General features: G+C 61.0%; 58 protein-coding genes (1 of these 58 cut by a window edge). 26 read left to right on the forward strand and 32 right to left on the reverse strand.

What is annotated here, in order from left to right:
• Positions 1-194 precede the first annotated feature (194 nt).
• Positions 195-1,226 (forward strand): DUF2865 domain-containing protein, encoded by a 1,032-nt coding sequence (locus tag OOZ53_RS03040; protein ID WP_271087839.1) that lies wholly within the window; start codon positions 195-197, stop codon positions 1,224-1,226.
• On the opposite strand, the gene gltX is transcribed toward OOZ53_RS03040, so the two are convergent.
• Together gltX and OOZ53_RS03050 are read right to left on the reverse strand one after the other, a co-directional pair.
• Positions 1,144-2,538 (reverse strand): glutamate--tRNA ligase, encoded by a 1,395-nt coding sequence (gene gltX / locus OOZ53_RS03045; protein ID WP_271087840.1) that lies wholly within the window; start codon positions 2,536-2,538, stop codon positions 1,144-1,146. The two genes, OOZ53_RS03040 and gltX, sit on opposite strands and share 83 nt — an antisense overlap.
• Positions 2,539-2,586: 48 nt before the next feature.
• Positions 2,587-3,822: an MFS transporter gene (locus OOZ53_RS03050; RefSeq protein ID WP_271087841.1), complete on the reverse strand. Its 1,236-nt coding sequence runs from the start codon at positions 3,820-3,822 to the stop codon at positions 2,587-2,589.
• Positions 3,823-3,975: 153 nt separating this feature from the next.
• Here OOZ53_RS03050 and OOZ53_RS03055 point away from each other — a divergent pair, with 153 nt between their 5' ends.
• A complete protein-coding gene (locus OOZ53_RS03055; RefSeq protein WP_271087842.1) occupies positions 3,976-4,731 on the forward strand; it encodes a sulfite exporter TauE/SafE family protein in 756 nt (251 codons plus the stop codon).
• A 12-nt stretch (positions 4,732-4,743) separates the two neighbouring features.
• Here the strand turns inward: OOZ53_RS03055 and OOZ53_RS03060 are convergent, their stop codons facing one another.
• From OOZ53_RS03060 to OOZ53_RS03090, 7 genes are all read right to left on the reverse strand, one after another.
• Positions 4,744-6,426, reverse strand: coding sequence for an NAD+ synthase (locus tag OOZ53_RS03060; protein WP_271087843.1), 1,683 nt, complete (start codon positions 6,424-6,426; stop codon positions 4,744-4,746).
• A 54-nt stretch (positions 6,427-6,480) separates the two neighbouring features.
• The gene (locus tag OOZ53_RS03065; protein WP_271087844.1) at positions 6,481-6,843 is read right to left on the reverse strand and encodes a diacylglycerol kinase; all 363 of its coding nucleotides are present in this window, start codon (positions 6,841-6,843) and stop codon (positions 6,481-6,483) included.
• 68 nt (positions 6,844-6,911) lie between these two features.
• Positions 6,912-7,706, reverse strand: a complete 795-nt coding sequence (locus OOZ53_RS03070; protein WP_271087845.1) for a DODA-type extradiol aromatic ring-opening family dioxygenase — start codon at positions 7,704-7,706, stop codon at positions 6,912-6,914.
• A 99-nt stretch (positions 7,707-7,805) separates the two neighbouring features.
• A complete protein-coding gene (locus OOZ53_RS03075; RefSeq protein WP_271087846.1) occupies positions 7,806-8,192 on the reverse strand; it encodes a GFA family protein in 387 nt (128 codons plus the stop codon).
• A gap of 141 nt (positions 8,193-8,333) precedes the next feature.
• The gene (locus tag OOZ53_RS03080; protein WP_271087847.1) at positions 8,334-9,710 is read right to left on the reverse strand and encodes a class II 3-deoxy-7-phosphoheptulonate synthase; all 1,377 of its coding nucleotides are present in this window, start codon (positions 9,708-9,710) and stop codon (positions 8,334-8,336) included.
• A 136-nt stretch (positions 9,711-9,846) separates the two neighbouring features.
• Positions 9,847-10,650, reverse strand: coding sequence for a hypothetical protein (locus tag OOZ53_RS03085; RefSeq protein WP_271087848.1), 804 nt, complete (start codon positions 10,648-10,650; stop codon positions 9,847-9,849).
• A gap of 33 nt (positions 10,651-10,683) precedes the next feature.
• Entirely contained in the window at positions 10,684-11,316 is a 633-nt protein-coding gene (locus tag OOZ53_RS03090) for a gamma-glutamylcyclotransferase family protein (RefSeq protein ID WP_271087849.1), read from the reverse strand.
• Positions 11,317-11,465: 149 nt separating this feature from the next.
• Between OOZ53_RS03090 and OOZ53_RS03095 the strand changes: the two genes are divergently transcribed.
• Positions 11,466-12,428 (forward strand): alpha/beta hydrolase family protein, encoded by a 963-nt coding sequence (locus OOZ53_RS03095; protein WP_271087850.1) that lies wholly within the window; start codon positions 11,466-11,468, stop codon positions 12,426-12,428.
• Here the strand turns inward: OOZ53_RS03095 and gor are convergent.
• The 3 genes from gor to rpiA form a co-directional block, all read right to left on the reverse strand.
• Positions 12,415-13,806, reverse strand: coding sequence for a glutathione-disulfide reductase (gor, locus tag OOZ53_RS03100; protein ID WP_271087851.1), 1,392 nt, complete (start codon positions 13,804-13,806; stop codon positions 12,415-12,417). The genes OOZ53_RS03095 and gor overlap by 14 nt on opposite strands.
• A 133-nt stretch (positions 13,807-13,939) precedes the next feature.
• A complete protein-coding gene (locus OOZ53_RS03105) occupies positions 13,940-14,488 on the reverse strand; it encodes a DUF2059 domain-containing protein (protein WP_333780582.1) in 549 nt (182 codons plus the stop codon).
• Complete coding sequence (rpiA, locus tag OOZ53_RS03110; RefSeq protein ID WP_271087852.1) at positions 14,485-15,195, reverse strand: ribose-5-phosphate isomerase RpiA; 711 nt, start codon at positions 15,193-15,195, stop codon at positions 14,485-14,487. The genes OOZ53_RS03105 and rpiA overlap by 4 nt, the downstream gene beginning before the upstream one ends.
• Positions 15,196-15,378: 183 nt before the next feature.
• Here rpiA and OOZ53_RS03115 point away from each other — a divergent pair, with 183 nt between their 5' ends.
• Positions 15,379-16,056: an HAD family hydrolase gene (locus OOZ53_RS03115; RefSeq protein ID WP_271087853.1), complete on the forward strand. Its 678-nt coding sequence runs from the start codon at positions 15,379-15,381 to the stop codon at positions 16,054-16,056.
• 24 nt (positions 16,057-16,080) lie between these two features.
• On the opposite strand, the gene OOZ53_RS03120 is transcribed toward OOZ53_RS03115, so the two are convergent.
• Together OOZ53_RS03120 and OOZ53_RS03125 are read right to left on the reverse strand one after the other, a co-directional pair.
• Positions 16,081-17,955, reverse strand: a complete 1,875-nt coding sequence (locus tag OOZ53_RS03120) for a L,D-transpeptidase family protein (protein ID WP_271087854.1) — start codon at positions 17,953-17,955, stop codon at positions 16,081-16,083.
• Positions 17,956-18,144: 189 nt separating this feature from the next.
• Positions 18,145-18,831 (reverse strand): MIP/aquaporin family protein, encoded by a 687-nt coding sequence (locus OOZ53_RS03125; protein ID WP_271087855.1) that lies wholly within the window; start codon positions 18,829-18,831, stop codon positions 18,145-18,147.
• Between the two features lie 265 nt (positions 18,832-19,096).
• On the opposite strand from OOZ53_RS03125, the gene OOZ53_RS03130 reads away from it, so the two are divergent.
• On the forward strand, positions 19,097-20,263 hold the full coding sequence (locus tag OOZ53_RS03130) for a 2Fe-2S iron-sulfur cluster-binding protein (RefSeq protein WP_271087856.1): 1,167 nt from the start codon (positions 19,097-19,099) through the stop codon (positions 20,261-20,263).
• Positions 20,256-22,613, forward strand: coding sequence for a mechanosensitive ion channel domain-containing protein (locus tag OOZ53_RS03135; protein ID WP_271087857.1), 2,358 nt, complete (start codon positions 20,256-20,258; stop codon positions 22,611-22,613). The genes OOZ53_RS03130 and OOZ53_RS03135 overlap by 8 nt, the downstream gene beginning before the upstream one ends.
• Before the next feature lie 5 nt (positions 22,614-22,618).
• On the opposite strand, the gene OOZ53_RS03140 is transcribed toward OOZ53_RS03135, so the two are convergent.
• Positions 22,619-23,356 (reverse strand): 2OG-Fe(II) oxygenase, encoded by a 738-nt coding sequence (locus OOZ53_RS03140; RefSeq protein ID WP_271087858.1) that lies wholly within the window; start codon positions 23,354-23,356, stop codon positions 22,619-22,621.
• Complete coding sequence (gene ada / locus OOZ53_RS03145) at positions 23,353-24,408, reverse strand: bifunctional DNA-binding transcriptional regulator/O6-methylguanine-DNA methyltransferase Ada (protein WP_271087859.1); 1,056 nt, start codon at positions 24,406-24,408, stop codon at positions 23,353-23,355. The genes OOZ53_RS03140 and ada overlap by 4 nt, the downstream gene beginning before the upstream one ends.
• A gap of 224 nt (positions 24,409-24,632) precedes the next feature.
• Between ada and OOZ53_RS03150 the strand changes: the two genes are divergently transcribed.
• The 4 genes from OOZ53_RS03150 to OOZ53_RS03165 all read left to right on the forward strand — a co-directional run bounded on the left by OOZ53_RS03150 (position 24,633) and on the right by OOZ53_RS03165 (position 28,736).
• Positions 24,633-25,169: a tetratricopeptide repeat protein gene (locus OOZ53_RS03150; RefSeq protein ID WP_271087860.1), complete on the forward strand. Its 537-nt coding sequence runs from the start codon at positions 24,633-24,635 to the stop codon at positions 25,167-25,169.
• 137 nt (positions 25,170-25,306) lie between these two features.
• Entirely contained in the window at positions 25,307-26,926 is a 1,620-nt protein-coding gene (locus OOZ53_RS03155) for a fumarate hydratase (RefSeq protein WP_271087861.1), read from the forward strand.
• Positions 26,923-28,014: a DUF2332 domain-containing protein gene (locus OOZ53_RS03160; RefSeq protein ID WP_271087862.1), complete on the forward strand. Its 1,092-nt coding sequence runs from the start codon at positions 26,923-26,925 to the stop codon at positions 28,012-28,014. The genes OOZ53_RS03155 and OOZ53_RS03160 overlap by 4 nt, the downstream gene beginning before the upstream one ends.
• A 107-nt stretch (positions 28,015-28,121) precedes the next feature.
• Positions 28,122-28,736 (forward strand): L,D-transpeptidase, encoded by a 615-nt coding sequence (locus OOZ53_RS03165; RefSeq protein ID WP_271087863.1) that lies wholly within the window; start codon positions 28,122-28,124, stop codon positions 28,734-28,736.
• Between the two features lie 75 nt (positions 28,737-28,811).
• On the opposite strand, the gene OOZ53_RS03170 is transcribed toward OOZ53_RS03165, so the two are convergent.
• Together OOZ53_RS03170 and OOZ53_RS03175 are read right to left on the reverse strand one after the other, a co-directional pair.
• Positions 28,812-29,423, reverse strand: coding sequence for a pyridoxamine 5'-phosphate oxidase family protein (locus tag OOZ53_RS03170; protein WP_271087864.1), 612 nt, complete (start codon positions 29,421-29,423; stop codon positions 28,812-28,814).
• A gap of 58 nt (positions 29,424-29,481) precedes the next feature.
• Positions 29,482-30,387: an alpha/beta hydrolase gene (locus OOZ53_RS03175; protein WP_271087865.1), complete on the reverse strand. Its 906-nt coding sequence runs from the start codon at positions 30,385-30,387 to the stop codon at positions 29,482-29,484.
• A 47-nt stretch (positions 30,388-30,434) separates the two neighbouring features.
• On the opposite strand from OOZ53_RS03175, the gene OOZ53_RS03180 reads away from it, so the two are divergent.
• A complete protein-coding gene (locus OOZ53_RS03180) occupies positions 30,435-30,914 on the forward strand; it encodes a MarR family winged helix-turn-helix transcriptional regulator (protein ID WP_271087866.1) in 480 nt (159 codons plus the stop codon).
• 26 nt (positions 30,915-30,940) lie between these two features.
• Here OOZ53_RS03180 and OOZ53_RS03185 read toward each other — a convergent pair whose 3' ends face one another.
• The gene (locus tag OOZ53_RS03185) at positions 30,941-31,324 is read right to left on the reverse strand and encodes a gamma-butyrobetaine hydroxylase family protein (RefSeq protein WP_271087867.1); all 384 of its coding nucleotides are present in this window, start codon (positions 31,322-31,324) and stop codon (positions 30,941-30,943) included.
• Between the two features lie 306 nt (positions 31,325-31,630).
• On the opposite strand from OOZ53_RS03185, the gene moaA reads away from it, so the two are divergent.
• The 10 genes from moaA (at position 31,631) to OOZ53_RS03235 (ending at position 40,898) form a co-directional block, all read left to right on the forward strand.
• Positions 31,631-32,620 carry a GTP 3',8-cyclase MoaA gene (gene moaA / locus OOZ53_RS03190; RefSeq protein WP_271088284.1) on the forward strand — a complete coding sequence of 330 codons (990 nt, stop codon included), beginning with the start codon at positions 31,631-31,633 and terminating at the stop codon, positions 32,618-32,620.
• Between the two features lie 46 nt (positions 32,621-32,666).
• A complete protein-coding gene (locus OOZ53_RS03195; RefSeq protein ID WP_271087868.1) occupies positions 32,667-33,572 on the forward strand; it encodes a DMT family transporter in 906 nt (301 codons plus the stop codon).
• A 95-nt stretch (positions 33,573-33,667) separates the two neighbouring features.
• Positions 33,668-34,900, forward strand: a complete 1,233-nt coding sequence (locus OOZ53_RS03200; protein ID WP_271087869.1) for a multidrug effflux MFS transporter — start codon at positions 33,668-33,670, stop codon at positions 34,898-34,900.
• Between the two features lie 4 nt (positions 34,901-34,904).
• Positions 34,905-35,801 carry a formate dehydrogenase accessory sulfurtransferase FdhD gene (fdhD, locus tag OOZ53_RS03205; protein WP_271087870.1) on the forward strand — a complete coding sequence of 299 codons (897 nt, stop codon included), beginning with the start codon at positions 34,905-34,907 and terminating at the stop codon, positions 35,799-35,801.
• On the forward strand, positions 35,798-36,466 hold the full coding sequence (gene mobA / locus OOZ53_RS03210; protein ID WP_271087871.1) for a molybdenum cofactor guanylyltransferase MobA: 669 nt from the start codon (positions 35,798-35,800) through the stop codon (positions 36,464-36,466). The genes fdhD and mobA overlap by 4 nt, the downstream gene beginning before the upstream one ends.
• Positions 36,463-36,972 (forward strand): molybdopterin-guanine dinucleotide biosynthesis protein B, encoded by a 510-nt coding sequence (gene mobB, locus OOZ53_RS03215; RefSeq protein WP_271087872.1) that lies wholly within the window; start codon positions 36,463-36,465, stop codon positions 36,970-36,972. Before mobA ends, mobB begins: the two co-directional genes overlap by 4 nt.
• Entirely contained in the window at positions 36,969-38,252 is a 1,284-nt protein-coding gene (locus OOZ53_RS03220) for a molybdopterin molybdotransferase MoeA (RefSeq protein WP_271087873.1), read from the forward strand. The genes mobB and OOZ53_RS03220 overlap by 4 nt, the downstream gene beginning before the upstream one ends.
• A gap of 220 nt (positions 38,253-38,472) precedes the next feature.
• Positions 38,473-39,261: an ABC transporter substrate-binding protein gene (locus OOZ53_RS03225; protein WP_271087874.1), complete on the forward strand. Its 789-nt coding sequence runs from the start codon at positions 38,473-38,475 to the stop codon at positions 39,259-39,261.
• Positions 39,262-39,357: 96 nt separating this feature from the next.
• Positions 39,358-40,071 carry an ABC transporter permease gene (locus OOZ53_RS03230; protein ID WP_271087875.1) on the forward strand — a complete coding sequence of 238 codons (714 nt, stop codon included), beginning with the start codon at positions 39,358-39,360 and terminating at the stop codon, positions 40,069-40,071.
• Positions 40,068-40,898, forward strand: a complete 831-nt coding sequence (locus OOZ53_RS03235; protein ID WP_271087876.1) for an ABC transporter permease — start codon at positions 40,068-40,070, stop codon at positions 40,896-40,898. Before OOZ53_RS03230 ends, OOZ53_RS03235 begins: the two co-directional genes overlap by 4 nt.
• An 8-nt stretch (positions 40,899-40,906) precedes the next feature.
• Here OOZ53_RS03235 and OOZ53_RS03240 read toward each other — a convergent pair whose 3' ends face one another.
• A complete protein-coding gene (locus tag OOZ53_RS03240) occupies positions 40,907-43,369 on the reverse strand; it encodes a penicillin acylase family protein (protein WP_271087877.1) in 2,463 nt (820 codons plus the stop codon).
• A 64-nt stretch (positions 43,370-43,433) separates the two neighbouring features.
• Here OOZ53_RS03240 and OOZ53_RS03245 point away from each other — a divergent pair, with 64 nt between their 5' ends.
• A complete protein-coding gene (locus tag OOZ53_RS03245; RefSeq protein WP_271087878.1) occupies positions 43,434-44,303 on the forward strand; it encodes an NAD(P)-dependent oxidoreductase in 870 nt (289 codons plus the stop codon).
• Between the two features lies 1 nt (position 44,304).
• Positions 44,305-45,021: a DNA alkylation repair protein gene (locus OOZ53_RS03250; protein ID WP_425499097.1), complete on the forward strand. Its 717-nt coding sequence runs from the start codon at positions 44,305-44,307 to the stop codon at positions 45,019-45,021.
• Between the two features lie 15 nt (positions 45,022-45,036).
• Here the strand turns inward: OOZ53_RS03250 and OOZ53_RS03255 are convergent, their stop codons facing one another.
• The 3 genes from OOZ53_RS03255 to OOZ53_RS03265 form a co-directional block, all read right to left on the reverse strand.
• Positions 45,037-45,528 carry an Lrp/AsnC family transcriptional regulator gene (locus tag OOZ53_RS03255; protein WP_271087879.1) on the reverse strand — a complete coding sequence of 164 codons (492 nt, stop codon included), beginning with the start codon at positions 45,526-45,528 and terminating at the stop codon, positions 45,037-45,039.
• 189 nt (positions 45,529-45,717) lie between these two features.
• Positions 45,718-46,341: a uracil-DNA glycosylase family protein gene (locus OOZ53_RS03260; protein ID WP_271087880.1), complete on the reverse strand. Its 624-nt coding sequence runs from the start codon at positions 46,339-46,341 to the stop codon at positions 45,718-45,720.
• Positions 46,342-46,351: 10 nt separating this feature from the next.
• Positions 46,352-46,963 (reverse strand): glutathione S-transferase family protein, encoded by a 612-nt coding sequence (locus tag OOZ53_RS03265; protein ID WP_271087881.1) that lies wholly within the window; start codon positions 46,961-46,963, stop codon positions 46,352-46,354.
• 145 nt (positions 46,964-47,108) lie between these two features.
• On the opposite strand from OOZ53_RS03265, the gene OOZ53_RS03270 reads away from it, so the two are divergent.
• Entirely contained in the window at positions 47,109-48,641 is a 1,533-nt protein-coding gene (locus OOZ53_RS03270; protein ID WP_271087882.1) for a sensor histidine kinase, read from the forward strand.
• 95 nt (positions 48,642-48,736) lie between these two features.
• Positions 48,737-49,555, forward strand: a complete 819-nt coding sequence (locus OOZ53_RS03275) for a sulfite exporter TauE/SafE family protein (RefSeq protein ID WP_271087883.1) — start codon at positions 48,737-48,739, stop codon at positions 49,553-49,555.
• Between the two features lie 6 nt (positions 49,556-49,561).
• Here the strand turns inward: OOZ53_RS03275 and OOZ53_RS03280 are convergent, their stop codons facing one another.
• From OOZ53_RS03280 to OOZ53_RS03290, 3 genes are read right to left on the reverse strand one after another with little or no spacing between them, the layout of a single operon-like run.
• Positions 49,562-50,266, reverse strand: coding sequence for a retropepsin-like aspartic protease family protein (locus OOZ53_RS03280; RefSeq protein ID WP_271087884.1), 705 nt, complete (start codon positions 50,264-50,266; stop codon positions 49,562-49,564).
• 3 nt (positions 50,267-50,269) lie between these two features.
• A complete protein-coding gene (locus OOZ53_RS03285) occupies positions 50,270-50,500 on the reverse strand; it encodes a DUF1289 domain-containing protein (protein WP_271087885.1) in 231 nt (76 codons plus the stop codon).
• Between the two features lie 44 nt (positions 50,501-50,544).
• The gene (locus OOZ53_RS03290) at positions 50,545-51,321 is read right to left on the reverse strand and encodes an adenosylcobinamide-GDP ribazoletransferase (RefSeq protein ID WP_271087886.1); all 777 of its coding nucleotides are present in this window, start codon (positions 51,319-51,321) and stop codon (positions 50,545-50,547) included.
• 113 nt (positions 51,322-51,434) lie between these two features.
• Between OOZ53_RS03290 and cobT the strand changes: the two genes are divergently transcribed.
• Positions 51,435-52,451: a nicotinate-nucleotide--dimethylbenzimidazole phosphoribosyltransferase gene (cobT, locus tag OOZ53_RS03295; protein WP_271087887.1), complete on the forward strand. Its 1,017-nt coding sequence runs from the start codon at positions 51,435-51,437 to the stop codon at positions 52,449-52,451.
• A 7-nt stretch (positions 52,452-52,458) separates the two neighbouring features.
• Here the strand turns inward: cobT and OOZ53_RS03300 are convergent, their stop codons facing one another.
• The 6 genes from OOZ53_RS03300 to OOZ53_RS03325 form a co-directional block, all read right to left on the reverse strand.
• The gene (locus tag OOZ53_RS03300; protein WP_271087888.1) at positions 52,459-53,175 is read right to left on the reverse strand and encodes an extensin-like domain-containing protein; all 717 of its coding nucleotides are present in this window, start codon (positions 53,173-53,175) and stop codon (positions 52,459-52,461) included.
• 81 nt (positions 53,176-53,256) lie between these two features.
• Positions 53,257-53,943 carry a DUF2461 domain-containing protein gene (locus tag OOZ53_RS03305; RefSeq protein WP_271087889.1) on the reverse strand — a complete coding sequence of 229 codons (687 nt, stop codon included), beginning with the start codon at positions 53,941-53,943 and terminating at the stop codon, positions 53,257-53,259.
• Positions 53,944-53,955: 12 nt separating this feature from the next.
• The gene (locus OOZ53_RS03310; protein WP_271087890.1) at positions 53,956-54,282 is read right to left on the reverse strand and encodes a TfoX/Sxy family protein; all 327 of its coding nucleotides are present in this window, start codon (positions 54,280-54,282) and stop codon (positions 53,956-53,958) included.
• A 32-nt stretch (positions 54,283-54,314) separates the two neighbouring features.
• The gene (locus OOZ53_RS03315; RefSeq protein ID WP_271087891.1) at positions 54,315-54,707 is read right to left on the reverse strand and encodes an MAPEG family protein; all 393 of its coding nucleotides are present in this window, start codon (positions 54,705-54,707) and stop codon (positions 54,315-54,317) included.
• A gap of 59 nt (positions 54,708-54,766) precedes the next feature.
• A complete protein-coding gene (locus OOZ53_RS03320; protein WP_271087892.1) occupies positions 54,767-55,150 on the reverse strand; it encodes a VOC family protein in 384 nt (127 codons plus the stop codon).
• A 68-nt stretch (positions 55,151-55,218) separates the two neighbouring features.
• Positions 55,219-55,390, reverse strand: the 3' end of a protein-coding gene (locus OOZ53_RS03325; RefSeq protein WP_271087893.1) for an RNA polymerase sigma factor. It continues 1,085 nt past the right edge of the window; 172 of the gene's 1,257 nt are visible here — the last part of the coding sequence; its start codon lies beyond the right edge, outside the window — the gene reads right to left on this strand; it ends in the stop codon at positions 55,219-55,221.

Genomic DNA, 55,390 nt, shown 5'->3' on the forward strand with positions numbered 1-55,390 from the left:
AAACAGATCGTCCATCAAAGCCTCCAAAAAGGACTTTGAATCATAATCAAGCGCAGATTAATAGGTCCTGAGCCTAGCTGACCAATGTCACACCCTTTGAAGGGTTGCCGGAAAGTCTCGATTTCTCGAAGGTATGAGGCTGCACATAATGGCGTAACAGTGTATCATTAGGCGGCTCAACAGAGGATTTGGGTTTGACGCAAAAGCAACGCCGATCATGGGGCTGGTGCGCGACGGTTCTGACCGGAATCCTGGTTTGGGTTCCATCGGGTCCGGGCGCCCTTGCGCAGGACGCCGAGGTCTGTTTGCGTCTGCAGGCCCAGCTGGACCGGTATGGTGACGAGGAAATAGGCGCGGTCCCGGCCTATCGCTACGAGACAGAGATTCAGCAGCAGCGCCAGAAGATCGACAAGATACGCTCGGATCTCTACAGCCTGGATTGCTCCGCCGGCAGCGGCAGCATCATCGTCTTCAACAACAGGACCCAGTCCATGTGCCGGCGGATCGCGGCCGCTTTGAGCCGGGAAGAGGCTGAACTCGACCGCCTGTTGCAACAACAAAACCGGGCAGCGGCCCCGGCACGAGGCGGCTCCGCGGCCAGACAGCGCATCCTGGCTGCGCTCAGAGCCAATGATTGTCCGGAGGATGATGGCGTTCGCATCCGCAGGTCGCTTGACCTCGAAGGCGATGAGGATCTTGTCGACCTCAGCGATCCCTACAGCCGCTTTCGCACCATATGCGTGCGCACCTGTGACGGCTATTATTTTCCCGTCTCCTACGCCGCGTCGCCGCTGCAGTTCGACCATGATGCCGATCGCTGCGCGGAAATGTGCCCCGCGGCCGAGGTAGACCTCTATTTTCACCGGGTTCCGGACCAGGAAAGCGAGGATATGGTCTCGGTCATCGACCAGACCCCCTATCGCGATCTTCCGACCGCCTTTGCCTACCGCACCAGCGGCCGTTCAAACGACCCGCAATGCACCTGCCAGTCACCGGTGCCGATCGAGGACGCCGCGATCGATCAGGACAGTGGCCGGTCCATCGTCATCATTACGCCGACCCAAAAGCCCGGCAAAACGGAAGCGGAAGCAAAGGACGCCGCTGAAGACACGCCAGCGCGCGAAATCGACCCGACGCGCCGCGTCAGGGTCGTCGGGCCAAAGTTCCTTCCCGACCAATCAGAGGCAATAGATCTGCGAGCTCCGGCCCAGAGCGAATCCCGGTAAGCGCGACCCGAAGCGGCATGAACAAAGCCCTGCCCTTGCGGCCCGTCGCCGACTTGACGGCATCGGTCCACACCGACCAGGTGGCGCCGTCCCAGGGTTCCGGCGGCAAAAGCGCGAAGGCCTCGCGCACGAATTCAAGATCACCGTCGTCCAGTGTCTCATCCCGCACGGGACCGTTCTCGACGATTGACCACCAGCGCGCCGCGTCTTTCACGAAATCGATGTTCTTTCGCACGGTGGTCCAGAAAGCATCCGCTTTCGGACCGGAGATATCCATTGCGGCAAGCCTGTCCGCCACCGCCTCGTAGGATAGGTCGTGAACCAGGGCGCGGTTGAGCGTCGTAAGTTCTGCCGGATCGAATTTCGCCGCCGATTTGGACGCAAAATCCGGCCTGAAAAGCTCCAGAAGCGCGGACATGGACCCCATCGCGGCAACGCTCTCCGAAGTGCCGATCAGCACCGCCAGGCTGGCGATGGCCATCGGCTCGTAACCGTCCTCCCGCAGGGTACCGATCGACAGCGCACTCGACCGTTTCGACAGCCCCTCTCCGCTCGCGGCGGTGAGCAGATTGTGATGACCGAAAGCCGGCGCTTCGCTGCCGAGTGCCCGAAACAAGGCAATCTGCGCGCCCGTATTGGTCACATGGTCGTCGCCGCGAATGATGTGCGTCACGCCCATCTCGATATCGTCGACGACGGACGGCAGCGTGTACAGATAGGTCCCGTCTTCGCGGATCAGCACGGGATCGGACATGGATGCAAGATCCACCGTCTGCGGCCCGCGCACCACGTCGTCCCAGTGAACTTCGGTGCGCCGGGTCTCAAACGGATTATCGGCGAAATTGGGCAGGAGGAAACGCCAGTGAGGCTTGCGGCCTTCCGCTTCGAGGCGGTGCCTGTCCTCGTCGGTCAGTTTGAGCGCCTCGCGCCCATACACCGGCGGCAGCCGCCGGGCCAGCCGCAGCTTGCGACGCCGTTCCAGCTCCTCGCCGGTTTCGAAACACGGATAAAGCAGCCCGGCTTCGCGCAAGCGGTCCGCGGCGGCGGCATAGGCTTCGCCGCGTTTCGACTGCCATGCAACAGTATCCGGAACAATGCCCAGCCACTCGAGGTCCGCACGGATCGCCTCGGCAAACTCCGTCTTCGAGCGGGCTTCGTCCGTATCGTCGAAGCGCAGGATGAATTCGCCATGGTTCTGCCTGGCAAACAGCCAGTTGAACAGTGCCGTTCGTGCATTGCCGATATGGATATAGCCCGTTGGCGACGGGGCGAACCGGACAGTGGCGGGGCGATTGTTTTCAAGCTCGGTCATGATGGCGGGTTACTCAAGCAAACCATGATTGGCAAGGCATTTGTGGCCCTATGCCACCGAAGCGCCCGCGGATATCGCGATTCTGGAGGCAGCACGGCGGCCGACCAGGGCCATGACGATGCTGACTGCAAGGCAATAAACGCCCATGACCAAAATCTGCAGCGGATAATCAACGCCGAAATCGATCAGGAAACCGGTCACGCCCGGACCCATGGCTGTCGAAAAGACCATCAGGGCAATGACGACCGCGCGGATGGAACCAAGGTGCTTCGTGCCGTAAATCTCCGGCCAGAGTGCGCCGAACAGCGTCGACGACAGGCCGTATGAGATGCCGAGAAGCGCCATGAAGGCGAAAATGCCCCATTGCGCTTCCACGATGGAAAGCAGGAAACAGGACACCGCGAGCGGGATCAAGAAGGAAGGCAAGAGGCGTATGGCCGAGTAGCGGTCGATCAGCACACCGCCGATCAGCGCGAAACAGACGGTCATCGCCGCCATCAGAGCGAACGATCCCGCAAAGGCGGGCAACGACCAACCCCGCAGTTCCACCAGATAGACCTGATGAAAGAAGATGGTGGTGCCGATGAAGCCCGGCGCCAGAATGCCCAGCAGGATCAGCCAGAAGATCGCATCGCGCATGACCTCGCGCCGGGTCCAGTGGCGGGTTGCGCCGTCGGTCGCCGCCCCGTCGGTGGAGCGCGGCTGACGTTCAACCCGCATGAGCGCATAAATGACCGGCAACGCAACGATCACGAGGAACAGGGCTGAAAGCAGCCACGTATTGCGCCAGCCGACACCGACGACAATCGAAACATAGATGAAAGGCAACACGGCTTCACCCGCCTGCAGACCGAGCGTCGCCACCGATACCGCGCGTCCGCGCTGCGCCGCATACCAGCGACCCATCGCCGTGATCGCATTGTGTGTCATCATGCCCTGCCCGAAGAGCCGCAGGCCGAACAGCGTGAAAACCAGCATCGCAAGACTGTCGGCATAGGCCATGGACACCGAAAAGAGCGCCAGCATCGGAATGATCAGCAGGGAAACGCGCGCAACGCTCATCACATCGACGATTTTGCCGAGCTGCGTCAGCACAAGCGCGCTTGCCAGCGTCGCCGCCATGTAAATTGTTCCGAATTCACCGTGACTGAGATTGAACGTCGCGCGGATCTCTCCGGCCGAAAGGGCGATGAAGAAGGTCTGTCCGAAACTGGAAAAACAGGTAAGCAGAAACCCTCCGGCAAGCCAGCGGATATTCTCCCGCAAAAAGGCAACAAAGGACATGAACGGCCGCCATTGGATTTGAAGACACAGACCCGAGAACGGGAATGAGCGGAGGAAAAAGTTCAACAAATTCCGGAATTAGACTTTAACGCTATGCACTGAAAGGATAATCCGGGTCAAGTTCCAGAACACTTGACCGGGGTTGTTGAATTCATGCCCGATTACGCGACCCTTGCCATTGTCTGCTCGATTTTCCTGCTTGCCGGTTTCATAAAGGGATTTGTCGGCTTCGGCCTGCCGCTTGTCGCCATCGGCCTCTTGACCACCATCGTCGGTCTGCAAGCCGCCATCGCCCTGTTTCTCGTGCCGGCCCTTTGCACCAATATCTGGCAAGGATTCGCGGGTGCCTATACCGCCCCGCTCTTCCGGCGCTACTGGACATTCTTCGTGCCGACCATGGTCTTCACCTTTCCCGGGACGCTCGCCCTGTCGCGCTTCGACACGAACTATCTGACCGCCCTGCTCGGTTTTCTGCTCTGCCTTTTTGTCGTGCTCAGCTTCAGCCGCCCGAATTTCGTCGTCCCGGAACGGCTTGAAAAACCGCTCAATCCCGTGATGGGCATCATCAGCGGCATTCTCGCCGGCATGACGGGCGCCTTCACGATGCCCGGCGTCGTCTATCTGCAGGCAACCCGTCTGCCGCGCGATCAACTGGTTCAGGCGATGGGCATGCTGTTCACGCTGTCGACCGTTGGGCTCGGCGTGTCGATGGGCTCGCAAAACCTGCTGAACTGGAACCTTGGGCTGGCATCCTTCGCCGCCTTTGTGCCGACCTTCATCGGATTGATGATCGGCACGCGGATACGCAAACGCACCACCGAGCACGGATTCCGGATCGTCTTCCTGCTCGCCCTCGGGCTGCTCGGCCTCTACATTGTCGGACGTTCGCTGACCGCGCTGTATGTCTAGAGAAAGTTTGCTCTAGCTGCGGTCACGGAAGCGGTTGGTGATCGGATAGCGCCGGTCGCGGCCGAAATTCTTGCGGGTGATCTTGACCCCCGGCGCCGACTGGCGGCGCTTGTATTCGGCGATATAGAGCAGGTTCTCGATGCGGTGGACGAGTTCGCGCGGGTGACCGCGCGCGACAATGCCGTCGACATCCATTTCCTTTTCCACAAGGCATTCGAGAATGTCGTCGAGCACCGGATATTCGGGCAGCGAATCCTGGTCCGTCTGATCCGGCCGCAGCTCGGCCGATGGCGCCTTGTCGATGATGTTGGCCGGAATGACCTCGCCGGACGGCCCGAGCGCGCCCGGCGGCACATTGTGATTGCGCCAGCGCGAAAGCCCGTAGACCTGCATCTTGTAAAGGTCCTTGATCGGGTTGTAGCCGCCATTCATGTCGCCGTAGAGCGTCGCATAGCCGACGGACATTTCCGACTTGTTGCCGGTCGTCACCACCATCGAGCCGAACTTGTTTGAGATCGCCATCAGGATCGTGCCACGGGTCCGGCTCTGCAGGTTTTCTTCGGTCACGCCTTCATTGGTGCCCGCGAAGAGGCCAGACAGCGCGTCCGAAAAACCCTCGACCGGCCCGGAGATGGGCACCGTGTCGTAGCGGCAGCCCAGCGCTTTGGCGCAGGCTTGCGCATCCCGCAGCGATTCATCGGACGTGTAGTGGTAGGGCAGCATGACCGTGCGCACCCGTTCCTCGCCGAGGGCATCCACGGCAAGCGCGGCGCACAACGCGCTATCGATACCGCCGGACAGGCCGAGCACCACATTGGAAAACCCGTTCTTGTTGACATAGTCGCGCAGGCCCAGCATGCAGGCCCGGTAATCGGCCTCTTCGCGGTCGGGGATCTGGGACATCGGACCTTCCGAGCAGGTCCAGCCCTCCTCGCTGCGCCGCCATGTGGTGACCACCGTCTGCGCCTCGAACTGGCTCATCTGGAAGGCAAGCGTCTTGTCGGCATTCATGGCGAAGCTGGCGCCATCGAAGATAAGCTCGTCCTGTCCGCCAAGCTGGTTGGCGAAGATGATCGGCAGGCCGCTTTCGATGATCTGGCGCAGCACGACCTGATGGCGCACGTCCATCTTCTCGCGGTAGTAGGGCGAACCGTTGGCGACCAGAAGCAGTTCCGCGCCGGTTTCAGCCAGCGTCTCGCAGACACCGAAATCGCCCCAGATGTCTTCGCAGATCGGCAGGCCGAGCCGCACGCCGCGGAAATTGACCGGCCCCGGCATCGGCCCGACATCGAAGACGCGTTTTTCGTCGAACTCGCTGTAATTCGGCAGGTCCACCTTGTAGCGCTCGGCGACGATCCGCCCGCCGTCAAGCAAGGCGACCGCATTGTAGCGACCGTCATCGTTCTGCCTCGGCACGCCGACGACCACACCCGGACCGCCGTCGTCCGTCTCCTCGGCAAGCGCCAGGAGGGCACCGTCACAGGCCTTCATGAAGGCCGGTTTCAGAACGAGGTCCTCCGGCGGATAGCCGGACAGGAAAAGCTCGGTGAAGAGGACCAGATCGGCGCCCTGCCGCGCTGCGTCGGCACGCGCCTGCCGGGCCAGCTCAAGATTGCCGGCAATGTCGCCCATGACGGGGTTCTGCTGGACGACCGCAATGCGGATGACGTCGTTCAGTTGCTGTGTGTCGCTCATGAATTGCCATGTATCGTGCGCGGCTGTCCAAGGCAATGCCCGACGGCATACGGCTCATGGCAGCGGCAACAACCCGAACTTTTGCGCAATCACGGACAGCCAGATGACGCCGGCGAGCGTGATGGTCAACGCAACGGCCGCCGAGCCGCAATCCTTGGCGATCCTGATCTCATCCCTGGTCTCGCGGCTCAGAGCGTCGCAAAGCGCCTCAAGGCCCGTATTCATCAACTCAGTGGTGAGAACAATCACGAGTGAGCCGGTCAGGAGCAGGAAGACAAACACGCTGTCGGCCAAGAAATAGGCCACAGGCAGGGAAACCAGGAATATGGCCGCCTCCTGCCGGAATGCGGCCTCGTTCCGGATCACGTGCGAGAGGCCGTTCCAGGAGTTGCGGAACGCGTTGAGGATCCTGTTCATGCGGCACTTCCGAATTGGTGTCAGACAGGCCGCACGCTAAAGCTTTTGCGTAAAAGAATAATTTCCGCCTACTGAAATGCGTAGGCATTCATGGACAGCACCCCGAAATCGCACGAACTGTGCAGTTTGCGGGCACGCCAGCCCTCGCCGGCCGCGCCGAGCGCGCTGAACAGGGGCATGAGATGCTCATCGGTCGGATGGTTCTCGACGGCGAACGGCGCGCGGTCACGATAGGCAAGCAGCGCATCCAGATCCGCGCTTTCAAGTTTCTTGTCCATCCAGTCCACATACTGCGCGACCCAGGCTGGTGTTGTTGCACCGCGCTCACCGCTGCGGAAGGCGGCAAAGGCCTCCTTGAGATTATGCGTCATCGAGCCCGACCCGACGATCAGAATGTTCTCTTGGCGCAGCGGCTCAAGAGCCCGCCCCAGCCTGAAATGGTGCGCCGGTCCCGCATGCGGGTCGACGGACACCTGCACCACCGGAATATCCGCATCCGGATAGACGAGATGCAGCGGCACCCAGGTGCCGTGGTCGAAGCCACGGTCGCAGATGACACCGGCCGCAAGACCTTCATTGCGCATCATGCAGGCAAGGCGTTCCGCCAGCGTCGGACAACCGGGCGCGGCGTATTCGATTTCATAGAGCTCTTTTGCGAAGCCGCCGAAATCATGGATGGTCGCCGGGCTCCGGTCCCCCGATATCGCCACGCCGCCCGCCTCGAAATGGGCGCTGACGACGACAATCGCGTCGGGCCTGGGCAAGTCCCGGCCGAGTTTGCCCAAAAAGGCATGCGCCTCCGTATCGGCGATCACGATGTCAGGTGAACCGTGGGACAGGAAAAGGCTGGACAGTGCGGTCATGGGCAATCCCCTTTGACCAACACCTAACGCGTTGACGATCATCCGGAAGAGTGCAAATGCTGCACAGTTCTTCCAGCAATTGTGAACACGACGGTCCGTTTACGGATGCTGCGGCAATCCGTCCGAAATCTCGTAATAATCGCCCTTGTCGGCGCAATAGATGTGCTTTTCCAGCTTCAGCCCGGTCTCGCCATCGAGACTGCCGGCAAGAATGGCGGTGTGCGGATCGCTGTGGCGTTTCCAGAAAAGCGCCGAACCGCAGACCCTGCAGAAACCGCGCTTGGCATCGTCCGAGGCGTGATACCAAGTGATATACTGAAGGCCCGTAACCTTCAGGTTCTCATCCACGACATTGGTCGTGGCATAGTGGTGGCCCGTCTGCTTGCGGCACTGCGTGCAGTGACAGGCGGTCACGTTCCTTACCGGGCCGCCGGCCGTATAGCTGACCGCCCCGCACAGGCATGATCCGTTGTAGGTTTTCGCCATCTTTTGCCTCCATCGCACCAACACAAGCAGATTGCACCGATGGGGCACAATCCAATAATTTTGATGGCTCTGTTCATCGTGCTGAACAAAAAAGGCAGCGGCCGAAACCGCTGCCTTCAGAAAAACATTGAGGTGCCGGGGTCAGGCCGTCGCGGCCACCCTTGATTCCTGATCGCGACCGCCCTTCAGCAGCTCCGCCACAAGGAAAGCAAGTTCCAGCGCCTGGTCGGCGTTAAGGCGCGGATCGCAATGCGTGTGGTAACGGTCCGAAAGATCCTCAGCCGTCACGGTGCGTGCGCCGCCGGTGCATTCGGTGACGTTCTTGCCGGTCATCTCGACATGAATGCCGCCCGGATGTGTGCCTTCCGCCCGGTGGATCTGGAAGAAGCTCTCCACTTCGGAAAGGACCCGCTCGAACGGCCGTGTCTTGTAGCTGTTGAGCGTGATGGTATTGCCGTGCATCGGATCGCACGACCAGACCACTTTCTTGCCTTCCCGCTCAACCGCGCGGATCAGGTTTGGCAGGTGATCGGCAACCTTGTCGTGGCCGAACCGCGCGATCAGCGTCAGGCGGCCCGGCTCGTTTGCCGGATTGAGCAGATCGAGCAGCTCGAGCAGGCCGTCCGGCTCCATGGACGGACCGCATTTCAGGCCGAGCGGGTTCTTGATGCCGCGGCAGTATTCCACATGGGCGTGGTCCGGCTGGCGCGTCCTGTCGCCGATCCAGATCATGTGGCCGGAGGTGCCGTACCAGTCACCGGAGGTGGAATCCGTGCGCGTCAGCGCCTGCTCGTAGCCGAGCAGCAGCGCCTCATGGCTGGTGAAGAATTCCGTCTCGCGCAGCCGCGCGTGGTTCTCGGCGGTGATGCCCACGGCCCGCATGAAGTCCATGGTCTCGGAGATGCGGTCGGCCAGCGCGCGATAACGCTCGGCCTGCGGGCTGTCCTTGACGAAGCCGAGCATCCACTGATGCACATTCTCCAGATTGGCATAACCACCCTGAGCGAAGGCGCGCAGCAGGTTGAGCGTCGCCGCCGACTGGCGGTAGGCCATGACCTGGCGCTGCGGATCGGGAATCCGCGACTGTTCATCGAATTCGATGCCATTGATGATGTCGCCTCGGTAGCTCGGCAGTTCGACATCGCCCTGGCGCTCGACGTTCGAGGAGCGCGGCTTGGCGAACTGGCCGGCGATGCGGCCGACCTTGACCACCGGCTGCTGGGCACCGAATGTCAGCACCACGGCCATCTGCAGGAAGACGCGGAAAAAGTCGCGGATATTGTCGGCGCCATGTTCGGCGAAGCTCTCGGCACAATCGCCGCCCTGCAACAGAAACCCGTTGCCGTTGGCGACATCGGCAAGGCGGTCGCGCAACTGCCTGGCTTCACCCGCAAACACCAGCGGCGGATAGGAAGCAAGACGCTCCTCTGTCTTTGCCAGTACCTCCTGATCCGGATAGTCCGGCACCTGGAGGATTGGTTTGCTGCGCCAGCTTTCCGGTGTCCAATTCTGTGCCATTTTACTCACCTGCATTGATACAAATGGGCGCCGCAGCGCCTCGACGGCGGGCTTATAGCCCCTATTGCCGTGAATTGCCAGCGCCATTCACGCCGCAAAGGCCCAGTCTACACCAGAGCGGAGGAGATCGGGAAATTCAGCCGCCTTCAGCGTCCCGCATCATCGCCATGCGCCGCTTCAGGACAAAATATCCGGCCAGCCACACCATCGACGCGAGCAGCGAGACGACAAAGCCGAGCGGCACACCGAGCGGAACGAAGACAGCCCATGCGCAAAGGACGAACACGACAAGGCTGGGAAGACCGTAAGGAAACGACTTGATCACCGTATAGGCATCCTCCGGCGAATAGCTGAACTGCAATATGATCAGCAGGGGAAAGAGCATGATCGGGAAGCCCGCCAGCAACCCTGACCACCTCGGCCCGATCGCTGCCGCGACACCGGTCACAGCGACAACCACGCCAACGGCAACACCGGCGCGGGCAGCCACCACCAACCATGTCATTTTGACCCTGCTGCCGATAACAGTGTTTTCATGACCGCGCATGGCAAGGATCGACAACCCTGCCACGATCGCGACCAGAAGCGTGGCGGTCCACACATTCAGCGGCAATTGCGTAATCGCGACCGCGGCAATCAGATAGGCAAGCAAACCACCGCCAATGGCGGACGCAAACCGGTGCCTGTGAACGCGGCTGGAAACAAGCCAATAGCCGAGATTGAAACACAGTGTCGCCGCGAAACCGCCAATCGTGTACGCCGCCGCATCAGCAATGAACATCGGTCCTTGCTCGATACCGATGAAGAAAAAGACAATGGCGACACCCAGCGGAAGCCCGGCGAGTGTGCCGGCCAGCGCCGGCCCGGCGCGCTCGGCAATGCCGGACAAGCCGAGCACGATGACGATGGTTGAAACGATCTTTGCGGCAAGGAGCGACATTGCAGGCGTCAGCTACCGTTCCGGCGTTTGCGGTCAAACAAAGCGGGTACCGCGCTCTTCCAGGACCGTGTCGATAAAATGCCGCTCGTGCTCAAGCAAATCGACCGCGCGCGGATAAACCGGATCGTGCCTGTCGGCATGCACCGAACGCTCGAACCCGTCGGTGGAATCGAGGAAGGAATGGACGCCGTTTCGCCCGAATTCCCGCAGGAAACCCTGTAGCACGGCGTCAAGATAGGATTGCAGGATCGGATGGTGCGGATCGTGATCGGCCGTGTTGGTGCGCGCTTCGTAGACGTACACCGGACAGCCCGGCAGCCCGCCGTCAAGCAGTTCTATCGCTTCCGACGGAACCTCGATCCGGTCATAGGTGGCTTCCCGCTCGTCCACTGCCGGCAGGTTTTCAATTCGATCGAAGACCAGCAGCCCCTCGATCATGCTGTCTTCGACCCGCCGCGCGCTGAGCAGCGATGTGCGGCGTTTGGACCGGATCGGATCGCCCTTCATGCGCGGCCGCCAGCAGCGCCGCCAGCCGGTCAGCCGCACGCGCTGCGCCGATACGTAGTCCGTCAGCAGCGTCGTCCTGTTGACCAGGGAGCCGTAACCGATATAGCCGACAAGCGCGTCGCTGTCGGATCGACCCTCCGGTTCATCTTCTGGGGGCATTTTTCACCTGCTTATCGTATCCCTGCACTGGCTATATCGCGCCCGATGGATTCTTCAAGCAGCAATTAGCTATTGACTTTGACGTAAACGTAAATGGTACCGTTGCCGAACATGGACCTTCAGTTGCACGAATCCAGCGGATTCAGATTATGAATATCAACGCACAAACATCTGAAAACAAAGAGATAACTGCAAAGAACGCGCTGAAACCCCTCATCGCGGACGAGGATATCGAAGCGCGCGATGTCCGTTTCACCGCTTCGGACGGCTACATCCTGACCGGGACGCTGTTCACAGCCAAAGCCGGCCAGCCGCACAATAACGGACCGCTGGTGCTGGTCTCTTCTGCAACTGGAGCGCCGAGAGGCTTTTACCGGTCCTTCGCCAGGGAGCTGGTTGCTCATGGCAGCCGCGGCGTCCTGACATACGACTATCGCGGTCTGCCGGATTCGCCCCGCCCGCAAGGTTTCGAGGGGCGGATCAACATGCGCGACTGGGCGCACCGCGACATGCCCGCGGCAATCCGGCGTCTCGATGAGGAGGCGCCCGGCCATGCGATGGTCGGCATCGGTCAGTCATTCGGAGGACAGGCGCTTGGAATCTGCGGCCGGCCGGAGCGGTTCCAGCGCTACTGCATGGTCGCGACCCTGTCCGGTTACTGGCGCAATACGAGCACCGCCTGGCAGAACCTTGTCATGATGCATGTCATCGGCCTGCCGATGACAGCGCTGCTCGGCCGGACCGCACGGTGGATGGGCCTTGGCGAGCCGATACCCGCGACCGTCTTCCGCGACTGGGCACGCTGGTGCTTCCACCATGAATATTTCTTTGACGATCCGACCGTCGGGGCGCGGGAGGGCTATGCGCGCGTGCGCATGCCGATCCTTTCGCTCGGCATGACGGACGACCCCTGGGGAACGCCGAAAGCGATCCACGCGCTGATGAAACACTACGTCAATGCAGACATCACCGAACGCTGGCTGACGCCGGAAAATGCAGGCGGCCAGCCCATAGGCCATCTCGGTTTCTTCCGGTCACGCTTCCGCGACACGCTGTGGCCAAGCACCGTTTCCTGGCTGCTGGAAGGGCCGGAGCCCCCTACTCGACCCTGACGCCGTCTTTGACCCGATAGGTCGGCTGGTACATGGTCACCAGCTCTTCCGCTGCCGTCGGATGGACAGCCATGGTGCGATCGAAATCGTCCTTCGTGCAGCCGGCCTTCAGCGCAATTGCAAGAAGCTGCGCCATCTCGCCCGCATCGGGTCCGAGGATATGCGCCCCGACGACCCTGCGGTCGGCTGCATTGACGACCAGCTTGGTGATCATCTTCTCCTGGCGGCCCGACAGCGTATGTTTCATCGGCCGGAAGGCTGCGCTGTAGATCTCCAGCTCATCGTATTTCCTGGTGGCCGCATCTTCGGACAGTCCGACCGTTCCGATCTCCGGTTGCGAGAACACGGCGGTGGCGACCATCTCGTGGTCGGCGCGGGTCGGATTGTCCTTGAACAGCGTTTCAACGACGCACATGGCCTCGTGAATGGCGACGGGCGTGAGCTGAATGCGGTCCGTCACATCGCCGACAGCGAAGATGTTTTCGACATTGGTGCGCATGTAGTCATCGACCACGATCGCACCCTTCTCGTCGGTCGCAACGCCAGCATCTTCAAGCCCGAGGCTTTCCGTATTGGGAACACGTCCCAGCGCCATCATGACCTCGTCGACCTTCAGGTTCTTGCCGCCCGATGTGGTCACATCCAGCCGCGCATCCGCCGAGCGCACGACCTTGGTGATCACCTCGTGGCACAGGATGCGGATTCCCTTTTCCTCCATGGTCCGATGCAGCATGCGCCGCACGTCCATGTCGAAATTCTTCAGGATTTCAGGCCCCCGGTAGATCAGCGTCGTCTCGACGCCAAGCCCGTGGAAGATGTTGGCGAATTCGACCGCGATATAGCCGCCCCCGGCAATCAGGATCGATTTCGGCAGGCGCTCAAGATGAAAGGCTTCATTGGAACTGATCGTCAGCTCCTGGCCCTCCAGCGTGTCGACACCATTGACCCGTCCGCCGACCGCGACGAGGATCTTGTCCGCCGTCACGATCTGGTTGCTGCTGACAATGCGGACCCGGTGCTCGTCAACCAGCTCCGCCCGGCTGTCGAAGATCTCGGCGCCGGCATTGCTCAGACCCTTGCGGTAAAGGCCTTCGAGCCGCGCGACTTCCCGATCCTTGTTGGCGATCAGCGTCTGCCAGTCGAAATGACTTTCCCCGACCCGCCAGCCGAACCCGGCCGCATCCTCGAACTCCTCCGAAAAATGCGAAGCGTAGACAAACAGCTTCTTGGGAACGCAACCGCGAATGACACAGGTCCCGCCGTAGCGGAATTCCTCGGCGATCCCGACACGTTTGCCCAGGTTCGCGGCAAGGCGCGCCGCACGCACGCCTCCGGAACCGCCGCCGATTACAAAAAAATCATAGTCGAAATCAGTCATTGTATGGCTCTTGAACTGGTGCTGGAGTGACCGGGCCGCTGCCCGTCTCAATTGGGAAAAGAGAAGTTAGGCACCGCATATCAAAAGAAAAGCCCGGTTGAAACCGGGCTTGCTCAACAATCCGTGAGGCCGACTACTGTGTGTCGGTCGAAGAATCTTCCGTGGGTGTTTCCCCGACACGCGCCCTCAGCGCCTCGTCTGTCGCGGTCGCCAGATCGCGCGAGATTCCGTTTGACCACACTTCGGCGGCCTGCAGAAGCTGGCGCGTCGCGATCGGTCCGAGCTCGAGAAGCTTCTTGCCCGATTCGCTTGCGTAAAAGGCCTGGATATCCTTCAGTTCCTGCTCGGAAAAATTCCGTGCGTAGATCAGGGCGGCCTCCCGTTCGAGGTCCGCGCGCCGTCCGGCCATTTCAATCGCCGTCTCGTCAACGGTCACGGAAATGACCTCCTGCAAATTCGGCGCGGTCTGGATCAGGGAGGTTTTCAGGTTCTGGGCGGCGTTCGGCAATATCGCGTCGAACTGGTCGGTCGCATTGATTGCGTTGAGTGCCCCACGGGCGGCTGCGAGGTGTTCTTCAGACGGTTCCTGAGCCTGTGCTGAGGCTCCAAGGCCGACTGCCGCTACGATCGCGGCCGCAACGCCATAACGGCGAATGCTCAAGGCCATGCTCATCTGTTTCATATCTCCTGATTTCCTCTGCTTTTCATTATCGACACGCCGTTTGGTCCGGCGATTATTGCTTCGCAAGCGACACTGAGAAAGAGGCCGTGTTCGACGACCCCTGGTATGGAGTTGAGCGCAGCTGACAGCGCTTCTGCATCTGGAATACGGCCAAAAGATGCATCCAGTATGAAATGACCGCCATCCGTCTCGAAAGGCACGTCCCGGTCCATTCTCAGCTCCAGGGCGCCGGTGAGACCGAGCGCCGAGGCCGCCTTCTCGACAGCAATGCGCGTCGCCGCCAGACCGAACGGGCTGACCTCGACGGGCAGCGCAAACCGGCCCAGGGTCTCGACCACCTTCGATTCATCGGCGATCACGACCATGCGCTCGGACGCGCAGGCGACGATCTTTTCGCGCAGCAACGCGCCGCCGCCGCCCTTGATAAGGCGAAGTTCGCGGTCCACTTCGTCGGCGCCATCGATGGTCAGATCAAGCTCCGGCAATTCGTCGAGCGAATGTATGGGAACACCCAGTTCGACACACAATCCGGCTGTCCGTTCCGATGTCGGAACGCCCTTGATTTCGAGGCCCGCCTCAACCTTCTCGGCAAGCAGCCGGACAAACTCCTCGGCGGTGCTGCCGGTGCCGATGCCAAGCCGCATTCCCGGCCGCACATGCTCCAGTGCGGCGCCGGCGGCCTGGATTTTAAGTTGTCGGGCGTCCATGCGCCGATAGCTCCTGTATAAGACTTGACGCTGTTACCATGTCGCCGTCGCCAAGCAAAGGCGTATTTGCCGACATGCTTACCGCCCGACCTCAATTTCGGTTTTGTTGTGTATCAGCGTCTTGACAGGCCGGTTACACCGGCTAGGACTGCGCGCGTTCCGCGACAATAGAAGGCCTGCCCAATGCCCTCACCTCTCGTCATGTTCGACCTCGACGGCACGCTGTTCCACACCGCACCGGATCTGATGGAAAGCCTCAATCACGTCATCGGCGGCATGGGGCTTTCTCCGGTCGAATATGACGACATGACGTTCCTCGTCGGCAGCGGTGCGCGCGCCATGATCGCCCGGGCGCTGGAGCTGCGCGAGACGGAAATCGCATCTTCGGAATTCGAAGGGCTATTCACGCGGTTCCTGGAACACTACAGCGCGTCGATGCCCGGCACGTCACAACCCTATCCCGGTGTGGTCGAGGCGATGGACCGCCTTGCGGCCGCCGGCTATGCGCTTGCCGTATGCACCAACAAGACGGAGACCATGGCGCGCAGGCTGCTCAAGCTAACCGGACATCTGCCCCGCTTTGCCGCCGTTACCGGCGGCGATACTTTTGCGGTCAGGAAACCGGACGCCGATCATCTGCACGGAACGGTCCGGCTGGCCGACGGCGATCCCGCCCGCTCGATCATGATCGGGGATTCCATCAACGACATCAGCGCCGCGCGACGCGCCGGAATCGTGTCCATCGGCGTGCCCTTCGGCTACAGCGAAACGGCAATGACGGAACTCGGTCCTGACCACATCATCAGCCACTACAAGGAATTGACGCCCGAACTTGTCGGGCGCCTGTTGAATGGCAGTTAGCCAGCGATTACCTGTTGCTGAAGGCTAGCTCTGCGCCTGCCTTGTCTGTGCCGTGCGCTGGATGGCCTTGTCCAGATGAGCGTCGCGGCCATACATGTCCGCGTAATAGCCGACCGAACCGTCTTCGTTTGGCCAGGCCGTGAAATACGACACATAGACCGGAATCTTCCCCGGAACCGCTTCCGCCAGGTTGCGCCCCTGAGCGATCTGCTCGGCAATATATTCGCGCGACGTGCCGAGAACGGCAGCGGCCATGCCACGCGGGTCGTGCAGCCGGATGCAGCCATGGCTGAAAGCGCGCGCATCCCGGTCAAACAGGCTCTTGGCCGGCGTATCGTGCATATAGATGGCGTGCTTGTTCGGGAACAGGATTTTCAGCTCGCCAAGCGCGTTCTTGCGGCCGGGCGGCTGGCGCACATCCACCGGCACGGTCGTCGAGCCGACGGTGAACCAGTCAATATTGCGCGATGACACACGCCGTCCGCGCCGGTCGGTCAATTCGTAACCGAGGCGGTCGAGATAAGACGGGTCCTGGCGCAGTTTCGGCAGCATCTCGTTGACGATGATCGAACGCGGCACGCCCCAATAGGGATTGTATTCAATGGTTTCGATCTCATCCTGGAAGAAGCTCGTCTGGTTCGATTTCTTTCCGACGACCACCCGCATGGAGATCTCGTCCTTGCCGTCCTTGATGAACGTTGCCTTGTAGGCCGGCTGATTGACGAACACATGGCGGGTTCCGAGATTGCGCGGCAGCCAGCGCAGCCGTTCCATCGCCAGAACAACCTTGTCGACCTTGTCAGCATTGGAAACGCCGGCAAGCTTGCCGATTGTCATCTTGCCGACAATGCCGTCCGCCGCCAGGCTGTTTTCCCGCTGAAAATCGCGGACAAGCTCAACAAGCTCCGGCGTGTAGAGATCGCTCCCGGCGGTCTCGAACTCAATGAAGGTGATGCCATGATCCACCAGCAGCGCGTCCGAGCCCCGTTTGCGGATTGCGGCCACGATGTTCTTCAACTCCGGGCTCTTGCGACCGGGCTTCAGAAAGGTGCCCTCGGCAATTTCGATATGGTCTTCCTCGTCGGCGGCGCGCAATGCCGCCAGCTCGACTGTCAGCGCTTCGAACTGCCGGTTTCCGGGATTTGATCCCCGCAGATAAACGCCGGCGTCGGATGTTGCGGCCAGGTTGCCGAGCGCAGACGCAAGATCGACATCCTTGCGCTCGAAATCGTGGTAACCGGAAAGCCGGTTCGGATCGATGCGGCCGCGCGTGGCATCGAGCACGTAACTGAGCGCCTTCGCGCTCATTTCCATTTCAAAGCGGATAAGTTCCTTTCGCCGGGCTTCAGTATCGGCCTGGTCGAAATCATCGGCCGGAAGCGAAACCTGGTAGTCCGTCGCAGACAGCCCCACCTCATCGGCGGACGCCATCACCTCCAGCGCCGCCTTTGCCTGCCCGTTGGGCGCCATATCGGTCACCCAGATGAAGGAATGGTTGGCCTTGTAGTGCTCGATCAGCGCGTCGCCGACTTCCTTGAGCACCTTTACCTTATAGCCTTCGAGGTAACGCAGTGATTCCTCGAAGTCTCCACGCGGCAGTGGCGGAATGATGAAGGGATCGGCGGACGCCACTTCCACTGCCGCCAGCGGCGACAAGCTGACGGCCTTAATGAGGTCGGGCTTGTAGGTGTAGAAACTCGGCCCCTTGATTCGCGGCGCCGGAGAGGAGGCCCGCGTCGCGCGGTATCGCTCGATCTGCCGCTTGCGGTGATGGCGGCTGCGGTGTTTCTGACCGAAAATGACTTCGAACAAAGAACTCTGGGCAAAAGCCGGCGGTGCCGTGGGCGCAACCGCTCCAACTGCAAAGACACATGCCATCGCGACCAAGCTTTTGCGCATCTTCAAACTCCTGGTTTTCACTCCAGCCCCCTTCATCATCATTCCCGACGAGTCACGCGCCCCGCAGCGCGGAATTTTTGCAAGAGCTATTGCTACGACCTGTTAAGGCGAGAGTGCAACAGCCCCGCGGCGGAATTTCATAAAATACAACAGAATTCCTAAAAAATTGATCAATGTTTAAAAAATTGATCACTGCTGCATTGATGCATCACTTTGCCGGTTTACAAGCAACCAGTTGCAAAACCACAGAGCAATCAGACCCGCCACAAGTTGAGCCGATACAAACGGCAGAACATCCTGTGGCCGTATTCCGGCAAAGCTGTCGGAAAACCCCCGCGCGATCGTTACGGCGGGGTTGGCGAAGGACGTTGAGGCGGTGAACCAGTAGGCAGCCGTGATGTAGAGCCCGACGGACATCGCAACCGCATTCTCGCGTGCGCGGAGCGTCGCAAGGATCGTGAACACCAGCCCGAATGTCGCGACGCCTTCCGCAAACCACTGCGCCGGTCCGGTGCGGACCTTTTGGGAAAACTGAAACAATTCAAGGTCAAACATGATGTGCGCCGCCCACACGCCAACAAGACCGCCGAGGACCTGCGCAAGGATATAGGCGACAGCGTCTCCGCCGCTGATATCGCGCTTCACGGCGAATACAAGGGTGACCGCCGGGTTGAAATGGGCCCCCGAGATCGGGCCGAGCATCGTGATGAGCACGACGAGGATCGCGCCGGTCGGAATGGTATTGCCAAGCAATGCGATCGCGACATTGCCGTCCGCAAGCGCCTCCGCCATGATGCCGGAACCAACGACTGTCGCCAGCAGAAATGCCGTTCCGACGAATTCCGCCCCCAGGCGCTTACCAAGATTGTCGTACAAGATGTATCCCCCATGAACCGGCAGGAAGCGGTTCGTTTCCGCGAATCTGTTCACAAAAATTTGACCGTAGGATCGCGGCGGTTCGCGACCGATGCATCTGGAAATCATGAAATATGGATAAATGCAAGTGCAGCCGCCAGGAGCGGTATCATGCAATCTATCGCCCCAGACAGTTCATTGGACAGGATCGTGGCAGAGCAAATTTGACCTGAACCGCGAATAACTCCAAAAAAGGAAACCAAACGGTGGGGATAGGACGGATTGCATGAAGCGAAACCTGCGGATGATCTCGGGGGCGGTCCTCTTTGCGTTTCTGACCTGCCACCTTCTGAACGTGGCGTTCGGCCTGATTTCGGTCGATGCCGTCGAAGCCGCCCGGCCTTTCCTTACCGCTCCCTGGACGATACCGCCGATCGCGCAGCTGCTAAGCATTTCGATGCTGGTGCACGCCTTGCTCGGTCTCGAAGCCATCTATCACCGCAATACGCTCAGAATGTCCGGCTATGATCAGGTTCAGCTGATATCGGGCCTGCTCATTGTCCCGCTGCTGGCATCCCACGTCGTCGGGATCATTGGTGCCAAGCAGCTCTTCCAGTTCGATCCGGATTACCACAATATTCTGGGCTTTTTCTGGCTCGACGCCCCCGGCGAAGGCCTGCGACAGGTGGTGGTGGTGATCGTTGCCTGGCTTCACGGCAGTATCGGCATGTTCAGCTGGCTGCGCCTGAAAGCGTCCTGGGACCGGCTCTCGCTGTTCATATACCCGCTGGTCGTCGCGGTTCCGGTGCTTGCGCTGGTCGGATTTGTCGACGCCGGGAACGAAGTCATCGCCGAGCGGCAGGCGGCCGCAGCAGCGCAATCAGCCGAGACGGCGCCCGCACCGGACTATACCGACGAAGAATTGCAGGCGCTCGAGGCAGCCATTGCCGAGCGCCAGCAGGAAATCCAAAGCAACCTCGATTTCCTGTCGGACGTCATGTGGACAATTATCGGTGTCTACGCCGTACTCGTGGCGATAACCTTCCTGGCACGCGGGATCCGTCTTTACAGGGCGCATCGCAACACAGTGTCCGTGCGCTACCGGAACGGCCCCGATTTCAGCACCAGGGCGGGCGCGAGCATGCTCGAAATCGCCCGGCTGAACGATGTCCCGCACGCTAATCTGTGCCGCGGCCGCGGCCGTTGTGGAACCTGTCGCATACGTGTCCTTGCTTCCGATCCGCCCTTGCCGGAGCCAGGCAAGGTGGAGGCTGCCACACTCAAACGGCTGGGTCTCGGACCCGACATCCGCCTCGCCTGCCAGATCGTGCCCGAGCCAGGCTCCTTGCTCGTGGAGAGGCTTGTCGAGGCCGACATCGTACCGGGCGATCTGCACACCCGCGAAACGAAGGTCGATGATCACGAAGAGGCAGCGGAGAACGTCCATGCCTGAGTTCCGCGCGCCGATCGCTCTCATTCTCACCGCGGCACTGTTCTGCTTTTCGGTGCTCATCGGCAATCATGCAATAGCTCAGGTGATGCCGGGCGCATTGCCGCAGCCCGCCGCCGAGGAGGAGACCGTGACGCCGCCGCCCTCCCCCAATGATGTTCGCGAACTGATGCGCCTTCTGTCCGACCAGAGCATGATCGAATGGCTCCGGGCACAAAGCCAGGAGACGGCCGAATCGGCAGGCGAAACGGACGCGTCCGAGAGCTTCCGTCGGGAATTCGCCGAACGTGTAACGCAAATCCGCCAGCGGCTGGCGGACCTTGCCGTGAGCTGGCGCAACCTGCCCGCCGCGCCCGCATTTCTGGCTGAATCCTGGCGTGCCCAGATGACAGCGGATCAGACGCTGCGCAGCATCACCTATGTGCTGATTTTCCTGGTGGTCGGCGGCGGGCTTGAATGGCTTTACCGGCAATATGTGCAGGCTGCGCTCATGCGCGTTGAACTGCGGCAGCGTGACACCTTGTGGGGCCGCGTTCGGGCAGCGCTGATGCGCGCGATCCTGTTGCTCGGCGGACTGGCTGTCTTCTCGATCGGTGCGATCGGCGCCTTCCTGAGCTTCGATTGGCCGCCCTTCGTCGAAAGCGTCGTGCTCAACATCCTCATCGTGTTCATCACGATCCGCAGCGCCACAACGCTGTCAATGTTCGTGCTCGCGCCGCGTGTCGCCGCACTGCGGCTGGTCCCGATGAGCTCACGCCTGGCCCGACCGCTCCACGCCTGGATCGTGGTGCTCGCATCCATTGCGACGATCGCGTTTGCGGTTTCCGATATCTTCGATCACCTGGCCGGCGAGACGGACGCCGTCGGCGCCACCCTAGCCGTCGACGTCGCCGCAGGCATGCTGTGCACCCTTCTTACGATCGCCGCTATCTGGCACATCGCAAGGATCCTGCGCACGGCGCCTGAGCCGGATTTGCGGTCCGGCAAGCCACGGCGGCCGTTCTGGCCCGGTTTCCTGACCGTAATCGTGGTCGCTGCCTTCGCTCTTTCGGTGCTGGACGCTGCGAGCCTGATGTGGAGCGTGCTGATCATCGGCCTGGTCATTCCGGTCATGCGGATTCTCAATGCGCTTGTCGATCACCTGTTCGATCAGGCCGAAGGGCGTGATCCGCCCGCTGCCCGCCCAAGGGCCTCCGCACTGTCCGCGGCGGCTGTAACCGGCGAGGACCAGGCAGCGGGACAAGAGGAGCCGCCCGCCGTGCCCACTCCGGAAGCCGCAGACGATATGGAGAACGAAGACGACGAAATCGTCGGCCCGTTCGAACTCTATCGGCCAGTGGCGCGTCGCCTGGCGCGCTTCGTCGTCCTGATCAGCGCCATCTTCGCGCTTCTCTATGCGTGGGAGGGCAATATCCTGACGCTGTCGGAATCGCAGACCATCACCGGCCGCTTCGTCGCCATCCTCGCCGACATATTGGCGGCAGTGTTGATTGCCGACCTCGTCTGGGTCTGGGCCAAGTCGGCCATCGACCGGCGTCTTGCCAATTATGTTCCGCCGCAGGGAAGCGAGGCGCCCGGCCCCGAGGCCCGCATGGCGACGCTGCTCCCGATCCTGCGCGTCACACTGCTCGTCTTCCTCATCGTCATCGTCGCCATGACGGTGCTCGCATCGCTCGGCATCAATATCGGCCCGCTGCTGGCCGGCGCCGGCGTGATCGGCATAGCCATCGGCTTCGGTGCGCAGGCGCTCGTGCGCGACATCGTCTCCGGCATCTTCTTCCTGATCGATGACGCCTTCCGGATCGGCGAATATATCGAGATCGGCGAGTTGCGCGGTACGGTCGAATCCATGTCGATCCGCTCCCTGCGCGTACGGCACCATCTCGGCGCCGTGCACACCATTCCATTCGGCGAACTGAAATCACTCACCAATTACAGCCGCGACTGGGTCATCATGCGGCTGGAGTTCCGCGTCCCCTTCGACACCGACATCAAGCTGGTCAAGATGATCGTCAAGAAGATCGGCGCGGAGATGCTGGAACATGAGGGCTATGGCGACAGCATCATACAGACCCTGAAGTCGCAAGGCGTACGGCGCATGGAGGAATTCAACATGGTCGTCGGCGTCAAGTTCATGTGCAAACCCGGCGCGCAATGGCTGATGCGCCGCGATGCCTACCAGAAGCTTCGCGACGCATTCGAGTCCAACGGCATCAGCTTCGCGCAGCGCAATGTGACGGTCGAGGTCAAGGGCGACGGGCCACTGGACGAGGACGCCAGAAAGGCGATTGCCGGCGCCGTTCAGCCGGCGATCGAAGCCACCCAGCCGGGCGTGGTGCCGGACGAGCCTTAGAGCAATCACGCCGCGTCGTGAAAGATCAGGCCGAGCACATGCCTCCTGCCGGACTTCACCCGGCTGACGCCGTGGCGCATGCGCACACGGTAGACGCCGCGTTTGCCCTCGACCGGTCGCTCGTTGACAGCGAAGATGACGGCTTCGCCCTGCCCCGGCGACACGACCTCGGCGCGTGACTGCATGCGCGGACGCTGTTCCGTCAGAACGAACTCGCCGCCGCTGAACGCCGACGCCGGGTCGGACAACAGGATCGCCACCTGCAGCGGAAAGACATGCTCGCCATAAAGATCCTGGTGCAGGCAATTATAGTCGCCTTCGTCGTAGCGCAGCAGCAGCGGTGTCGGCCGCGCCTGTGCCGCGCCATGGCATCGGCTTAAGAACGCTGCGTGCTCCGGCGGAAACCGCACCGATCCACCGGTCAGTTCCTGCCATTTGTTGGCGACAGGAACCAGTTGGCGATAAAAAGCAGTGCGCATCTCTTCAATTGCCGTGGGCAGCGGATAATCGAAATATTTGTACTCGCCGCGCCCGAAACTGTGCTTTGCCATGACAATTCGGCTTCGAAAAAACGCGTCATCGTCGTAAAGCGCGTGCAGTCCGCCGCACTTCTCCGGCGCAAGTATCGGCCCTGTCGTCGCAAATCCGCGCGCGTGAATATCAGCGCGGATCCGCGTCCAGTCCAGTGCATCGACAGCGTCGGCAAAGTCACGGACACTGGCCCGTTGCGCCGGGGCGCTCACTGGCCGGCCTCCCGCTCGAGCAGTGCCCTTTTTCGCTCCACGCCCCAGCGGTAGCCGGAAAGCGCCCCGTCGGTACGAACCACCCGATGGCAAGGTACGGCAACGGCGATACGGTTGGCGCCGCAGGCCTGTGCGACAGCACGCACGGCACTGGGTTTGCCTATTTCGCGCGCGATTTCGGCATAGGAAACCGTTTGCCCCGCCGGTATCGTTCGCAGCGCTTCCCACACTCTTTGCTGGAAGGCCGTGCCGCGAATGTCGAGCGGCAGGCCGAAATCCGTGTCCGGATCCTCGACAAAGGCAATGACAGAAGCTGCAACCGCCTCAAACTCGGTATCGCCGCCAATCAACTCGGCTTTCGGAAAGCGGTCTTGAAGCTGGCGCACGAGCTGTTCCGGCTCGTCGCCGAAATCGATTGCGCACACGCCCCGTTCCGTCGCGGCAATGAGGATGGATCCCAGAGAGCATTCGCCGACGGCGAATTTGATCTCGGTGCCGCGGCCGCCGTCACGGAACTGGGTCGGACGCATGCCCAACCGCTTGCCGGCCTCCTCGTAAAACCGGCTGCTTGCGTTATAGCCGGCGTCGTAGATGGCGCCGGTGACCGATCCGCCCCTTGCAAGTTCGCCGCGAACGCGGGCTGCGCGGCAGGCAGCGGCGTACGCCTTCGGCGTCACGCCGGTGACGTCCTTGAATATCCGATGGAAGTAAAAGCGGCTGATGCCGGCGTCGTTTGCCAGCTCGTCGAGGCTCGGCGGCTCCTCGGCGGCCTCGATTGCCCGGCAGGCGGCGGCGACCATTTCGGCGCGGCCTTGCTCCGGGCTGCTTTCGTTCGGCTTGCAGCGCTTGCAGGCCCTGAAACCCGCCGCCTCGGCATCGCGTGCGTTGTCGAAGAACGTCACGTTCTTGCGAAGAGCCGCACGCGAACTGCAGGACGGGCGGCAATATATGCCGGTGGTTTTGACGGCGAACACAAAATGGCCGTCAGCGTCTTTGTCGCGAGCCTGGACTGCATTCCAGCACGCATCTTCTGTCCATCTGTCTTCGCTCATGTCAACGATCTCCAGAGACATCGTCATACTCCTGTATTGTCAAGTTAGATCATCATGACCGCGACATTAAGGGTGGCCGCCAAGAGCCGCACTCCGTCCCTTGCTCTGTAATTCGGCTACTCTATTTGTGATCGCACGCGCGCTGCGGCTCATGCGATCGTGAACTGCGGCTTGCGGAAAATCGTGTAAGGTAGCGCCAACCAACAACCGCCAGAGGGATACCGATGAAAGGTGTAACAATTTCAACCGCCCTGTTGCTGACGGCAGGGCTCATGCTGACGACACCCGTTTATGCGGCCGGCAGTGGCGGCGGGTCCTCCTCGGACAACGCCTGCAACGCGGGTTGGGTGTGGGACAAGGCAAAGAGGAAATGCGTCAGGCAGTCCTCTGAAGTGGATCAGGAAAGCCTTTACGAGGCCGGCAGAAGCCTGGCCCATGCCGGGCGTTACCAGGAAGCCATCGACGTCCTGAAGCTTGCCTCGGCCGATGACAAGCGCGTGCTCAACTATCTCGGTTTTGCCACCCGTAAACTCGGCCGCGTCGATGACGGCCTCGTCTATTACCAGGCGGCGCTGGCCATCGATCCGGAATACACGCTTGTGCGCGAATACATGGGCGAAGCGCTGCTGCAGAAGGGCGACCTTGCCGGCGCTTTGGAACAGCTTGCCGAGATCCGGCGGATCTGCAACGGGCGCGGATGCAGCGAATATGCGGAACTTTCCGGCCAGATCGCCGACTACATCAACAGCAAGGACAGCTGATCCGGTCTATTGTGAAATCGGTAAACCGGGCGCCGGCGACGGCGCCCGGTTTATTTTTGGCTGCCGGCCCGCAATTGCAATTGCAGATGCCAGCGAATAACAACGGGCCAGCAAGATACGTTTGAAAGGTTTGCCCGATGTCCGACATGCCCGCCGCCGAGCTGTTTCCGCTGGCGGAAGACCATACGCCTTACCGCAAGATCAGTTCTGATTTCGTTTCGGTCGACACCTTCAAGGGCCAGGAAATACTGACCGTGGAACCGGAGGGCATCCGGCTGCTCGCCGAGGCCGCATTCGCGGACATCAACCACCTGCTGCGCCCCGCGCACCTCAAGCAACTGGCAAAAATCCTTGAGGATCCGGAGGCGACCGACAATGATCGCTTTGTGGCCTACGACCTCATGAAAAACGCCAATATCGCGGCCGGCGGCGTCCTGCCGATGTGTCAGGACACCGGAACCGCCATTGTCATGGGCAAGAAGGGCCGGCGTGTTTGGACCGAAGGCGGCGACAAGAGTGCATTGGCCAAAGGCGTTCTCGACGCATATGAGAAGAAGAATCTGCGCTATTCGCAGCTTGCGCCGATTGCCATGTTCGAGGAGAAGAACACCCGCAACAACCTGCCCGCTCAGATCGATATCTATGAAGAGGGCGAGGACGCTTACAAATTCCTGTTCATCGCCAAGGGCGGCGGGTCGGCCAACAAGACGTTCCTTTACCAGGGCACGCCGTCGCTGCTGACCCATGAGCGCATTGTCGCGTTCTTGAAGGAGAAGATCCTGACCCTGGGCACGGCCGCCTGCCCGCCCTACCACCTGGCCATTGTCATCGGCGGAACATCAGCTGAAATGAACCTCAAGACGGTCAAGCTGGCATCGACCAAATATCTCGACGACCTGCCGACCGAGGGCTCGGAACAGGGTCACGCGTTCCGCGACCTCGAAATGGAGGCGGAGGTCCACAAACTGACGCAGCAGATGGGCATCGGCGCGCAATTTGGCGGCAAGTATTTCTGCCATGATGTACGGGTGATCCGCCTGCCCCGACACGGCGCCTCATTGCCAATCGGGCTCGGCGTTTCCTGTTCGGCCGACCGGCAGGCAAAGGGCAAGATCACCAGCGACGGAATATTCCTGGAGGCACTGGAGACCAATCCGGCCAAATACATGCCGGATATCGATGCATCGGCACTGACCGATGACGTCCTGCATATAGACCTGAACAAGCCGATGGAGGAAACGCTCAGGGAACTGTCAAAGTACCCTGTAAAAACACGCCTTTCTTTGAATGGCACCATCATTGTCGCGCGCGACCTTGCCCATTCCAAAATCCGCGAGAGGCTCGAAAACGGCGAAGAAATGCCGGACTATTTCAAGGATCATCCGATCTACTACGCAGGGCCGGCCAAGACGCCGAAAGGCTTCGCCTCGGGTTCCTTCGGGCCGACGACGGCGGGCCGCATGGACAGCTATGTCGACCAGTTTCAGTCCTTCGGCGGCTCGAAGGTGATGCTTGCGAAAGGCAATCGCTCGCGCGCGGTGCGGGAGGCATGCGCCCGCCATGGCGGATTTTATCTTGGCTCGATCGGCGGCCCCGCAGCAAGGCTTGCCCAGGACTGCATCAAGAAAGTCGAAGTCGTCGAATATCCTGAGCTGGGAATGGAGGCGATCTGGAGGATCGAGGTCGAGGATTTTCCCGCCTTCATCGTCATTGACGACAAGGGCAACGATTTCTTCAAGGAATTCGATCTGGAATGACGGAACGGGCGCTGCCGCAACCGCTGAAAAAGGCCTTCTTGCGCCAAAAGCAGGCTTGCGACAGCCTCGGTTCCGCCTTCACGGCGCTCTTGTGCGGTACAATCGCGGAACGGGGCCTGCCGGAATCGCGTGCGTTCCAGGCCCTTTCCGATTGGCCCGGTGATCCTTCTGCGAACGGCGATTCGGTACCGCTGCGATTGTGCGGGGCGTTGCACGAACTTGTCCTGAGCAGCAGGGATGCGTCACTGGCACAGCTCTATCCGCCGAATCATGCCGACATAGACGCCGCGAACCTGCACAGCGCGGTTCGCGCGGCCATAAAGCGTCACGACGAATGGATATGCGAGCGCTTGCGCAATGCCCCGCAAACCAACGAAATACGGCGCGCCGCGGCGATCTACGCCGCGCTGTTGCACATTGGCGCCATCGCTGCACGGCCAGTCGTGCTTTCCGAACTCGGCTCCAGCGCGGGGCTGAACCTGTTGCTCGACGACTTCAGCTACCGCTTCGCCGGCAGGCAGTACGGTATGCCGGGATCAATTGTCCATCTTGAACCGGACTGGTCCGGGCCGCCTCCGCCCGCCGCCGACATATCCATCGCCGAAAGGCGCGGCTGCGACCTCAGGCCGTTCGACCTGACCGACGATACGGACCGGCTGCGCCTGTTGTCCTATGTCTGGGCCGACCAGACCGACCGGATCGACCGTCTGCGCGCCGCACTGGCGTTACAGGAAAAGCGGTCCATGTCCGTCGACGCGGCCGATGCCGTCGAATGGCTGGACGCGCGGTTACGCGAGCCGATGGACGGTCACGCACATGTCGTTTTCCACACCATCGCCTGGCAATATTTGCCGGAAAGCCGCCGCCGCAGGGGCCAGAGCCTTATCGAAGCGGCAGGGGCACGTGCCACGCCCGATGCACCGCTTTACCGGGTCGGCCTGGAGGCGGATGGCCGCTCTCCCGGCGCGGCGCTGACCCTGCAAGGCTGGCCGGGCGGTATCGAACGCGAACTGGCGAGAGTCGATTTTCATGGTCGCTGGATTCAATGGGACAAGGACAGTCACTCAATATTACGCAACGAAATATAAACGCTTGCACGTTTTACTGGGTTTTACTGAATTGTTGACGTTCCTTCACAAATCTTTTGTAAAGTAACGTCTGGTTGTTGTTTTGGTCATCGGGGGGCGACTGATCCATGAAATCCATAGCGATCGCCGCATTGGCGGCACTTGTTACTCTGAATCCTTTGGGCGCAACGGCACTCGCCGAACGCAGTCCGGAGCGCAAGACGCTTCTGCAGATTCTGTTTCCGCCGTCACCGAACTACCAGAAGGGCAAGTATCGGTCCGACAAGTCGCCGATTCCGCGCAGGGTGGTCCGGTTCAAGGAGAATTTTCCTGAAGGCACGATCATTATCGATACGTCGGAACGCCGGCTCTACCATGTCATGGGCAATGGCAGGGCGATGAAATACGGTATTGGCGTCGGCCGCGACGGTTTCACCTGGCAGGGCAAGAACCGCATCAGCCGAAAGGCAGAGTGGCCGGGCTGGACACCACCGGAAGTGATGCGCCGCCGCGAAGCCGCCAAGGGCCGCATCCTGCCGAAATATATGAAGGGCGGGCCTAACAATCCGCTTGGCGCGCGCGCGCTTTACATCGGATCGACCATCTACCGTATCCACGGCACCAACCAGCCCTGGACCATCGGCAAGGCCATGTCGTCCGGCTGCATCCGTATGGCCAATGACGATGTGCGCCATCTTTACGAACGTGTGGGTATCGGCACGCGCGTCGTCGTGCGCAACTAGGGCAATTCCGAGTTAGACTGGATCGTTTGACCGGTCCGGAAAGACCTTGATCTTGTTGCCGGCAGGTTCCGGCAACTACCACAGCGTCTTTTGAGCGCGGCCGTTCCATGCATCGTCATAAGACTTGCCGCCAACGCGCCCGGAAGACATCGCTCCCAGGATTTCACCCGGCGTCGGGAGCGTGTCCGGATCGGCATGGTTCTCCGGATTCCACAGGTCAGAGCGAACAATCGCCCGCGCGCACTGGAAGTAGATCTCCTGAACGGTAATGACCATGACGCTGCGCGGCGCTTTGCCCTTGACGGCAAAACGATCGAGCAGTTCAGGATCGATGCTGATGACCGCCCTTCCATTGACCCGCAGCGCATTGCCCGATCCGGGCACCAGGAACATCAGGGCAACCCGGGGGTCGCGCACCACGTTACGCAGGGAATCGACCCGGTTGTTGCCGCGCCGGTCGGGCAGGTAAAGCGTCCGCCCATCGCCGATCGTGACGAAGCCGCGCAGATCGCCGCGCGGCGAGCAGTCGAGCCCTTCCGGACCAACGGTCGCAAGCGCACAGAACGGCGAAGCGGCGATGATGCGCGCATAGTGATCGGTCACATGGTCGGCGACCTTTGCAAGTGAAGCCTCGCCGGCCTCGCCATAGATGGCTTCCAGTTGCGCGACGGTGCGTATGACTGTCATGAGCCGACTGCTCCTTGCTGACGGCCGAGCGCGAACCGCAGCGTGGCGTTTCAACCGATCACGCTGCCCTCGCCTTGCCCTTGCGGCCGGAAAACCGGACAACCGCCTGCAAAACACCCGGCGCTTTGAGAATACGGCGGTGACCATATCCTTCGGCCCACAGAACTTCAACATGAGAGCCGGCGGTAGCGAAGGCCGTGGCGCTGTCGGCAGTGACCTCCCGGTCGTCCGGATCGTGAATGACCAGCGTGGGCGTTCCAAGCCTGGCCAGTTGCAGCGTCCCGACAAAGGAACTCAAGGGATGTCCGGTCAACTCTTCGACACGGTCATAGAGGCTGCGGCGGCTTACCGCGCCAAGCCCAAGCCGGTCGGCGAACCAGGCGAACACGGCAGGCAGGGAATTCGGCGCGGAAACAAGCACCAGTTTTTCAGGTTTTTTCGGCGGAAAACCCTCGACCGAACCGACGGCGGCGTTCAGCACCACCGCGCCGCCGAATGAATGGCCGAGCATCATCGTGAACGGACCGTACTGCCGCCAGGCGGCATCGACCGCCTCGACAGCCATTGCCATGTTCAAGGTCCGCCCGCTGGAGCCGCCATGACCCGGCAGGTCGATGGCGACAACCGCCTTACCGCAATTCTGCAGCGCGTGCACAATGTCCAGCATGTACTCCGAGCGCGATCCCCAACCATGTGCGATGAGCACGGTCTGCGGTGATTCATTGGCCAGCGCCGGGAAATACCATGTCGCGATCGAGCCTCCATGGATGGGAAGGACCAAACGCCGGGCGGTGTCCATTGCAGGCTTCGCCAGGTCGAGCGCTCGTCGGGCCCTGTTGTTGCCCGGCCGGCGCGACGGCGTAAGGCTGAAAAGCCGGAAGGCCGCGCGTCCCGCCGTTTTCGGAGCAATTCGTCCTGTGATATCAAAGCCGAAGTGGATGACCTTTTGAATGATTGATGTCATAGTCGGAATCCATGGGTAAGTTCAATCATGAACAATATTGTACAACTATGAACAAAAATCAAGCGCTGCCGTGGGACAATCCGCGTTTCAAGAACTGGATCGCCGTCGCAAGGGCAAGCCAGTTGATCCACCAGAAGCTGGCAAGGGCGCTCGCCCCATTGGACATAAAGGTTCCGCACCTGGATATCCTTGCCAATCTCTACCGGTTCGAAGGCATCTCGCAGCAGGATCTTGCCCATAAGCTGCTGGTCGGCCGCTCGAATATCAGCATGCTTTTGCCGCAGATCGAAAAACGCGGCCTGATTGAGCGGCGCAAGGATGAAAGCGACAAACGCGTGCTGCGGCTTTATCTGACGGACAAGGGACGCGAAATCACGTTGAAGGCGCTGGCGATAGAACTGGAACTCATCGAGCATTCCATGTCGACCACCAGCACGGACGACTGCAATTTCGTCGGCGAAGTGATGAGCCGCATGATTCGCCAGATGGAAAGCTGGGAGATGGAACGGGAACCACAGGAAGGATAGTCCGTTTCTCGGTCAGAGCCGGCGCCCTATCGCGGCATCTCCGCTCGGTCGCGGCTCATGCCCTTGGCTTCCAGTTCGGCCAGGTAGCCCGCCCAGTGATTGTCGAAGTCCCGCCCCAGCTCGGAAAGATAGGTCCAGGTGTAAAGGCCCGTATTGTGCCCATCATCGAAGATGATCCGCGCCGCGTAGTGTCCCACGGGCTCGACGCCCGTGATCTTCACATTCCGTTTTCCCGGCACTGTCACGCGCTGCTCCGGTGAATGCCCCTGAACCTCCGCCGATGGCGACAGCACCCGCAGCGCCTCGGCGGGAAACGCGTAACTCATGGTTTCGCCAAAGGCGACGGTGAATGTCTGCCGGTCCTGGGAAACCCGCAGCTCGGTGGGACGTGGGGATGCCGCTTCCGCCATGATCAAATCCGGTTTGTTGTGGCACAACCTGTTGCTTTGTCGGCACAGAGCACAATCTGGCCAGGATTGTCCAGATGCAGCCGCAATGACGATACCCGGATTTCAGCGGCTTGCCGAGCCGCAACCAGGATTGGTTTGGGGACACGGCAGGCGTTTTGCGCCTTGACGAAGGCGTCCCGGGGCGCAACATATCAGGCTTTCAAGGTGCGGCAGCACGGCAAATTGGCATCAAAGGTGTATTCAGTGACAGGACGGACCTCCAACACGACCGCGGATTTGACCGGAAACGGACCGTCACAGCCGCCGATGATCGATCCTTTCGGACGCGCGATCAGCTATTTGCGGGTTTCGGTTACGGACCGCTGTGATTTCCGTTGCACCTACTGCATGGCCGAGAACATGACGTTCCTGCCCAAGAAGGACCTTCTGACGCTTGAAGAGCTGGACCGGCTTTGCACCGTTTTTGCGGAAAAAGGCGTGCGGCGGCTTCGACTGACCGGCGGCGAGCCGCTGGTGCGCAAGAACATCATGCACTTCATTCGCGGACTATCGAGACATCTGGACTCCGGCCTGCTTGACGAGGTCACGATCACGACCAACGGATCGCAGCTCGCCCGTGTCGCGGAGGAACTGGTGGACTGCGGCGTGCGCCGCATCAATGTCTCGCTCGACACGCTCGATGCCGACAAATTTCGCCACATCACGCGCTGGGGCAATCTTGACCGCGTTCAGGCGGGAATAGACGCCGCCAGAAAAGCCGGTCTCAAGCTCAAGATCAACACGGTCGCGCTCAAGGGTTTCAACGACGCCGAAATTCCCGAAATCCTGCGCTGGGCACACGGTCTCGGCATGGACATGACGGTCATCGAAACCATGCCCATGGGCGAGATCGACGAGGATCGCACAGATAACTATCTGCCGCTCTCGCTGCTGCGGGCACAACTCGCCAAACAATTCACCATGAACGAGATCGACTATAAAACCGGCGGACCGGCGCGTTATGTCGAAGTGGCCGAGACCGGCGGTCGCCTGGGCTTCATCACGCCGATGACCCACAATTTCTGCGAAAGCTGCAATCGCGTGCGGCTCACCTGCACCGGTACCCTCTATATGTGCCTCGGACAGGACGATGCCGCCGATCTGCGTGCGCCGCTGCGCGCATCCGAAGGCAACGCGCTGCTGTCCCAAGCCATTGACGAGGCCATCCTGCGCAAGCCCAAGGGGCACGACTTCGTCATCGACCGACGCAGCAACAAACCGGCCGTCGCCCGCCACATGAGCGTGACCGGCGGCTGACAATGCGGGTGATCGAACGTAACCCGGGCAGATCAATCCCGGCCTGATGCTGCAATCGACCAACATGCGTGGCGCGCTCTACATGGCGCTCGCAATGGCCGGCTATGTCTTCAACGATGCGCTGATGAAGCGCCTGTCCGAAAATATGAGCATGGGTCAGGCGATTTTCCTGCGCAGCATCGTCGCCTCGCTGCTGATATTTGTGATTGCCTGGCGCAGCAATGCCCTGAGACCGCTTAAGACGATCCTCAAACCCATGCCGCTGCTGCGCACGGCGAGCGAGGCGCTGGCGACGGTCCTGTTTCTCACGGCGCTTGCCCGCATTCCGCTGGCCAACGCCGCCGCTATCCTTCAGGCCCTGCCGCTGGCCGTAACTGTCGGCGCGGCGCTGTTTTTGAAAGAACCGGTCGGCTGGCGCCGTTGGTTGGCGACCCTGATCGGCTTCGTCGGCGTTGTTCTTGTCATCCGCCCCGGTTTGTCCGGTTACAGTGTTTATTCGCTGCTGGTGGTCGGCGCGGTGATCTGCGCGGCATCGCGCGATCTGGCGACCCGCCGGATGAACAAGGATATTCCGTCTCTGTTTCTTTCCGTCCTGACGGCCCCCGTCATCGCGGTGACGGGTCTTTTCATGTGGATCGCCAGCGGAACCGTTGCGCCAGTCGAAACGGCAAGCTTCGTGGAAATACTCGGAGCCGCCATTTTTGTACTGGTCGGTTACCAGTTCATCGTGCTTGCCACCCGTCACGGCGACATCGCTTTCATCGTCCCTTTCCGTTACACCGGCCTGCTTTGGTCAATACTTCTCGGTATACTGTTTTTCTCAGAATTTCCGGACGGACTGACCATCGCCGGAAGCGCCATCATTGTCATGACCGGCCTCTATACCCTATACCGGGAACGTCGTACGCGGCTGCGAAGCGAGTCGGTGTCGCAACTTGAAGAAGCGACCTAGACGCGATCCGCAACCGAACCCCGGGAAAATCCTCGGTTCAGCATTTATCGAATCCGGTCATCGGCTTGCTTTCGATTCGGAAAAGGAAACGCATTGTGAACAAGGACAGCATATTTCTGGACCGACACACCGCACCGCATATCACCACCCTGGTGATCATGACGGGCGCCGGCGCGTTGAACCTGAATATCCTGTTGCCGTCCCTGCCCGGTATCGCAAGCGAGTTCGGCGTCAGCTATTCCTACGCACAATTGTTGATATCCGCCTATCTTGGCGCCACCGCCTTCATGCAGCTCATCATCGGCCCGCTGTCCGACCGCTTCGGACGCCGCCCGGTTCTGCTGGGCAGCATGTGGATTTTCATTGCCGCCACGCTGCTTTGCATGGTGGCGCCCAACTTCCAGGTTCTTTTGATCGGGCGCCTGATACAGACCGCCGTCGTATCCGGGCTGGTGCTGTCGCGCGCCGTCGTCCGGGACATGGTGGGAACCGACGAGGCCGCCAGCCTTTTCGGCTACATTACCATGGGCATGGCACTGGTTCCGATGGTCGGCCCCCTGATCGGCGGAATACTTGAAGAGATCTACGGATGGCGGGCCTCCATGGGCCTGGCGCTGGCTTTCGGCGTGTTCGTGCTGGGCCTTGTCTGGCTTGACCTGGGCGAGACGAACCAGAACAGGTCCACCAGTTTCGGCGCGCAATTCAGGGCCTATCCGGAACTGATCCGCTCGCGGCGCTTCTGGGGATATGCCCTTTCCGCCGCGTTCACATCCGGTTCGTTCTTCGCCTTTCTCGGCGGCGCGCCTTATGTTTCGGTGCAGTTCCTCGGCCTCAGCCCATCCGAGCTGGGCCTGTATTTCGCACTGACGGCAATCGGCTATATCGTCGGCAACTTCATCTCAGGCCGCTATACCCACCGCTTCGGCATCAACAACATGATGCTCAATGGCAATATCGTTACCGGCCTCGGCATGATCGGATCGATCCTGACCCTTGCGCTGGGGGTCACACACCCGATGGCTTTTTTCGGTTACATGCTGTTTGTCGGTATAGGAAACGGCATCAGCCTTCCCAGCGCCAATGCCGGCATCGTCAGCGTAAGGCCGCACCTGGCGGGATCGGCCGCAGGGCTGGGCGGCGCGCTGATGATCGGCGGCGGCGCGGCGCTCTCGGTGCTGTCCGGCTCGATGCTGTCTCCGCAGACCGGCCCCTATCCCCTGCTCTATATTATGCTTATATCGTCGATAGCGGGCGTCGTGACCGCGCTCTACGTGATCTATGTGGCGCGCAAGGTGGCGCTTGAGGCAGGTGAACCGGCCGGCGAGTAAGGGCATGGTGCAGGATCAGACAAAGCGCAAGAACGAATTGCTTCTGGGACCCGACCCGGGCGACGAACGGTTGTCGCGCCAGGTCGGCGGCATCGATCAGGACGGCAACGCCGTCCGCACCCGTGTGGTGACCGAAAAGCCGCTGACGCTGTATCTCAATCGCCAGGAAATCGTCACCATGATGACCATCGGCGATTACCCCGATCTCCTGGCGGTCGGCTATCTTCTGAACCAGAACATGCTGGCCCCCGACGACGAGATCACCGGCATCGACTATGATGATGAGCTCGACGTGGTCGTTGTGCGCACCGGGCGCGAAACCGACTTCGAGGACAAGCTGCAAAAGAAGGTGCGCACGTCCGGCTGCGCCCAGGGCACCGTCTTCGGCGATGTCATGGAGGGCTTCGGCTCGATCGCGCTCAGCCGGAACGCCGTCCTGCATACATCGTGGCTCTACACCCTGACAAAGGCGATCAACACCGCCCCGTCGCTCTACCTGGAGGCCGGCGCCATCCATGGCTGTGTGCTTTGCGAAAAGGACCGGCCGCTGGTCTACATGGAGGATGTCGGCCGCCACAATGCCGTCGACAAGATCGCCGGCTGGATGTTCATGAACGGCGTCGAGGCGCACGACAAGATCTTCTACACCACCGGCAGGCTGACATCGGAGATGGTGATCAAGACCGCCATGATGGGCATACCGATCCTGATATCCCGTTCGGGCTTCACCGCCTGGGGCGTGGACCTTGCCCGCCAGGTCGGCCTGACGCTCATCGGACGCGCACGCGGCAAGCGGTTCGTCGCGCTTTCGGGCGAAAAACGCATCGTGTTCGACATGGATCCTTCGAGCGTGGCCGACGAAGACGCCAAACATGCCCGCAAGGGCGGCAGGTCGCGATGACCGCGCAAACCGGACCGATTGTCGGCTGCATACTTGCGGGCGGTCTTTCGCGCAGGATGGGCGGCGGCGACAAGGCGCTGCTGCCGCTCGGCGGAACGTCGATGCTTGAACGTGTCGCGGCGCGGCTGCGCCCGCAGGTGGACGAACTCGTCCTCAACGCCAATGGCGATCCCGCCCGCTTTGCCGGGCTCGGCCTGCCCGTGATCGCCGATGAAATCGAAGGGTTCGCCGGGCCGCTCGCCGGCGTCTGCGCCGGCATGGGATGGGCAACCGGGAATGTGCCGACCTGCACCCACATTGTCACCGCCGCCGCCGACACGCCGTTTTTCCCGGCCGACCTCGTCGCGCGCCTGACATCCGGTCCGAATTTGGCACCCGATACGATCGTCATGGCCACGTCCGACGGCAACCGACATCCTGTCTTTGCCCTTTGGCCGGTGGCGCTGCGCGACGATCTGGCCGCTTGGCTCGGCCGGTCGCAGACCTTTAAGGTGATGGCCTGGGCCGGCGCGCATGATCTGCGGATGGTGAATTTTCCGCTTCTCGAGACGGCAGACGGCCCGCTTGATCCGTTTTTCAATGCCAACACGCCCGAAGATTTCGCAATGGCCGAGAAATTTCTGGACATAATCGAGGGGCGGCAAAGGACGGGAGAGCCTAGGTGACCCAGCGGGTTTTCGGCATCACCGGCTGGAAGAACTCCGGCAAGACGAGCCTGACGGTCCGCCTGATCGAGGAACTGACAGGCCGCGGCCACCGCGTTTCGACGGTCAAGCATGCCCACCATGCATTCGATATCGACCATGAGGGCACGGACAGCCACCGCCACCGCACGGCCGGAGCGACAGAAGTTGCCGTCGTATCGGGCAAGCGCTGGGCGCTCATGCACGAACTGCGCGACGAGGACGAGCCGGATCTGGCAAATGTGCTGGCGCGTCTCACGCCCTGCGATCTCGTTCTCATCGAAGGCTACAAGACCCGGAAACACCCGAAACTCGAAGCGCGGCGGCGCGAGGCCAAGAGCCATGATGCGCTCTCGGACAAGGACCCGACAATCGTCGCGATCGCGTCGGACTATCCGGTCGAAGATGCCGCAATCCCGGTCTTCGACCTCGACGATACCGTGGCGGTCGCCGATTTCATCGAACGCCATGTGGGGCTGGCGCAATGACCGGAACGCCGCATCTGATCGACGATTGTTTCCTTCACGACAAGGGCCGCATGCGCCATGACGACGTCGTGGCGCTGATCACATCCCGCCTTGGCCCTGTGGTCGGCATTTCAAGCGTGCGCCTCGATAACCTGTCGGGCCGGCTGCTTGCCGAAGGTGTCGAAGCGCCACGAAACGTTCCCCTGCACGACAACAGCGCCGTCGACGGCTACGCCTTTGCCCATGGCGACTATGCGGCCGACAACACGATGACCATCGGCCCGCGCATTGCCGCTGGAGACCGCCCGCCCGCCCCGCTTGCCGGCGGCGCGGCAGCGCGTATCTTCACCGGCGCTGTCATGCCGCCGAATGCCGACACGGTCGCCATGCAGGAAGATTGCACGGTCTCCGACGACGGCATGTCCGTCACGATCCCCGCCGGGCTGCGCCCGGGCGCCAACCGGCGCCTTGCCGGAGAGGACGTCAAGGCCGGCGACCGGTTGCTTGTGCCTGGTCAGCGACTGCGTCCTCAGGATATCGCCGCCCTCGCCTCGCTCGGAAAATCCGAGATTGGCGTTTTCGACAAGCTTCGCGTGGCCATCGTTTCCACGGGCAACGAACTGGTCGAACCCGGAAGCGTAGCCGTGCTCAACGAAGGCCAGGTATTCGATACCAACCGCCACATGCTTGCCGCCCTTTGCCGCGACCTGCCGGTCGCGACAACAGATCTCGGTATCCTCGAAGACGATGAGGCCGCCATCTCAGCCGCGCTCTCCAAGGCGGCCGCCGATCACAACGTCATTCTGACCACCGGCGGCGCATCGCGCGGCGAAGAGGATCATATCGTGCGCACCATCGACCGGCTCGGCAAGCGCCATCTGTGGCAGATCGCCATCAAGCCGGGCCGCCCGATGTCGTTCGGCCAGATCGGCGACTGCGTTTTTCTCGGACTGCCGGGAAATCCTGTCGCCGCCTTCGTGTGTTTCCTGCTCTATTGCTGCCCCGCCCTCCGGTTGCTGGGCGGCGGCACGTATCGGGAGCCGCGGCGTTACGCGCTGCCCGCCGGCTTCGCGATCAAGTCAAAGAAACCCGACCGCCGTGAATTCCAGCGCGGCTGGCTGGAAACGGACGACAAGGGCAATACGGTGGTGCAGAAATATCCGCGTGACGGCTCCGGCCTCATTTCCGGTCTGCGCAGCGCCGGCGGACTCATTGAACTGGGTGAGGATATCCGCGCCGTGAAGCCCGGAGATCCCGTCAACTACATTCCATTTTCCGAATTCGGGATCACCACGGGGTGAAAACTGATTTGCCCCGGTAGCGGCATGCGCGGCGCAAACCACCGCAGATTGGCGCTTTGACAGCGACATTTTGCGCAATAACGGGGCCTTAGCTCTCAATTTTGCTGTTGCAATTTGTTCAAAAACAGTGGGAATATCGCCGCCTGAGCGGGGCACAGGGGACCCGCAACAATGTGCCGCCAACATCAACGAACAAGGCACGATATCAGGAAGGATAAACATGCGTATTTCCAAGTACCTTACTCTTGCAGCCTCCGCGGCCGCACTGGCCTTGACGGTCGGTATCGCGCAGGCCGACAACCACATCAAGTCAATCAAGATCGGTACCGAAGGCGCTTACCCGCCATTCAACAATCTGACCTCGGACGGCAAGCTGGAAGGCTTCGACATCGACATCGCCAACGCGCTTTGCGAACAAATGAAGGTCGAGTGCGAATTCGTCACCAATGACTGGGACGGCATGATCCCGTCTCTGATCGCCGGCAAGTTCGACGCCATCATCGCCTCCATGTCCATCACGGAGGAGCGCATGGAAAAGGTCGACTTCTCCGACAAGTACTACAACACGCCGCCGGCCATCGCGGTGCCGAAGGATTCCGACATCACCGACGCCTCCGACGCCGGCCTGAAGGGCAAGGTGCTTGGCGCCCAGAGCTCGACCACGCACTCCAACTATGCCGAGGAAAAACTTCCGTCGGTGGAACTGCGCCTCTATCCGACACCGGATGAGTACAAGCTCGACATTGCCAGCGGCCGTGTCGATGCCGTCATTGACGACGTCGTTGTGCTTTCGGACTGGCTGAAGACCGACGATGGCGCCTGCTGCAAGATTCTCGACACGCTGACGCCCGATCCGGTGATCAACGGCCCGGGCGCCGGCATCGCGATCCGCAAGGGCGAGGACGAACTGCGCGAGATGTTCAGCGAGGCGATTATCGCCATCCGCGAAAACGGAAAATACAAGGAAATCAACGACAAATACTTCGAATTTGACGTTTATGGCGAGTGATCGCCGGCCTTGTTTGATATGACAGGAAACGGCGGGATCATTCCCGCCGTTTTTTTTATAAAGGGGAAGACGCGGCCCAGACCGTGAAAACAAAAAATGGAACAGACCTTAACGCTGCTGAGCTTCGGCCCTGACGGCTGGGGTGACCAGATCGCTTCCGGCGTTCTTGTCACCGTCGGCCTTGCCCTGGCGACTTTGCCGCTCGGTCTCGTCGTCGGTTTCCTGCTGGCGCTCGCCAAGCAGAGCGACGAGAAGGCCCTGAAGATGGCCGCCGAAATCTACACCACCATTTTTCGCGGCCTTCCGGAGCTGTTGACCCTGTTCCTGGTCTATTTCGGACTTCAGATCGGCATCAGGGAGGCAGTGTCGGCTCTCGGCTTCGAAACGCAGATCGAGATCAACTCGTTCCTTGCCGGCATGATCGCATTGGGTGTCGTCTTCTCCGCCTTTGCCAGCGAGGTATTCCTGTCTGCATTCCGGGCCATCCCCGCCGGTCAGTACGAGGGCGGCTACGCGCTTGGTCTGGGCAAGGTCCAGACCATGATCAAGATCATCCTGCCGCAGCTTATCCGCATTGCCCTGCCCGGCCTTGGCAATCTGTGGATGATCCTGCTCAAGGAAACCGCACTCGTCTCGGTCATCGGGCTTCCGGATATTCTTCGCCAGGCCGGGATCGCCGCGCGGGTCAGCAAGGAGGCGTTCCTGTTCTTCGGCACGGCCTGCCTGCTTTTCCTGGTGCTTGCCATCCTGTCGTCCTTCGTTATTCGCGCAATCGAACGCAGCGTCGAGCGGTCGGAGGTGCGGGTATGAGCGTTGCAAAACAGTTGATCGAGGCACAGGCCCCGCCGCCCATACCGGCGCGCCCGTGGACGACCGCGCGCATTTCCGGCCTTGCCGCCATGGCGCTCTGGCTGCTGGTCGGCGTCGGCATCATCCTTTACCTGTTCGCCGAATGGGATCCCGAAAAGATCGATCGTTACGCGCCGCGATATTTTTCAGGATTGTGGGTGACCATTACGCTCGTTGGCATTTCCATTGTTCTGGGAGCCATCGCGTCGATCCCGGTGACGGCCGGCCGCATGTCGCAAAACCGCTGGTTTTCCGGTCCCGCCTATTGCTACGTCTACTTCTTCCGCGGAACGCCGCTGATCGCGCAGCTCTTCCTGATCTATTACGGTCTCGGCGAGTTCCGCCCGCAACTGCAGGCAATGGGCCTGTGGGGTTTCTTCCGCGATCCGTGGAATTGCGCGATCCTCGCCTTCACGCTGAACACCGCCGCCTATCAGGCCGAGATCCTGCGCGGGGCGCTGCAGAGCGTTCCGAGAGGCCAGTTCGAAGGCGCGCGGGCGCTGGGGCTGTCGCGATTGCAGACCTATCGCAAGATCATCCTGCCGCAGGCGATGATCGTTGCTCTCCGCCCCTACGGCAACGAGATCATTCTGATGATCAAGGGATCGGCCATCGTCGCCATCATCACGGTCTTCGACCTGTTCGGTGAGACGCGGCGCGCCTATTCGCGCACCTTCGATTTCCAGACCTATATCTGGGCGGCGATCTTCTACCTCATCATCGTCGAGGCGCTGCGCAACCTCTGGAACGTTCTGGAAAACCGCCTGACCCGGCACCTGAAGCGCTGACGGGCTTTCTATCCCGGCGTCAATTGCCATGTGCCGACGACATTGGGCTCGTAAAGCGCCGGATCCGCCGGGATGGTGATGCCTTCAACATTCGACCACGGCACCGCAAAGTCGCGATAGTGTCTGGAGAACGGGTTTCCGGACTGTCCTGTCGTCTGGATATAGGTCGACAGGTCGAGATCGGCGAAATCGTAGATGCCACGGAAGCTCGACCCGCTGGCATTGATGAACGGCGTCTCCGGGTTTTCCAGCCGCGTCCTGCCACGATCCAGCGTGAACGGGCCGCCGGCGCTGTCCACCTTGACATCGAAAAACGCATTCAGCATCGGAACCCGTGAAAACGGCGAATGGGCACCAGCCGATTTATGCGCCTCGCCCCAGTTCCAAGCATCGCGGTCCGCACCGTAGCGTTCCTTGAGGTCTGCAATCGCGCGGTCGAGACCGGCAGCGAGGATATCCGCGCAGCTTTCCTTTTCCGACGTCCTGCCGTCGTCGCACCAGTCGCGCCGCGTTTTGCCGTCGAGCAGGTTGAGCATCACATCGCCCCGCGCCTTGAACCACGGATCGAACGCCGGTCCGAGATCGTCGCTGTAGATGCCGATCATACTTTCGCGCAGCCATGCCATGAAGATCAGCGGTGCATTGCTGTCCCGCACCATTTCGTAGTCCCACGATCTGAGAACGGCAATGGCGGCCACATCAACGCCGTCCCGCCCCTCTACCAACGCCAGCATCTTCGGCCCGAGTTCGGCGAATGCCAGGGACCGCACGTCCGCCTGCGCATCACGGCTCATGGCGAAGGTCTGTGGCGTCCGGTTGTCGACGATCAGTTCGTCCACCCGCTCCTGTCGCCAGGGCTCCTCCCAGTCCAGCGTCAGGAGATAAGGATAGTCGGGGCCGACAATCTTGGTGTTGGCTGTCCCGATAGCCCCGATTTCCGGATTGTTCTGCCGTGGCAGGCGCGAGAAGGGAATTGTGCCCTTCCAGTCATAGGTGGCATCCCAGCCCGGCACGGGCGCCCGCCCCATCACGGCGTTGCGCGGGTCCCGCACCGGTACCCTGCCCGGCGCGATCAGCCCTATATTGCCGGCGGCATCGGCAATCACCATCGACTGCATCGGGGTCACATAGCTCGACATCGCCGCCTGGAATTGCTCGACCGTTGTGGCGTCAAGAGCCTTGAGGCCGGCATTCATCGTCAGATCATCCGCCGCCAGCGCCACCCATTGCAGCGTGGCGACGGTGTTGTCCGGCAGATACTGACCGATACTGAGATAGCTGGGCGGCAGGACCGGACCGTGACGGGTCCAGCGGCGGGTAAAGACCTGCTCACCCCCGTCACGTATCTTGATCGTCTCCTGTTTGCTGCCGAAGGCCTGCCAACCATCCGGCGTCAGATATTCGTCCTCGTTGTCCGGATTGACCTTCTCGACAAAGATATCCTGGACGTCCGAGCCGGTATTGGTCAGCCCCCAGGCCAGCGTATCGCTGCGCCCGAGCAATACCAGCGGCGACCCCGGCGTCGTGGCACCGATGAAATTGCGCGCTCCATCGCCAGCCTCGAGCCGCAAATGCGCAAGATACCAGATGGAAGGCGCCGACAAGGACAAATGCGGATCGTTCGCCAGGATCGGCTTGCCGCTTTCCGTTCGCGATCCGGAGACAACCCAGTTGTTGGACGCGCCCTTGCGCGTTTGATCCTGCAGCGGCAGCAGGAAGGCATCGCGCTGATCGCCATCGCCGGAAACCTCCAAGGGACCGGATGCGAGTTCCAGCAACGCGGTCAGGTCCGGCAAGACAGGTGCATTGTCGCCCGGAAGCAGAGGCAGCAATTCGGCTATGTCCTCGGACGAATAGCCCAGCCGTGCGAAGGCCAGCCGCATCACCTCGTCGGATGCGTTTTTGCCGAGCGTCACGGACATCATCTTGAGCGCCGCGACCGTGTGCGCGGGCTGCCAGGGTTCCGGCGTATGGCCAAGAATGACGAACTCCGGCGGCAGCCTCGAGGCAAAAAAGCGCGCGTCCCGCGACATCCAGGCATTGATTCCGGCGGTATAAGCATCGACCGCCGCGCGGCTTTCATCCGACAACAGATCGTAGGATTGCTTCGCCGCGTCGAACAGGCCCATGCTGCGCAGCCAGATGTCGCTATCGACCGTCGCCTCGCCGAACAGCTCGGACAGACGGCCCTGCGCGGCGATGCGCACCACTTCCATCTGCCAGAGGCGGTCCTGCGCGTGCGCGAAACCGAGCCCCGTGAAGACATCGTTCATGCTCGCGCCGCTGATATGCGGCACGCCGTTCTCGTCGCGCGCTATGGTCACCGTTTCGGAAAGCGGCGTGACCTGCATGGTGCCCGAAACCGGCGGCAGCGAGCGCGCCATCCAGATGAAACCGGCACCGGCAGCCACGATGATCAGGGGAACCGCGACAAAAATAAACCGCACAAGGGCTTTGATGATCCGCCGCATTGATCTATTCCCTCCTGAAATGCACTCGAATGATCGGGCAGCACTTTGCAGAAGGGCGAATGATATGGCAACAGCGGCATTTATCGGACTGGGGGTTATGGGCTATCACATGGCCGGGCACCTGCGCACGCGCGGCGGCCACGAGGTCTGTGTCTATAACCGCACGGGTGCGAAAGCCGAAAAATGGGTGGCCGAATTTGGCGGCCGTTCCGCGAAAACGCCGCGCGAAGCCGCCGAGGGCGCCGAATTCGTCTTTGCCTGCGTCGGCAATGATGACGACTTGCGCTCCGTGACGACCGGTCCCGACGGCGCTTTTCACGGCATGGCACCGGGCGCAGTCTTTGTCGACAACACAACGGCCTCGGCTGAGGTCGCCCGCGAATTGGCCGAGGCCGCGTCACAAATGGGCTTCGGTTTTCTTGACGCCCCGATCTCCGGCGGCGAGGCCGGCGCACAAAACGGCGCCCTGACGGTGATGGTCGGCGGCAAGCCCGAGATCTTCGAAAAGGCGCGGCCGGTCATCGATTGCTATGCCAAGATGGTCGGGCTCATGGGCGATGTCGGCAGCGGCCAGCTCACCAAGATGGTCAACCAGATCTGCATTGCCGGCCTTGTCCAGGGCCTTTCGGAGGGCATCCATTTCGGCAAGGCCGCCGGGCTCGACATTGAAAAGGTCATCGATGTCATTTCCAAGGGTGCGGCGGGTTCCTGGCAGATGGAAAACCGCCACAAGACAATGAATGACGGTCACTATGAGCACGGCTTCGCCGTCGACTGGATGCGCAAGGACCTGGCAATCGTGCTTGAGGAAGCCCGCAACAACGGCGCCAGCCTTCCGGTGACGGCGCTGGTCGACCAGTTCTACCGCGAGATCCAGACAATGGGCGGCAACCGCTGGGACACATCCTCGCTGCTGGCGCGTCTGGAGCGCTGATTTGCGAGGCGGCGAACCGTCACCGGACTGGCGTTGCGATGACGTCGTGGACTGGCTTCGCGCCCACGCCTCGCCCGACGATATCGCCGGAATGGCTCGCTTCGGGATTGATACCGAACTTGCGCTCGGCATACGCAATGCCGAACTTCGGCCGCTCGCCCGCAAGATAAGGCGCAACCACGAGCGGGCCCTCGACCTTTGGCAGACCGGCATACGCGAGGCGCGCCTGCTCGCCTGTTTCAGCGACGAGCCGACAAAGGTAACGGTGGACCAGGCATGGGCATGGGTCGCCGAGTTCAACTCCTGGGAGGTCGTCGATCATGCGGCGGCGCTGTTCGTGGAAGCTGAGCTGCATGACGCAATAATCGAACCCTTCGCGGCCGACGAACGCGAATTCGTCCGCCGCGCCGGTTTTGCGACCATGGCCTGGGGCGCGGTGCATCTGAAGAAGCATCCGGACAGTGTCATGCTGGCCTGGCTGCCGCTCATCGAACGCCATGCGAAGGATCAGCGGAACTTCGTCAAGAAAGCCGTCAACTGGGCACTGCGCCAGATCGGAAAGCGCTCGCTCGGACTTCACGAACCGGCTCTGGCGCTGGCGGAAAAACTGGCGGCAAGCGACGACCGGACGGAGCGATGGATCGGCAAGGATGCCGTCAAGGAACTCACCGCACCGAAAACGTTCGACCGGCTCGCAGCGAAAGCGAAGAAGGCGTGACGCTTTGGCGTGGACCTACGCCGGTTCCGAGGCCCGGCTTCCGTCGATCACCATATAGTCGAGCGGAAGTTCCGTCGTGTATTTGATCTGCTCCATGGCAAAGGACGACGAGACGTCCCGGATCTCGATCTTCTTGATCAGCCGCTGGTAGAAGGCGTCATAGGCGGCGATATCCGGCACCACCACGCGCAGCAGATAATCGACCTCGCCGCTCATCCGGTAGAATTCGACCACTTCCGGAAACTGCGTGATGACCTCCGAAAACCGCATCAGCCATTCATGCGAATGCGAATTGGTGCGGATCGCCACAAAGACGGTGACATTGGCGTTGATCTTGGACTGGTCGAGCAGCGCCACCCTGCGGCGGATCACGCCTTCTTCTTCCAGTTTCTGAATGCGCCGCCAGCATGGTGTGGTGGACAGGCCGACCTTCTTGGCGATATCGGCCACCGCCAAAGTCGAATCTTCCTGCAAAAGCCGCAGTATCTTTCGGTCAAGCCGGTCCATCCCGGTTCTCCTTGTTGCACGCCGTCACGGTCGCCTGTGTTCACAGGCTTTTGCCAGAACCGGACACGCGTTGACGGAACATATTTTTACATACGCTCTAAATCGCATGAATTTTCGGAAATTCAATCCCCAAATAGAAAAATGGTAAAACTATTTTCTATTTTTCCGACTTTCTCGGAGCATCCAACATCAGTTTTTCAAGATTGCAGCTATGTCGCTGCGCAGTTCCGGCAACAGATCGCGTTCGAACCAGGGATTTTTCTTCAGCCATGCGTTGTTGCGCCATGACGGATGCGGCAGCGCGTAGACCCGGTAAGGACGGGCCCGGTCGCGTATCTGTTGCCAGTTGGCGACCGTCAGCGTCAGCGATTTTTCACGAAAATTTCCCAGGTGATAGGCATGCGCATACTGGCCGATGACCAGCGCCAGCCGGATCTCCTTCAAGGTCTCGACAACCCGGTCGTGCCAGATCTCGCGGCATTCCCGGCGCGGCGGCAGGTCGCCGCCCTTCTCATCGAGGCCCGGAAAACAAAAGCCCATGGGAACAATGGCAACGCGCCGCGAATCGTAAAATGTCTCGTGATCGATGCCCATCCAGTCCCGCAACCGGTCGCCGGATGGATCGGTGAACGGCACGCCGCTCGCATGAACACGCGTCCCCGGCGCCTGTCCGGCGATCAGAATCCCCGCCGAACGGGTTGCAGCGATGACGGGCCTCGGTTCGTGAGGCAGGGTTTTCCCGTATTTCGGCGCGTCCCGGCAGATCCGGCATCGCCTGATCTCGCCGAGAAGTTCATCGAGTTTGCTCGCCATATCGCACAGCTCAGGCCGATGCGCTGGGCCTGGAGGACACGGTCTCGTACCAGCGCATGAGGTTTTCAAGATGAACCGGGCGCTCGATTCGCGCCGGTTTCAGCATGTCCATACCCATCATCGCCGTTATGTCGGCGATGGTGTACCGATCGCCAGCGATAAACTCGCGAGACTTCAGCTCCTCGTTTAAAAGTTCCATCGCTTTCAATGCCTTGGGCCGATTAGCTTCACCAAATTCTTTGATCTGCGGCACTTCCCACTCAACCATGGCCGGATGGGTATGCCGAAAGGCCTGGGCGACGAAATAGGAGAAATTGAGCTCGACCCGGCGATTCCACATCTCGACCTGCGCCTTGTCCAGCGCATTCGTGCCCATCAGCGGCGGATCGGGATGCAATTCCTCGAAATAACGGCAGATGGCCACGGTTTCTGTCAAAACCGTGCCGTCATCAAGAACAAGAACAGGCAGCCGCTGAAACGGGTTGAGTGCCGTGATTTCGGGCGAACGGTGGCCAAACGCCGTCATATCGACGGACTTCATGGGAACTTCAATTCCCTTTTCCGCCAGAAATATGCGCACCCGGCGCGGATTGGGTGCCCGTCCTCCATCGTATAACAGCATCAAATTCTCCAGTTTTCCGTGGTTTTGGCCGTTCTTTGCCGGTGATTGATTTCATTTAATGAATAGCGCTTCTGGGCCTTGTTGGAAGGTTCTTTTTAATCATTCGCGCCTAAGGTCCGAACCATTGGTAATTGTTCCTAGTGGTATGAGTTCGGAAAAGAAGAGCGCAGACAAAAACATCGTCGACCGGTCGCGCGTCCACCGCAACCCCGAAACAATACGTGCAGTCAGGACCACTCGGGACCGTCTGCAGTCTGACGGGAAGCATGGCGCGCACTACGATCGCGAGCTCATGGCGATGTATATCAGTTCGGCTGTGCAGGGCGCGGCCGCCATGCCTGTGCTTGTTCTCCTGACGGCCGGCATCTGCATCACCTTCTTCCATGGGCAAAATGTACTGACCTGGACGGTGGCCGCGCTGTTCGGATACGCACTGCAGGCCTTGCTTGCCCGCCACGCATCGCGGCAGGAACTGACAGCCGAATATGCGCGACGCCTCGAGCTCCAGTTCACCGCGACCCACGCGCTGACCGGGCTGGGTTGGGCCATCTTCGCGCTCCAGCCCTGCGTCGATTGCACCGGCCTGGATTTTGCCTTTTTCAAGGGCCTCGCCCTGCTGATCGCCATGGCCGTGACCGCCATGTCGAGCTTTACGCTCCAGCGGCTGCCCATGTTGGTGTTCTCGACGCCGATCCTGATGTTCTATCTGGCCGGTTCACCACCCAACAGCCCGTTCGAGATATCCATCCTTGCAATGCTGCTCGGTTCGCTGGTCTTCTTCATCTTCGTATCGGGACGGCTATACAACGCCAATCTGAGCATGCTGGCGGTCCAGGCGGAGAAGGACTGGCTCATCGCGGAACTCGAACTGGCGAATTCGACATCGGATGAGGCCCGCCGCCGCGCCGAGGAGGCCAATCTCGCCAAATCGCGCTTCCTTGCCTCCATGAGCCACGAACTGCGTACGCCGCTCAACGCCATTCTGGGCTTCTCCGAGGTCATGAAGAATGAGGTCCTCGGACCGTTGGAGAACGAGACCTACCGCGAATATGTCAGCGATATCCATCGCTCCGGCGACCATCTTTTGCGGCTGATCAACGAAATCCTGGACCTGTCGCGCATCGAGGCGGGACGTTATTCGCTCAATGAAGAGCCGGTGAGCATGCGCAATATCGCTGAAGACTGTATTGCCATGGTCGAGTTGAAGGCGAAGAACAAGAACATCACGATCGCATCTCAGTTCGAACGCGTGTTGCCGCTCGTCTGGGCCGATGAACGCTCGATACGCCAGGTTATCCTCAACCTGCTGTCGAATGCCGTGAAATTCACCCCGCCGAAGGGAACTGTCACGCTCAAGGTCGGCTGGACCGCGGGCGGCGGGCAATATGTCTCGATAAAGGACAACGGCCCCGGCATTCCGGAAGATGAAATCCCCGTTGTGCTTTCCGCATTCGGCCAGGGATCGATTGCCATCAAGAGCGCCGAACAGGGAACCGGCCTCGGTTTGCCGATCGTGCAGGCCATCCTCGCCGAGCACGGCGGCGAATTTGTCCTCAAGTCGAAACTGCGCGAGGGTACCGAGGCAACGGCTATCCTGCCCCGCGACCGCGTGCTGGTGGATGCGCCGAGCATCGAGACACCGGATCCTGAAAGGAATAAGCGTCGGTCCTTCGCCTAGGCTGTGATGACCACAACCTGGAACATGTATGCCCCAAGTCCGCTTGACAGTCCTGCGACTTGCATGACACACGCACAGCCAGTCTGGAGTGGTTGATGGTTCCCTTGCAAGAGCTGTTGTGGTTTGTCTCGGTGTTGGCGGTCGCCGGCGCTGTTGCCGGCTTCCTGGCCGGCATGTTCGGCATCGGCGGCGGGGCCATCCTCGTGCCGGTGCTCTATCAGGCCTTCACCCTGCTCGACACCGCCGATTCGGTACGCATGCATCTTTCGGTCGGAACGTCCCTGGCCGTCATCGTGCCCACTTCGATCAGCTCTTTTCGCGCCCATTACAAGCGAAAGGCCCCCGATCTTGCGCTGCTGAAAAGCTGGATCATACCCGTGCCGCTCGGTGTCATCGCCGCATCGGTCATTGCCGCCTGGGTATCCGGCTCCGTGCTTCGGATCATCTTCGCCGTCATCGCTGTCCTTGTCGGCCTGCGCATGATCTTCAACCGCGAAAGCTGGCGCCTGGGCACCGATCTGCCGAAAAACCCGCTCCGCGCCATATGCGGATTTTTCATAGGCCTTTTATCCGCACTGATGGGCGTTGGCGGCGGTGTGCTGAACAACACGTTCATGACCACCTTCGGGCGCACGGTCCATCAGGCCGTCGCGACCTCCTCGGGTGTCGGAATGCTGATTTCATTGCCGGGGCTGGTTGGCTATCTGTGGGCGGGATGGGGCAATACGGACCTGCCGATCTATTCGACCGGTTATGTCAACTGGATCGCCGTTGTTCTGACCATTCCGATTACGTTGTTTATGGCGCCGCTCGGCGCCGCGGCCGCGCACGGCCTCAAGAGCCGCCAACTAGAGACCGCATTCGGTGTTTTCATGCTGATTGTCGCGGGACGCTTTATCTGGAGTATCGTTTAGAAGCGGTCAATCGCGCATGACCAGCTCGTCGCGGCTCATATGGAAGGACGACAGGGTCTCCAGGAAACTCATGCCCAGAAGGCTTTCCGACAATTTGCCCGGCTCCAGCACACCGGCCCGCACATTGCGTCGGGTGATATCGCCGATGGTCAGTTCCGGCAGCGTCACGGGCGCCGCCATGCCCCGCCCGTTCGCGGTGGCGACCGGCTGAACGAACCGCAGGCTGTCCATATCCAGGCCGATGCGTTCGGCATCGCCATAGGACAGCGCAACCGTGCTGGCGCCGGTATCGACCATCATGCTTATGCGCTCATTGTTGATGTCGGCGCGAACCTGGAAATGACCGCCGCGCCCCTTTGTCAGGATCACCTCAGCCCTGCCGTCGGATGACATCCTGCTGATCGGCGTTCCCGGCAGAAGACCGCCGGCGAGGCGATAACCGACCTCCTGCAGCTCGAACCGGTACACATAGACCGTGCTCAGAAGAAGTATGACGATCAGCCATATCAGCGCGTTGCGCGCCATTTCGCCGATCCGCATGCCGGACCCGACAACTGCGGCTGCCACGACGGCGCCCCAGATTCCGAGATACAGCACATTTGCAAAACTATCATTCGGCATGCCCAGCGTCTCGCCGGAATCGTGGTTGATCAGCAAGAGCAGCAACCCGAACCCGATGACACTGAATATGATCCACAATGGACGGCCCAATGTTCAGCTCCCGGCGCGTTCCCGCGCCATTTTCTGACGGCGTGTCTCGCGGCGAGGCTTGCGCTCGATGGTCTCGAGCCTTGCCGGCAGCAAATCCATGACTTCGCGCCGTTTTCCCGGCGTGAAGTCCAGCCAGCCGGCGATCTCATCGCCCGTACGGCCGCATCCGAAACAATAGCCGGTTTTCATGTCGATCGAACAAACCAGAATGCAGGGAGATTCCACGTCGCTCATCTTTCGCTATGCCGAGACCGTTGATTTCCCTGCATATTGGGGCGTCAGACCCAAAGGGCAAGTCCCAAAAGCGACACGATCTCGCAAATCTGCTGGGTCGCACCAATCGTATCGCCGGTATGCCCGTGGATCCTTCTGCTCGTCATACGCACAAATCCTGAACAGAGTATGGCGGCCAGCAACAAAGCCGTGATCGCCCCGCCGATTCCGGCTGCCGGCAGGCTGAGAAGCCCGCCGAGAAGTGCACCGGCAACCATGGCGAAACCCGCTGCTTCGCTGTCCGGCTGCCCGGCCGAGGCAGCGACGCCATCCGGCTTTGCGGCCGGCAGCACATGCCAGTGCCAGACCATTGCCGTGCGGCTGACAACAGCAACGGCAATCAGCGCCAGCGCCGCGGGCAATGCGTGTGTTGCGGATGCAATCGCCGCGACACCGGCAACCCTCAAAAGCAGAGAAAACACGACTGCGAGGCAGCCATAAGCACCGATGGAACTGTCTTTCATGATCGCAAGCACGCGGTCCCGGTCCCGTCCCCCGCCGAAACCGTCGGCGCAGTCGGCGAGGCCATCCTCGTGCAGAGCGCCGGTCGTCAGAACCTGGACGGCCACAGCCAGGGCCGATGCAAACAGTGCGTCAAGTCCAATTGAAAGCAACAGGAACAAAAGCGCGGCAGCGGGCAAGGCCACGATCACCCCGGCCAACGGATAGGTCCGCGCCGACTGCGCGGCAGGCACCGCATCCTCGGGGAAAAAACGATCCGGGGCCGGCAACCGGCTCAGAAAGGACACGGCACGCGCGGTTTCGGCAACGATCTTTTCCATGGTGTTCCCCATGCGGCACAACTGGGCGATACGGCAATGGCCTCAGGACCTATTTGCAATTATCACCAATTAGCCTATTGCGGGAGCGCATTGAAAAAACAAGGACTATTTTGATGTCGACCAGCGGCCTTCCATTTGACGATATTCGCGATCTGCTTTCCAGCATGCCCGGCCCGGACGAAGCCATCGTAGCCGCCGTTCGTGAAAGGGACCGGTCCCTGACCAAGCCGCCTGGGGCGCTTGGCCGTCTGGAGGAAATCGCCGAATGGCTCGCCGCATGGACAGGCCGGCCGCCAGCTGTCACCCGTCCGCTGGTAGCTGTTTTTGCCGGCAATCACGGCGTCACGCGCCAGGGGGTTTCCCCCTTCCCGTCCGATGTGACGGCCCAGATGGTTGCCAATTTCGCCGCCGGCGGCGCCGCCATAAACCAGATCTGTATCGCCCATGACCTCGGCCTGAAGGTGTTTGACCTGGCGCTGGAACTGCCGACGGGCGACATTACCGAGGAGCCGGCGCTCGACGAGCGTTCCTGCGCCGCGACCATGGCCTTCGGCATGGAATCGATTGCCGGCGGCACGGACCTCTTGTGCATCGGCGAAATGGGCATCGGAAACACGACGATTGCCGCCGCCATCTGCTACGGGCTCTACGGCGGCAGCGCGCAGGAATGGACCGGGCCCGGCACCGGGGCTCAGGGCGAAGGCCTCGCGCGCAAGATCGACGCGGTCGAGCGTGCCGTCGCGCTCCACAAGCCCCATCTCGGCGATCCGCTGGAACTGCTGCGGCGCCTTGGCGGGCGGGAAATCGCCGCCATGGCCGGCGCTATTCTGGCCGCGCGCATGGAGCGCATTCCCGTGATCATCGACGGCTATGTGGCAACAGCCGCCGCCGCCGTGCTGCATGCGGCCGATGACAAGGCACTTGATCATTGCGTGATCGGGCACGTATCGGCGGAGCCGGGTCACATAAAGCTGGTCGAAAAACTAGGCAAAGAGCCGTTGCTGTCGCTCGGAATGCGTCTCGGCGAAGGAACCGGTGCGGCGCTCGCCGCTGGCATCGTCAAGGCGGCGGCCCAGTGCCATAGCGGCATGGCGACCTTCGAGCAGGCCGGCGTCAGCGACAAGGATTAACGTTGATCTATTTGCAGTAGCGGGAACCGTTTCGGCGCTTAGCCGTGTCAAAGTGGAAATGCGTGTCGTGATACGGGTCGCTGCCGGGCCCCAGCACCGTCGTGAAGAATGTGCAGCCCGCATCTCTCAGTGCTTTGAGGAACGTCGCCTCGGCACTTTTCTTCGCCGGCCGCGATGCGACATCGACAACGCGTCCGTCGGACATGTGAAAGCGGCCGAGATCGATCGCGTTTCCCTTGGCGTGTTCTGAAAGCTTCGTCCCTTTCAGCGAATTGCGCGTACGGCAGTGATAGGACGCATACTGATCGATTGTCTTCAGGCTGGCATTGAACCTTTTTTTCGCTTCCGGTGCCGCGACCTTTGTCGTCCACAAGGCCAGCGCCTCTCCTGTCCGGCAGTTCAGGACCGTGCGTCCGGACAGTCTGACATCGCCCGGCAGCCGCGAAATCTCGACGGGGTATCGTATGCCGCAACCGCTCTTGCCTGTTATGCGCTTGACCGGCGAGAAGCGCACACCAAGACCCTCCAGGCGCTTGCGGCAGGCAATCTCATCCTTGGGAAGGCCGGAACGTTTTGCCGGTTTCGAAGCCTCGGTTCCGGTGGCCCCGGCAGCCGGACGGGTTTTCGGAACGGGCACGGATGACTGTTCACCGAAAGCCGGTCCGGCGAGCACGACGAGAACAACAAACAAAAATGCACGCAGCACGGGCCGGGTCAATTTCATGCCGATCCGATAGCACGGCTGTCGCGCAAGGAAAATGCCTCTTGCCGCCATGGGCAGGAACCGCTGGAGCGTAATCGGTCGCTATGCCGCTTCCACATGCGTATTGACCCACCGGTCGAGCGGGCTGAGCGCCTTGAGGATCTCCGTCAGGTAATCGACCGCATCCGGGCCGAACAGCCGCGCATCATAGGCGGGATCGTCATGAGTGCGCGCGACGATCCCCTTGCGGCGCAGATAATCGGCCGCAGGGCTGTCGCTGTCGAAACCGCGCGGCACGCGCCGCAGCTCGGGTTCGCCCGGCGTACATCCCACTTTCGCGGCCGCTGCCAGGGCAGCGTCAAGCTCGGACCGCGCACTGTCCTCCTGAACGGCGGTGCGGTAACGCTCCAGCCCGTCGCCGGAAAACGTCCAGTGCCCGGAACCGTATCCGAAGTGATTGGCCGAGAACACCAGATGGATGCCCGCCGAACGGTTCGGATGGTCGCCGGTCCACAACACGATGTGAATATGCGTGTGGTACGGCGTCTTGTCCTTGGAGAACCGCGTATCGCGGTGAACGCGCCGGAGCGACTTGTTCAGCTTCGGAACCGCGAAATGCGGAGGATCGAGGGTGGCGGCAATCGGAGACAGGGCCTCGATGAGTTGCAACGCCGGCTCAACGAAATAATCATCGTAATCCTTGCGGTGCGCCTCGAACCATTCGCGGTTATTATTAGCCTTCAGCGCTTTCAGATAGTCGACCGTTTGTCTGGGCAATCCCTGGAACATCAGAAACCTCTCCTATTTCGGCGGCAGACCGCCGACAAATTGCGCGGTGAAATCCAGCCACTGCTTGAGCCCGGCGTCAATGGCCGCGTCGGGTTCGACCCAGATCAGACCGCCCATCCTGCGGCCGGTAAAATCCATCGGCATGGCGCCGGGCCTGGTCAGAGCCTCGCTCTCCAGATCCTTGCCGACCCGAAACATGAACCGGTCCTTGTTGACGCCGGCGAACATGTTTCCGTTAAGCAGAAAACAGATGCCGCCGAACATTTTTTTCTCGGATATGCCGGCGCGTCCCTGAAGGGCTTCGCGCATCAATTCGCTCAGATGCGGGTCGGCTGCCATGTCATCCTCCGTGGTGTTTCGTCACACGGCGCTCAGGCCATCAGCCCTGTCCCGCGCCCGATCAGATAAATGCCGAAAACGGTCATCAGCAGAAATGTCAGCCCGGCACCCAACAGCCGCGCCGGCTTGCCGGCAAATCCAAGCATATAGGCCGCGTGCGATATCCGGGCTATGACAAGCACCCAGCCGCAGGTCCACAGAAACCAGGGGGCCGCGCCGACATATTCGCTGGCGCCCATGGCGATCAGCAGGATCGGCACATATTCGATGAAATTGCCCTGCGCTCTTATGGCCTTGAGCATGGCAAGGTTGCCGCCGTCGCCATAGTCAACATCGAACTTTGCCCGATGGGCGCTGGTCGTCGCAGACAGGGCCGTGTGCATCAGCAGAAAAATGCCCGTAAAAACCATCGTGATCGTGATCATGCCAAATCTCCTTCACCGAGGCGGAAGGGGAACGGCGCGGCAGCGCCGCGCCGGTTCCCTCAGCCCTGCATGCTCTCATAGGTGATCAGCGAGATGGATGCGCCATAGGGGTCGCGGATCTTCGCCATCCGGCCCACACCCGGAAAGTCGGCCGGTTCATCAATGCCTTCAGCGCCATTGTCGAGCGCCGATTTGAAACGCGCATCCACGTCATCGACGGTGATGTATATGGTCCACTCGCCCGCCGGAGCCGGCACCGGCATGAAGCCGCCGATCGGGTTCTCCCCGACAACGATTCCGGCATAGGACGAACCGTCCTGCATCGGCATGTCGCTGACCGTCCAGCCGAGGACGGATTCATAGAACTTGCGGGCGCCGGCCGGATCGCCGCCGCTGTGCTGTATCCAGCTTGCCGCACCATGGGTCTGCATTGGATTTGTCATCATTTCCTCCTTGGGAAAGCGGTTGCAATGACCCAAGGACGAACGCGGTCGCCGTGATTCTACATCGGCTACAAATTTTTTTGAGACCCCTCACATAGCCGGATCTTGCCCTTGATATGCGCGGCCTCCTGCTCGGTCGGTCCAAGCTGCAATGCCCGCTCATAGGCGGCCAGGGCCAATTCCGGCTCACCCGCATCGTGGAGCAGCGACGCGCGTGCCGTATGGAAATAGAGATAGCCG

This window comes from Allohoeflea poritis (assembly GCF_027889715.1).
In the GTDB taxonomy this organism is placed as follows: Bacteria; Pseudomonadota; Alphaproteobacteria; order Rhizobiales; family Rhizobiaceae; genus Hoeflea_A; species Hoeflea_A poritis.

Excerpts from the sequence above, each read along its gene's own strand:
- gltX (WP_271087840.1), bottom strand. The coding sequence starts at position 2,538 with ATGACCGAGCTTGAAAACAATCGCCCCGCCACTGTCCGGTTCGCCCCG.
- OOZ53_RS03050 (WP_271087841.1), bottom strand. The coding sequence starts at position 3,822 with ATGTCCTTTGTTGCCTTTTTGCGGGAGAATATCCGCTGGCTTGCCGGA.
- OOZ53_RS03055 (WP_271087842.1), top strand. The coding sequence starts at position 3,976 with ATGCCCGATTACGCGACCCTTGCCATTGTCTGCTCGATTTTCCTGCTT.
- OOZ53_RS03060 (WP_271087843.1), bottom strand. The coding sequence starts at position 6,426 with ATGAGCGACACACAGCAACTGAACGACGTCATCCGCATTGCGGTCGTC.
- OOZ53_RS03065 (WP_271087844.1), bottom strand. The coding sequence starts at position 6,843 with ATGAACAGGATCCTCAACGCGTTCCGCAACTCCTGGAACGGCCTCTCG.
- OOZ53_RS03070 (WP_271087845.1), bottom strand. The coding sequence starts at position 7,706 with ATGACCGCACTGTCCAGCCTTTTCCTGTCCCACGGTTCACCTGACATC.
- OOZ53_RS03075 (WP_271087846.1), bottom strand. The coding sequence starts at position 8,192 with ATGGCGAAAACCTACAACGGATCATGCCTGTGCGGGGCGGTCAGCTAT.
- OOZ53_RS03080 (WP_271087847.1), bottom strand. The coding sequence starts at position 9,710 with ATGGCACAGAATTGGACACCGGAAAGCTGGCGCAGCAAACCAATCCTC.
- OOZ53_RS03085 (WP_271087848.1), bottom strand. The coding sequence starts at position 10,650 with ATGTCGCTCCTTGCCGCAAAGATCGTTTCAACCATCGTCATCGTGCTC.
- OOZ53_RS03090 (WP_271087849.1), bottom strand. The coding sequence starts at position 11,316 with ATGCCCCCAGAAGATGAACCGGAGGGTCGATCCGACAGCGACGCGCTT.
- OOZ53_RS03095 (WP_271087850.1), top strand. The coding sequence starts at position 11,466 with ATGAATATCAACGCACAAACATCTGAAAACAAAGAGATAACTGCAAAG.
- gor (WP_271087851.1), bottom strand. The coding sequence starts at position 13,806 with ATGACTGATTTCGACTATGATTTTTTTGTAATCGGCGGCGGTTCCGGA.
- OOZ53_RS03105 (WP_333780582.1), bottom strand. The coding sequence starts at position 14,488 with ATGAAACAGATGAGCATGGCCTTGAGCATTCGCCGTTATGGCGTTGCG.
- rpiA (WP_271087852.1), bottom strand. The coding sequence starts at position 15,195 with ATGGACGCCCGACAACTTAAAATCCAGGCCGCCGGCGCCGCACTGGAG.
- OOZ53_RS03115 (WP_271087853.1), top strand. The coding sequence starts at position 15,379 with ATGCCCTCACCTCTCGTCATGTTCGACCTCGACGGCACGCTGTTCCAC.
- OOZ53_RS03120 (WP_271087854.1), bottom strand. The coding sequence starts at position 17,955 with ATGCGCAAAAGCTTGGTCGCGATGGCATGTGTCTTTGCAGTTGGAGCG.
- OOZ53_RS03130 (WP_271087856.1), top strand. The coding sequence starts at position 19,097 with ATGAAGCGAAACCTGCGGATGATCTCGGGGGCGGTCCTCTTTGCGTTT.
- OOZ53_RS03135 (WP_271087857.1), top strand. The coding sequence starts at position 20,256 with ATGCCTGAGTTCCGCGCGCCGATCGCTCTCATTCTCACCGCGGCACTG.
- ada (WP_271087859.1), bottom strand. The coding sequence starts at position 24,408 with ATGAGCGAAGACAGATGGACAGAAGATGCGTGCTGGAATGCAGTCCAG.
- OOZ53_RS03150 (WP_271087860.1), top strand. The coding sequence starts at position 24,633 with ATGAAAGGTGTAACAATTTCAACCGCCCTGTTGCTGACGGCAGGGCTC.
- OOZ53_RS03155 (WP_271087861.1), top strand. The coding sequence starts at position 25,307 with ATGTCCGACATGCCCGCCGCCGAGCTGTTTCCGCTGGCGGAAGACCAT.
- OOZ53_RS03160 (WP_271087862.1), top strand. The coding sequence starts at position 26,923 with ATGACGGAACGGGCGCTGCCGCAACCGCTGAAAAAGGCCTTCTTGCGC.
- OOZ53_RS03165 (WP_271087863.1), top strand. The coding sequence starts at position 28,122 with ATGAAATCCATAGCGATCGCCGCATTGGCGGCACTTGTTACTCTGAAT.
- OOZ53_RS03170 (WP_271087864.1), bottom strand. The coding sequence starts at position 29,423 with ATGACAGTCATACGCACCGTCGCGCAACTGGAAGCCATCTATGGCGAG.
- OOZ53_RS03175 (WP_271087865.1), bottom strand. The coding sequence starts at position 30,387 with ATGACATCAATCATTCAAAAGGTCATCCACTTCGGCTTTGATATCACA.
- OOZ53_RS03180 (WP_271087866.1), top strand. The coding sequence starts at position 30,435 with ATGAACAAAAATCAAGCGCTGCCGTGGGACAATCCGCGTTTCAAGAAC.
- OOZ53_RS03185 (WP_271087867.1), bottom strand. The coding sequence starts at position 31,324 with ATGGCGGAAGCGGCATCCCCACGTCCCACCGAGCTGCGGGTTTCCCAG.
- moaA (WP_271088284.1), top strand. The coding sequence starts at position 31,631 with ATGATCGATCCTTTCGGACGCGCGATCAGCTATTTGCGGGTTTCGGTT.
- OOZ53_RS03195 (WP_271087868.1), top strand. The coding sequence starts at position 32,667 with ATGCTGCAATCGACCAACATGCGTGGCGCGCTCTACATGGCGCTCGCA.
- fdhD (WP_271087870.1), top strand. The coding sequence starts at position 34,905 with ATGGTGCAGGATCAGACAAAGCGCAAGAACGAATTGCTTCTGGGACCC.
- mobA (WP_271087871.1), top strand. The coding sequence starts at position 35,798 with ATGACCGCGCAAACCGGACCGATTGTCGGCTGCATACTTGCGGGCGGT.
- OOZ53_RS03220 (WP_271087873.1), top strand. The coding sequence starts at position 36,969 with ATGACCGGAACGCCGCATCTGATCGACGATTGTTTCCTTCACGACAAG.
- OOZ53_RS03225 (WP_271087874.1), top strand. The coding sequence starts at position 38,473 with ATGCGTATTTCCAAGTACCTTACTCTTGCAGCCTCCGCGGCCGCACTG.
- OOZ53_RS03230 (WP_271087875.1), top strand. The coding sequence starts at position 39,358 with ATGGAACAGACCTTAACGCTGCTGAGCTTCGGCCCTGACGGCTGGGGT.
- OOZ53_RS03235 (WP_271087876.1), top strand. The coding sequence starts at position 40,068 with ATGAGCGTTGCAAAACAGTTGATCGAGGCACAGGCCCCGCCGCCCATA.
- OOZ53_RS03240 (WP_271087877.1), bottom strand. The coding sequence starts at position 43,369 with ATGCGGCGGATCATCAAAGCCCTTGTGCGGTTTATTTTTGTCGCGGTT.
- OOZ53_RS03245 (WP_271087878.1), top strand. The coding sequence starts at position 43,434 with ATGGCAACAGCGGCATTTATCGGACTGGGGGTTATGGGCTATCACATG.
- OOZ53_RS03255 (WP_271087879.1), bottom strand. The coding sequence starts at position 45,528 with ATGGACCGGCTTGACCGAAAGATACTGCGGCTTTTGCAGGAAGATTCG.
- OOZ53_RS03260 (WP_271087880.1), bottom strand. The coding sequence starts at position 46,341 with ATGGCGAGCAAACTCGATGAACTTCTCGGCGAGATCAGGCGATGCCGG.
- OOZ53_RS03265 (WP_271087881.1), bottom strand. The coding sequence starts at position 46,963 with ATGCTGTTATACGATGGAGGACGGGCACCCAATCCGCGCCGGGTGCGC.
- OOZ53_RS03270 (WP_271087882.1), top strand. The coding sequence starts at position 47,109 with ATGAGTTCGGAAAAGAAGAGCGCAGACAAAAACATCGTCGACCGGTCG.
- OOZ53_RS03275 (WP_271087883.1), top strand. The coding sequence starts at position 48,737 with ATGGTTCCCTTGCAAGAGCTGTTGTGGTTTGTCTCGGTGTTGGCGGTC.
- OOZ53_RS03285 (WP_271087885.1), bottom strand. The coding sequence starts at position 50,500 with ATGAGCGACGTGGAATCTCCCTGCATTCTGGTTTGTTCGATCGACATG.
- OOZ53_RS03290 (WP_271087886.1), bottom strand. The coding sequence starts at position 51,321 with ATGGAAAAGATCGTTGCCGAAACCGCGCGTGCCGTGTCCTTTCTGAGC.
- cobT (WP_271087887.1), top strand. The coding sequence starts at position 51,435 with ATGTCGACCAGCGGCCTTCCATTTGACGATATTCGCGATCTGCTTTCC.
- OOZ53_RS03300 (WP_271087888.1), bottom strand. The coding sequence starts at position 53,175 with ATGAAATTGACCCGGCCCGTGCTGCGTGCATTTTTGTTTGTTGTTCTC.
- OOZ53_RS03305 (WP_271087889.1), bottom strand. The coding sequence starts at position 53,943 with ATGTTCCAGGGATTGCCCAGACAAACGGTCGACTATCTGAAAGCGCTG.
- OOZ53_RS03310 (WP_271087890.1), bottom strand. The coding sequence starts at position 54,282 with ATGGCAGCCGACCCGCATCTGAGCGAATTGATGCGCGAAGCCCTTCAG.
- OOZ53_RS03315 (WP_271087891.1), bottom strand. The coding sequence starts at position 54,707 with ATGATCACGATCACGATGGTTTTTACGGGCATTTTTCTGCTGATGCAC.
- OOZ53_RS03320 (WP_271087892.1), bottom strand. The coding sequence starts at position 55,150 with ATGACAAATCCAATGCAGACCCATGGTGCGGCAAGCTGGATACAGCAC.